The sequence below is a fragment of the Paenibacillus jilunlii genome (assembly GCF_900102965.1).
Taxonomy (GTDB): Bacteria; Bacillota; Bacilli; order Paenibacillales; family Paenibacillaceae; genus Paenibacillus_AQ; species Paenibacillus_AQ jilunlii.
Genome location: NZ_FNGM01000007.1, coordinates 828 through 58,498 on the forward strand (window position 1 = coordinate 828; position 57,671 = coordinate 58,498).

The 57,671-nt window shown below is 53.0% G+C and carries 59 protein-coding genes (1 of these 59 only partly in view); 12 read left to right on the plus strand and 47 right to left on the minus strand.

The window, feature by feature from the left end; genetic code table 11:
• Positions 1-212, plus strand: a 212-nt coding sequence (locus tag BLQ82_RS32380; RefSeq protein ID WP_208861950.1) for a hypothetical protein, incomplete at its 5' end; no start/stop codon positions are given.
• Between the two features lie 13 nt (positions 213-225).
• On the opposite strand, the gene BLQ82_RS13550 is transcribed toward BLQ82_RS32380, so the two are convergent.
• Positions 226-1,419 (minus strand): endonuclease Q family protein, encoded by a 1,194-nt coding sequence (locus BLQ82_RS13550; RefSeq protein ID WP_062527772.1) that lies wholly within the window; start codon positions 1,417-1,419, stop codon positions 226-228.
• Positions 1,410-1,982 carry an NUDIX domain-containing protein gene (locus BLQ82_RS13555; protein ID WP_062527770.1) on the minus strand — a complete coding sequence of 191 codons (573 nt, stop codon included), beginning with the start codon at positions 1,980-1,982 and terminating at the stop codon, positions 1,410-1,412. Before BLQ82_RS13555 ends, BLQ82_RS13550 begins: the two co-directional genes overlap by 10 nt.
• 77 nt (positions 1,983-2,059) lie before the next feature.
• On the opposite strand from BLQ82_RS13555, the gene BLQ82_RS31975 reads away from it, so the two are divergent.
• Positions 2,060-2,233 (plus strand): hypothetical protein, encoded by a 174-nt coding sequence (locus tag BLQ82_RS31975; RefSeq protein ID WP_157243861.1) that lies wholly within the window; start codon positions 2,060-2,062, stop codon positions 2,231-2,233.
• A gap of 124 nt (positions 2,234-2,357) precedes the next feature.
• On the opposite strand, the gene BLQ82_RS13560 is transcribed toward BLQ82_RS31975, so the two are convergent.
• Positions 2,358-3,485: a M20/M25/M40 family metallo-hydrolase gene (locus tag BLQ82_RS13560; RefSeq protein WP_062527768.1), complete on the minus strand. Its 1,128-nt coding sequence runs from the start codon at positions 3,483-3,485 to the stop codon at positions 2,358-2,360.
• Positions 3,486-3,581: 96 nt separating this feature from the next.
• Here BLQ82_RS13560 and prli42 point away from each other — a divergent pair, with 96 nt between their 5' ends.
• A complete protein-coding gene (gene prli42, locus BLQ82_RS31425; RefSeq protein ID WP_020429640.1) occupies positions 3,582-3,683 on the plus strand; it encodes a stressosome-associated protein Prli42 in 102 nt (33 codons plus the stop codon).
• Positions 3,684-3,762: 79 nt separating this feature from the next.
• Here the strand turns inward: prli42 and lipB are convergent, their stop codons facing one another.
• From lipB to lpdA, 5 genes are all read right to left on the minus strand, one after another.
• Positions 3,763-4,485 (minus strand): lipoyl(octanoyl) transferase LipB, encoded by a 723-nt coding sequence (gene lipB / locus BLQ82_RS13565; RefSeq protein ID WP_062527766.1) that lies wholly within the window; start codon positions 4,483-4,485, stop codon positions 3,763-3,765.
• A gap of 54 nt (positions 4,486-4,539) precedes the next feature.
• The gene (locus BLQ82_RS13570) at positions 4,540-6,075 is read right to left on the minus strand and encodes a dihydrolipoamide acetyltransferase family protein (protein WP_062527764.1); all 1,536 of its coding nucleotides are present in this window, start codon (positions 6,073-6,075) and stop codon (positions 4,540-4,542) included.
• Between the two features lie 1,075 nt (positions 6,076-7,150).
• A complete protein-coding gene (locus BLQ82_RS13575) occupies positions 7,151-8,137 on the minus strand; it encodes an alpha-ketoacid dehydrogenase subunit beta (RefSeq protein WP_025706662.1) in 987 nt (328 codons plus the stop codon).
• A 3-nt stretch (positions 8,138-8,140) separates the two neighbouring features.
• The gene (locus BLQ82_RS13580) at positions 8,141-9,172 is read right to left on the minus strand and encodes a thiamine pyrophosphate-dependent dehydrogenase E1 component subunit alpha (RefSeq protein WP_062527762.1); all 1,032 of its coding nucleotides are present in this window, start codon (positions 9,170-9,172) and stop codon (positions 8,141-8,143) included.
• A 316-nt stretch (positions 9,173-9,488) separates the two neighbouring features.
• Complete coding sequence (gene lpdA / locus BLQ82_RS13585; RefSeq protein ID WP_062527759.1) at positions 9,489-10,910, minus strand: dihydrolipoyl dehydrogenase; 1,422 nt, start codon at positions 10,908-10,910, stop codon at positions 9,489-9,491.
• Positions 10,911-11,076: 166 nt separating this feature from the next.
• Here lpdA and BLQ82_RS13590 point away from each other — a divergent pair, with 166 nt between their 5' ends.
• Positions 11,077-11,382, plus strand: a complete 306-nt coding sequence (locus BLQ82_RS13590; protein ID WP_062527757.1) for a DUF2627 domain-containing protein — start codon at positions 11,077-11,079, stop codon at positions 11,380-11,382.
• Positions 11,383-11,827: 445 nt separating this feature from the next.
• Here the strand turns inward: BLQ82_RS13590 and BLQ82_RS13595 are convergent, their stop codons facing one another.
• Genes BLQ82_RS13595 through BLQ82_RS13605 form a run of 3 tightly spaced genes read right to left on the minus strand, consistent with a single transcriptional unit; the run spans position 11,828 to position 15,626 of the window.
• On the minus strand, positions 11,828-13,675 hold the full coding sequence (locus BLQ82_RS13595) for an ABC transporter ATP-binding protein (protein ID WP_062527755.1): 1,848 nt from the start codon (positions 13,673-13,675) through the stop codon (positions 11,828-11,830).
• A complete protein-coding gene (locus BLQ82_RS13600; protein ID WP_062527753.1) occupies positions 13,656-15,401 on the minus strand; it encodes an ABC transporter ATP-binding protein in 1,746 nt (581 codons plus the stop codon). Before BLQ82_RS13600 ends, BLQ82_RS13595 begins: the two co-directional genes overlap by 20 nt.
• A gap of 18 nt (positions 15,402-15,419) precedes the next feature.
• A complete protein-coding gene (locus tag BLQ82_RS13605; protein WP_062527751.1) occupies positions 15,420-15,626 on the minus strand; it encodes a hypothetical protein in 207 nt (68 codons plus the stop codon).
• Positions 15,627-15,811: 185 nt separating this feature from the next.
• Here BLQ82_RS13605 and BLQ82_RS13610 point away from each other — a divergent pair, with 185 nt between their 5' ends.
• Positions 15,812-16,381, plus strand: coding sequence for a thymidine kinase (locus tag BLQ82_RS13610; protein WP_020426438.1), 570 nt, complete (start codon positions 15,812-15,814; stop codon positions 16,379-16,381).
• 145 nt (positions 16,382-16,526) lie between these two features.
• Here BLQ82_RS13610 and BLQ82_RS13615 read toward each other — a convergent pair whose 3' ends face one another.
• Both BLQ82_RS13615 and BLQ82_RS13620 read right to left on the minus strand, forming a co-directional pair.
• Positions 16,527-16,781, minus strand: a complete 255-nt coding sequence (locus BLQ82_RS13615) for a putative signal transducing protein (RefSeq protein WP_062527748.1) — start codon at positions 16,779-16,781, stop codon at positions 16,527-16,529.
• Positions 16,782-16,827: 46 nt separating this feature from the next.
• Positions 16,828-17,346, minus strand: a complete 519-nt coding sequence (locus tag BLQ82_RS13620) for a DinB family protein (RefSeq protein ID WP_062527746.1) — start codon at positions 17,344-17,346, stop codon at positions 16,828-16,830.
• 133 nt (positions 17,347-17,479) lie between these two features.
• On the opposite strand from BLQ82_RS13620, the gene BLQ82_RS13625 reads away from it, so the two are divergent.
• The 4 genes from BLQ82_RS13625 (at position 17,480) to sda (ending at position 19,521) form a co-directional block, all read left to right on the plus strand.
• Entirely contained in the window at positions 17,480-18,145 is a 666-nt protein-coding gene (locus BLQ82_RS13625; protein WP_062527744.1) for a hypothetical protein, read from the plus strand.
• On the plus strand, positions 18,126-18,650 hold the full coding sequence (locus BLQ82_RS13630; protein ID WP_074648233.1) for an accessory gene regulator ArgB-like protein: 525 nt from the start codon (positions 18,126-18,128) through the stop codon (positions 18,648-18,650). The genes BLQ82_RS13625 and BLQ82_RS13630 overlap by 20 nt, the downstream gene beginning before the upstream one ends.
• A 134-nt stretch (positions 18,651-18,784) precedes the next feature.
• A complete protein-coding gene (locus BLQ82_RS13635) occupies positions 18,785-19,120 on the plus strand; it encodes a LytTR family DNA-binding domain-containing protein (protein ID WP_062527741.1) in 336 nt (111 codons plus the stop codon).
• A gap of 221 nt (positions 19,121-19,341) precedes the next feature.
• Positions 19,342-19,521 (plus strand): sporulation histidine kinase inhibitor Sda, encoded by a 180-nt coding sequence (gene sda, locus BLQ82_RS13640; protein WP_062527739.1) that lies wholly within the window; start codon positions 19,342-19,344, stop codon positions 19,519-19,521.
• A gap of 379 nt (positions 19,522-19,900) precedes the next feature.
• Here sda and BLQ82_RS13645 read toward each other — a convergent pair whose 3' ends face one another.
• The 30 genes from BLQ82_RS13645 to BLQ82_RS13785 form a co-directional block, all read right to left on the minus strand.
• Positions 19,901-20,209, minus strand: a complete 309-nt coding sequence (locus BLQ82_RS13645) for a hypothetical protein (RefSeq protein ID WP_062527737.1) — start codon at positions 20,207-20,209, stop codon at positions 19,901-19,903.
• Between the two features lie 560 nt (positions 20,210-20,769).
• Positions 20,770-21,363, minus strand: a complete 594-nt coding sequence (locus BLQ82_RS13650; RefSeq protein WP_062527735.1) for a hypothetical protein — start codon at positions 21,361-21,363, stop codon at positions 20,770-20,772.
• A gap of 182 nt (positions 21,364-21,545) precedes the next feature.
• Positions 21,546-27,977, minus strand: coding sequence for a phosphodiester glycosidase family protein (locus BLQ82_RS13655; RefSeq protein ID WP_074648235.1), 6,432 nt, complete (start codon positions 27,975-27,977; stop codon positions 21,546-21,548).
• A 651-nt stretch (positions 27,978-28,628) separates the two neighbouring features.
• On the minus strand, positions 28,629-28,718 hold the full coding sequence (locus BLQ82_RS33080) for a putative holin-like toxin (RefSeq protein WP_332910058.1): 90 nt from the start codon (positions 28,716-28,718) through the stop codon (positions 28,629-28,631).
• A 388-nt stretch (positions 28,719-29,106) separates the two neighbouring features.
• On the minus strand, positions 29,107-29,922 hold the full coding sequence (spo0A, locus tag BLQ82_RS13660; protein WP_062527731.1) for a sporulation transcription factor Spo0A: 816 nt from the start codon (positions 29,920-29,922) through the stop codon (positions 29,107-29,109).
• Positions 29,923-30,120: 198 nt separating this feature from the next.
• Positions 30,121-31,254 (minus strand): SpoIVB peptidase, encoded by a 1,134-nt coding sequence (gene spoIVB, locus BLQ82_RS13665; protein WP_062527729.1) that lies wholly within the window; start codon positions 31,252-31,254, stop codon positions 30,121-30,123.
• A 114-nt stretch (positions 31,255-31,368) separates the two neighbouring features.
• The gene (gene recN, locus BLQ82_RS13670; RefSeq protein ID WP_062527727.1) at positions 31,369-33,096 is read right to left on the minus strand and encodes a DNA repair protein RecN; all 1,728 of its coding nucleotides are present in this window, start codon (positions 33,094-33,096) and stop codon (positions 31,369-31,371) included.
• A 44-nt stretch (positions 33,097-33,140) separates the two neighbouring features.
• Positions 33,141-33,590, minus strand: coding sequence for a transcriptional regulator AhrC/ArgR (gene ahrC / locus BLQ82_RS13675; protein ID WP_062527725.1), 450 nt, complete (start codon positions 33,588-33,590; stop codon positions 33,141-33,143).
• Between the two features lie 32 nt (positions 33,591-33,622).
• Positions 33,623-34,093, minus strand: coding sequence for a hypothetical protein (locus BLQ82_RS13680; RefSeq protein ID WP_082722818.1), 471 nt, complete (start codon positions 34,091-34,093; stop codon positions 33,623-33,625).
• Between the two features lie 664 nt (positions 34,094-34,757).
• On the minus strand, positions 34,758-35,648 hold the full coding sequence (locus tag BLQ82_RS13685) for a TlyA family RNA methyltransferase (protein ID WP_074648237.1): 891 nt from the start codon (positions 35,646-35,648) through the stop codon (positions 34,758-34,760).
• Between the two features lie 46 nt (positions 35,649-35,694).
• Positions 35,695-37,599, minus strand: coding sequence for a 1-deoxy-D-xylulose-5-phosphate synthase (gene dxs / locus BLQ82_RS13690; protein ID WP_062527721.1), 1,905 nt, complete (start codon positions 37,597-37,599; stop codon positions 35,695-35,697).
• A 98-nt stretch (positions 37,600-37,697) separates the two neighbouring features.
• Positions 37,698-38,645, minus strand: a complete 948-nt coding sequence (locus BLQ82_RS13695; RefSeq protein ID WP_062527719.1) for a polyprenyl synthetase family protein — start codon at positions 38,643-38,645, stop codon at positions 37,698-37,700.
• Positions 38,632-38,895, minus strand: a complete 264-nt coding sequence (gene xseB, locus BLQ82_RS13700) for an exodeoxyribonuclease VII small subunit (protein WP_020428430.1) — start codon at positions 38,893-38,895, stop codon at positions 38,632-38,634. Before xseB ends, BLQ82_RS13695 begins: the two co-directional genes overlap by 14 nt.
• A complete protein-coding gene (gene xseA / locus BLQ82_RS13705; RefSeq protein WP_062527717.1) occupies positions 38,879-40,252 on the minus strand; it encodes an exodeoxyribonuclease VII large subunit in 1,374 nt (457 codons plus the stop codon). Before xseA ends, xseB begins: the two co-directional genes overlap by 17 nt.
• Before the next feature lie 9 nt (positions 40,253-40,261).
• A complete protein-coding gene (gene folD / locus BLQ82_RS13710; RefSeq protein WP_062527715.1) occupies positions 40,262-41,125 on the minus strand; it encodes a bifunctional methylenetetrahydrofolate dehydrogenase/methenyltetrahydrofolate cyclohydrolase FolD in 864 nt (287 codons plus the stop codon).
• Between the two features lie 93 nt (positions 41,126-41,218).
• Complete coding sequence (nusB, locus tag BLQ82_RS13715) at positions 41,219-41,668, minus strand: transcription antitermination factor NusB (RefSeq protein WP_062527713.1); 450 nt, start codon at positions 41,666-41,668, stop codon at positions 41,219-41,221.
• 252 nt (positions 41,669-41,920) lie between these two features.
• Entirely contained in the window at positions 41,921-42,154 is a 234-nt protein-coding gene (locus BLQ82_RS13720) for a DUF2273 domain-containing protein (protein WP_020426560.1), read from the minus strand.
• Between the two features lie 15 nt (positions 42,155-42,169).
• Positions 42,170-42,709: an alkaline shock response membrane anchor protein AmaP gene (gene amaP, locus BLQ82_RS13725; RefSeq protein ID WP_020426559.1), complete on the minus strand. Its 540-nt coding sequence runs from the start codon at positions 42,707-42,709 to the stop codon at positions 42,170-42,172.
• Positions 42,710-42,782: 73 nt separating this feature from the next.
• Positions 42,783-43,199 (minus strand): Asp23/Gls24 family envelope stress response protein, encoded by a 417-nt coding sequence (locus tag BLQ82_RS13730; RefSeq protein ID WP_062527711.1) that lies wholly within the window; start codon positions 43,197-43,199, stop codon positions 42,783-42,785.
• A gap of 117 nt (positions 43,200-43,316) precedes the next feature.
• On the minus strand, positions 43,317-44,660 hold the full coding sequence (accC, locus tag BLQ82_RS13735; protein ID WP_062527709.1) for an acetyl-CoA carboxylase biotin carboxylase subunit: 1,344 nt from the start codon (positions 44,658-44,660) through the stop codon (positions 43,317-43,319).
• 61 nt (positions 44,661-44,721) lie between these two features.
• The gene (gene accB / locus BLQ82_RS13740) at positions 44,722-45,231 is read right to left on the minus strand and encodes an acetyl-CoA carboxylase biotin carboxyl carrier protein (protein WP_062527707.1); all 510 of its coding nucleotides are present in this window, start codon (positions 45,229-45,231) and stop codon (positions 44,722-44,724) included.
• Positions 45,232-45,413: 182 nt separating this feature from the next.
• Entirely contained in the window at positions 45,414-46,298 is an 885-nt protein-coding gene (locus BLQ82_RS13745) for a SpoIIIAH-like family protein (RefSeq protein WP_062527705.1), read from the minus strand.
• Positions 46,299-46,357: 59 nt separating this feature from the next.
• Positions 46,358-47,002, minus strand: coding sequence for a stage III sporulation protein AG (gene spoIIIAG, locus BLQ82_RS13750; RefSeq protein ID WP_062527703.1), 645 nt, complete (start codon positions 47,000-47,002; stop codon positions 46,358-46,360).
• 45 nt (positions 47,003-47,047) lie between these two features.
• Positions 47,048-47,845, minus strand: coding sequence for a stage III sporulation protein AF (spoIIIAF, locus tag BLQ82_RS13755; protein ID WP_062527701.1), 798 nt, complete (start codon positions 47,843-47,845; stop codon positions 47,048-47,050).
• Positions 47,846-47,926: 81 nt separating this feature from the next.
• Positions 47,927-49,183, minus strand: a complete 1,257-nt coding sequence (gene spoIIIAE / locus BLQ82_RS13760; RefSeq protein ID WP_062527699.1) for a stage III sporulation protein AE — start codon at positions 49,181-49,183, stop codon at positions 47,927-47,929.
• Between the two features lie 48 nt (positions 49,184-49,231).
• Positions 49,232-49,621, minus strand: coding sequence for a stage III sporulation protein AD (spoIIIAD, locus tag BLQ82_RS13765; RefSeq protein WP_025703761.1), 390 nt, complete (start codon positions 49,619-49,621; stop codon positions 49,232-49,234).
• A gap of 9 nt (positions 49,622-49,630) precedes the next feature.
• Positions 49,631-49,834, minus strand: coding sequence for a stage III sporulation protein AC (gene spoIIIAC / locus BLQ82_RS13770; protein ID WP_020426549.1), 204 nt, complete (start codon positions 49,832-49,834; stop codon positions 49,631-49,633).
• Between the two features lie 13 nt (positions 49,835-49,847).
• Complete coding sequence (spoIIIAB, locus tag BLQ82_RS13775; RefSeq protein WP_062527697.1) at positions 49,848-50,366, minus strand: stage III sporulation protein SpoIIIAB; 519 nt, start codon at positions 50,364-50,366, stop codon at positions 49,848-49,850.
• Positions 50,359-51,363: a stage III sporulation protein AA gene (gene spoIIIAA, locus BLQ82_RS13780; protein WP_074648239.1), complete on the minus strand. Its 1,005-nt coding sequence runs from the start codon at positions 51,361-51,363 to the stop codon at positions 50,359-50,361. Before spoIIIAA ends, spoIIIAB begins: the two co-directional genes overlap by 8 nt.
• Positions 51,364-51,446: 83 nt before the next feature.
• Complete coding sequence (locus tag BLQ82_RS13785; protein ID WP_025705504.1) at positions 51,447-51,710, minus strand: YqhV family protein; 264 nt, start codon at positions 51,708-51,710, stop codon at positions 51,447-51,449.
• A 314-nt stretch (positions 51,711-52,024) separates the two neighbouring features.
• Here BLQ82_RS13785 and BLQ82_RS13790 point away from each other — a divergent pair, with 314 nt between their 5' ends.
• On the plus strand, positions 52,025-52,891 hold the full coding sequence (locus BLQ82_RS13790; protein ID WP_082722817.1) for a YitT family protein: 867 nt from the start codon (positions 52,025-52,027) through the stop codon (positions 52,889-52,891).
• Between the two features lie 596 nt (positions 52,892-53,487).
• The gene (locus BLQ82_RS13795; RefSeq protein WP_062527692.1) at positions 53,488-53,925 is read left to right on the plus strand and encodes a VOC family protein; all 438 of its coding nucleotides are present in this window, start codon (positions 53,488-53,490) and stop codon (positions 53,923-53,925) included.
• A gap of 394 nt (positions 53,926-54,319) precedes the next feature.
• On the opposite strand, the gene BLQ82_RS13800 is transcribed toward BLQ82_RS13795, so the two are convergent.
• Positions 54,320-55,573 (minus strand): aspartate kinase, encoded by a 1,254-nt coding sequence (locus tag BLQ82_RS13800; RefSeq protein WP_062527689.1) that lies wholly within the window; start codon positions 55,571-55,573, stop codon positions 54,320-54,322.
• A 245-nt stretch (positions 55,574-55,818) separates the two neighbouring features.
• Here BLQ82_RS13800 and BLQ82_RS13805 point away from each other — a divergent pair, with 245 nt between their 5' ends.
• A complete protein-coding gene (locus BLQ82_RS13805) occupies positions 55,819-56,139 on the plus strand; it encodes a hypothetical protein (protein WP_157243860.1) in 321 nt (106 codons plus the stop codon).
• A 196-nt stretch (positions 56,140-56,335) separates the two neighbouring features.
• Here BLQ82_RS13805 and BLQ82_RS13810 read toward each other — a convergent pair whose 3' ends face one another.
• From BLQ82_RS13810 to BLQ82_RS13820, 3 genes are all read right to left on the minus strand, one after another.
• Positions 56,336-56,599: a hypothetical protein gene (locus BLQ82_RS13810; protein ID WP_244280783.1), complete on the minus strand. Its 264-nt coding sequence runs from the start codon at positions 56,597-56,599 to the stop codon at positions 56,336-56,338.
• A 193-nt stretch (positions 56,600-56,792) separates the two neighbouring features.
• Positions 56,793-57,350, minus strand: coding sequence for an elongation factor P (gene efp, locus BLQ82_RS13815; protein WP_020429198.1), 558 nt, complete (start codon positions 57,348-57,350; stop codon positions 56,793-56,795).
• Between the two features lie 48 nt (positions 57,351-57,398).
• Positions 57,399-57,671, minus strand: partial view of a M24 family metallopeptidase gene (locus BLQ82_RS13820; RefSeq protein ID WP_062527683.1) — the 3' portion only. The gene runs 795 nt beyond the window's last position; the window shows 273 of its 1,068 coding nt (coding positions 796-1,068); its start codon lies off the right edge, out of view; its stop codon occupies positions 57,399-57,401.

Sequence of the window (57,671 nt, forward strand, 5' to 3'; positions counted from 1 at the left end):
AAGGTACTTTTACCTCTCATTCCCTCCCAGAACTCCCTTACGGCGGAATCAAAGGTACTTTTACCTCTCATTCCTCGGTCCCCTCCGGCGGTGTTCTAACAACGGAGTTTCCGCCGTTGGTTCGCCTAATTCCCGCCAGCGGCCTCATCAACGGCATTTCTGCTGATGAATCAAAAGGCCGCCTCACCCGCAGCAGATACACCTGCGCATGAGACAGCCTCCGTCCTACCCTTTTACTACCTTGCCATAAGTACCGCCGCCGCCGGAGGACAGCTCCAGGGTGCCGGAACGGGCTTTTACAATATGAGCTGCCAGCTCTGCTCCGGCAACGGCAGCCAGCTCCGCCTCACCGGCAGCGTGCAGGATTCTCATCTCCGTGCCAAAAGCCGCCAGCAGCGCCTCCAGCTTACGCTTGCCAAGTCCCGGAATAAATTCCAGCGGCACCTGGTAGTGATACGGTGGCCGATGTGCCGGGATCAATGGCTGCCCGCGGTCGGCAATGGCCAGAATCCGGTCGAATACACCCTGGACCAGCTTCTGGCTCCCGCAATACGGGCAGCGCTCCGATGTAGCATATGCTTCATCGGCTATGCTGCCGCAGCCCGCACAATAGGTGCGGTGATATTTGCCCAGCCGGGGATTCAGCCCAAAGTTGCCGCTGATCCGGCGCCCTTCCTGCCGTGCCAGTGCCAGCTTCAGCTCATTAAAGCACGGCTTCTCCATTTCAATCAGATTATACTCACGGCCGATCTTGCCAAGTGAATGGGCATCCGAGTTGGTCAGGAAGGTGAAAGGATCAAGCTCTGAGATATACCCGGCCATTTCCGAATCGGAACTCAATCCAAGTTCTACCGCGGCAATCCGCTCCAGGTCAAACAAATCAGCCATCCGCTCGGCTGCACAGCCGTACAGTCCTTTATGCGGCGTGAAAATATGTGCCGGAATAAGAATTCCGCCCCGCCCATAAATCTCATCCTGCAGCTCCCGGGCCGGAACATACAGCCGCTGGGAGCTCAGATTGATATTCCGCATATGCTTGCCCATCCAGCTGCTGAAATCCTCCATGGCCGCAAGGTCCGGCAGGAAGGCCAGGACGTGGCACTCTTTTCGTCCAGGCTCGCGGATTTCAATCTCTGTCCCCAGCACAATAGTCGTTCCCTTGTAAGCAATCCCGCCGCCATCCGCTTCGCTCATCTCGCCGGAGGCGAGCAGCGCGCGGATATCCGCCAGCACTCCCGGCGCATGGCTGTCGATGATGCCGATCAGCTCCATTCCTTTGCGCTGCGCAGCTTCTTTGGCGATTCCGGCGAAGGTAAGGCTGCTGCTGCCGCTGATTTTAACAGCCTGTCCTGCCGATGTCCGTCCGATATGCACATGCAGGTCACAATAAAAGCTCTGAAGCTTAGACCCTAGTGCCATTGGCCTGTAAGCGTATATAAATTCCAGGCGTAGACCGCCATCATAGTTTTGGCGTCGGCAATGCGCCCGTCTGCAATGTATTGATACGCTTCCTCTAGAGTAAGCTCGGAAACCTCCAGGAACTCATCCTCGTCCAGCGCCATATCCCCAGCCTGGGCATTATCCGTTACATATAAGTGAATGATTTCATCCGCAAAGCCGGGAGAGGTATAGAATGACTTCAGCAGCTTCAGCTCCCCGCTGTGAAAACCGGTCTCTTCCTGAAGCTCGCGCCCGGCCGCAGCCAGCGGATCTTCGCCCGGATCAAGCTTGCCTGCGGGAATCTCCACCTCCGTGCGGTGCATCGGCTGGCGGTACTGCTCAACGACCAGCATTTTGCCCTGGTTCAGCGCTAATACGGCCACAGCCCCCGGATGCTTCACAACCTCGCGCGTTGCCGTATTGCCGTCAGGCAGCTTGACCGTATCCACCTGCAGCGAAATAATTTTGCCCTCAAAAATCGGCTGTGTGGACAAGGTTTCTTCATCCAGTGCGGGATTGCGGTTAATTTCATCTTTTTTCATAGGTTTCTGGTCTCCTTTGGCTTCGGTATGCATAGGGTGTATTATAGCAAACTTAAGAGGAAAGAAGGAATGCAGGCATGAATAACATCCTTGTCCATACAAGCTCATCCGCCGTCACAATGGTAGGCAAACCGGAAGAAATAAGGGCCGTCATGGCCGGGTGGATCAAGCAATATGGGCGTGATATGCCTCTGGCCTACATCCTGATGCTGCACTCCGAATCGCGGAACAGCGCCTCCAAAGCCGGATAGTCTTCCGCTTGGCACCCGCCCTGACATTCATCAGGCCGCGTAAACATAAGGAGCTGTTCCCGGAGATCTACCGGAGACAGCTCCTTCATGCTTTTCACAGCAGCAGCTTAGGCCGCCTGCAGGATTAGCCTTTTACACTTTCTTTTATAATCGCTACAACGAGTTCGGCTACCTTGACGATATCCCCGGCTTTGATCCGTTCTTTGGTAGTATGGATATTTTCATAGCCGACCGCCAGATTTACCGTTGGCACCTTCAATCCGTTGAACACGTTGGCATCGCTGCCGCCGCCGGACGGGAACAGCCGCGGGGTCAGCCCCAGAGAAGTAATTGCACGTTCCGCCAGCTGCACCACGGGATCATGTTCGTTAAAACTGAACGCCGGATAGATGATCTCACTGCGGAATTCACTCTCTGCACCGTATTCTCGGGCCGTAGTCTCCAGAGCTTCACGCATGGAAGCGATCTGCAGCTCGACCTTCTCCTGCACAATGCTCCGTGCTTCCGCATCCAGCTGCACATGGTCACAGACCACATTCGTCGGGCCGCCGCCGGCAAATTTGCCGATATTGGCTGTCGTTTCATTGTCGATGCGTCCAAGCTTCATCGCCGAAATCGCCTTGCTGGCGACTTGAATGGCGCTGATTCCATCCTCGGGATTCACACCGGCATGAGCGGATTTGCCAAAAATCTGCATCGTCACCTTCGCCTGGGTCGGCGCTGCTACAGCTATGGCTCCTACCTCGCCGTTGGAATCCAGCGCAAAGCCAAAATCGGCATCCAGATGGGACGGGTCCATGTTCCGGGCACCCAGCAGCCCCGACTCTTCTCCTGCCGTAATAACAAACTGGATTTGTCCATGTGCCAGCTTCTGCTCCTGAATCACACGGATGGCTTCGAACAGAGCGGCGAGTCCGGCCTTGTCATCCGAGCCAAGAATCGTGCTGCCGTCGCTGGTAATCCAGCCGTCTTCACCAAGGGAAGGCTTAATATTTTTGCCTGGAACAACGGTGTCCATATGGCAGGTGAACAGCAGCTTGGGTGCAGCCGTTCCTGCCTCAGCAGGCCAAGTAACGAACAGATTTCCTGCCCCGTGACCTGTGCGTTCTTTGGAATCATCTTCAATGGCGGTAAGGCCAAGGGCGCTGAATTTTTCAATTAGCACATCGGCAATCTGCCGTTCGTTCCCTGTTTCACTATCTACACGGACAAGCTCCATGAATTCCTGAATCAAGCGTTCTTGTGAGATCATCGGACTTCCCTCTCTTTCACGGATACGTTACAATGATAGTATTGTGCCAATCATTCTATATGCTTTTTACTTAAACTAATTCCAAAGGAGTCACTCATGCAACGTCAAAAATGGTTCCGCATCGTTATCTATGTTATGCTGCTCGCCATGATCGCCTCTACTGTACTCTTCGTCCTTGAGCCTTTTCTGGCCGGTTAACTGCCGCCTTGGCACGTTAATAATAGCGTCCGGATGCTCCGGGCGCTATTTGACTTGAGCGTACATGTCTGTCCGCATCTTAGTCGGTCTGCAGCACATCCGTCTGTTCCTCTGCAGCCGCCGCTTCATAAGGAAAATGCTTAAGAAAGTAAGGTACCAGCTCACCGGCTACTTCCCTGAGCTCAAAGGAACGCCCGGTACATTCCTCCAGCGAAATGACGCCATACTCGGCAATCCCGCAAGGAATAATCCCCTGGAATCCCTGTTCTCCGATCCCTGCGCTGACATTGAACGCAAACCCGTGGCTGGTGATAAAACCTCTGCGGGATTTGCTCTTGTTGAATTTGACCCCAATAGCGCAGATTTTCTGATCACCGACCCATACTCCGGTATACTCCGGCTTCCGGCTGCCCTCAATTCCATAACCTGCCAGAAAATCAATTATAACAGCTTCCAGCCGCCGCAGATAGCCATGCAAATCCACCTTGCCGTCCACCCCCAGCTTCAGCAGCGGGTAGCCAACCAATTGACCGGGCCCATGATATGTAATATCTCCTCCCCGGTCAATTTCAAACAGCGCAATGCCTTTTTCCTTAAGCTGCTCAGAGCTGAGGAGAAGATGTTCGGGATGATGCTGCGAGCCGATGGTATAGGTCGGGGGATGCTGCAAAAGAATCAGCCGCTCCGGCCCCGTTCCGGCATCAATCGCCTTAACCGCCGCCTTTTGCAGCTCCCAGGCTGCTCCATATTCAATGAGAGGCAGATATGAAACTTCCAGTAAGCTTAATTCTGTGCTGCTCATGCTTTCAGGTCCCCTTTTGGATTACAGTCTCCTGCTACAGGGTCATACCATACCTTAATACAGCTTCGTGTCCGGCGTATAGCCTTCCACATTATCCTTGATGCGCTGCAAAAAGCGGCCGCAAATCACGCCGTCCAGAATCCGGTGGTCCAGCGACAGGCAGATATTGGCCATGGAACGCACGGCGATCATATCGTTGATGACTACAGGCTTTTTGACGATGGATTCAAAGGTCAGAATGGCTGCCTGCGGATAGTTAATAATCGGGTAGGACAGAATCGAGCCAAAAGAGCCGGTGTTATTGACCGTGAAGGTTCCGCCCTGCATATCCTCCAGGCGCAGCTTGCCTTCGCGGGTCTTCATGGCCAGTTCATCAATTTCGCGGGCAAGCCCGGCGACATTCTTCTGGTCTGCCTTTTTGATGACCGGCGTCATCACAGAATCCTCGGTGCCGACGGCCAGCGAGATGTTAATGTCGCGTTTGACGATGATTTTGTCTACGGCCCAGACCGAGTTCATAATCGGATAATCCTTAATGGCACTGACAACAGCCTTCATCAGAAAAGCCAGATAAGTCAGGTTAATGCCTTCCTTGCGCTTGAACTCATCCTTCAGCTTGTTGCGCAGAATAACCAGATTGGTCACATCGACTTCGATCATCGTCCAGGCATGCGGAATCTCCGAGACACTCTGGCGCATTCTTGTCGCAATGGTGTTGCGGATCGGAGTAACATCAATCAGATATTCTGAGCTGCTGCCCCGTCCGCCCTCTACTTCAATTGTAGGGATACGCGGAGTTTCGCTGAGGTGCAGGCCGGACTGGCGAACCGGCTCCAGCGCTTCCTGCACTTCTTCCTGAATCACCTGAAATGCAGGCTGCTGCAAAGCTTCCGGTGCCTGCTGTCCGGCAGCAGCGCCCGGTGCCGCGGTGGCCCCGGCAGCACGAGCCGGTGTACCGGTGGCCCCGGCAGCATGAGCCGGTGCTGTGGTGGCTCCGGCTGCTGCTGCGCCGCCGTTGTCCAGGTACGTCAGAACGTCCTTGCGTGTGATGCGGCCGCCCAGACCGGTCCCCGGCACAGCCGTGAGATCGATGCCGTGCTCCGCGGCAAGCGTCTGCACCGCCGGGGAATACCGCGAGCGCATCGGTGCCGATGCTTCAAAAGCAGCGGCAGGAGCCGCCGCTCTGCCCGCTGCCGGAGCCGGGCTTGGCGCTGCCGGGCGGGACGCGGCCGGTCGGGACGAGGCCTGTGCCGCAGGCACATTGCCCGCCGCAGGCGCAGTGTCCGCCGCAGGCGCGCCCGGGGCCGCAGCTGCCGGTGCGCTTGGCGCGGCCGGAGCTGCTACCGCAATGCGGGCGATCACTTCGCCCACACTGACGGTCTGGCCTTCTTCGGCCAGCAGCTCTACCAGTGTGCCGTCCACAGTGGCCGGCAGCTCCGCATTCACTTTATCCGTAATCAGATCACAGAGCGGTTCGTACTGCTCGATGGAATCTCCGGGCTGCTTCAGCCATTTGCCGATCGTTGCCGACACCAGCGACTCTGCCAGCTGCGGCATGATCACATCGGTCAGCTTTGTGTTGTCAGACATAATGTCACTCCTTAAAGTTTTGTAAGCAATGCTTACAGATATAACTTCATACAAAACTCGCTTCGGAAGCATACGCTTTAGTTTTGTAAGCGATGTTTTACAGATATAACTTCATACAAAACTCGCTTCGGAAGCATACGTTTTAGTTTTGTAAGCGATGCTTGCTGTCTATATAAGTTGAACTGGAAACTTGCAAGCTTGGGAAACGTAAGTGAAGCTCATCAGGAACCGAAGTTAGGTGGAAAAAGTAAAACTAATTCGCTGAAATCCTGACGGCAGAAAGCTTTAGTTGGATTTTGTACACCTAATTCAGGCATTTTCATCTCATATGGCCTCTTTCAGCCGGATTAGTGATACTTTTTCCCACATAGGCTTCTCCATAAGCCGAACGCGTTCGATTAGTGATACTTTTTCCACTATATAATTTGAACTTAACAAACTTGAACTTAACAAATACGAAGGGGTGCAAGCACGCCCACCCATCCGATGCGGATTTCTTTCCAAAACCTCTTTCCAAGTAGGTCAATCCGCATCCTATCCTGCACATTCAATTTTACATTTTACACCCCTCTAGGGTGCCGCGCAGAGGCATGGAGGTTCTATCCTGCACATACATTTTCACGCTTATATTTGCATCCTCTAAGGTGCCGTGCAGAGGCATGGAGGTTCTATTGCACTTTATGCAGCAGATGACCCTTAAATCGGTCAAAAAGATCAATCTAATGCACTTTGTACACTAGAATTCCCTGAAAAAGCGGTTTTTGACTCCAAATCCAGAAATCTGTTGCACAAAATACAGCAGAATGCGATTTGAAGCAGAACACTCAGCATTCTATTGCACGAAGTACAATCACGCCAAAACTCTACTTGCCACAATAAAGATTACAGAGCTTCAAGTTCAAACTATACAACAATGAGCGACCTTATAACGATGAACCGTCCTTATAACGATGAAACTGTCCTTATAATTATGAACTATCCTTCTAACTGTAAACTATCCTTCTAACTGTAAACTGTCCTTCTAACGATGAACTGTCCTTCGATTTTTCAATTTCAATCTATCCGTAATGAAAGATTAGTACTGCGCCAGGCGCAGCATTTCCGCTTTCACTTTGTCCTTGCTCAGCATAAAAAATTTCTCCATCGGCGGGCTGATCGGCATCGCCGGCACATCGGGTCCACAGAGGCGGAAGATCGGCGCATCCAGCTCGAACAGGCAGTGTTCGGCGATGATCGCCGCCACTTCCCCGCCAATGCCTCCGGTCTTGTTGTCCTCGTGGACAATCAGCACCTTGCCGGTCTGGCGGGCAGCGGCAATGATGGCCTCGCGGTCCAGCGGCTGCAGGGTGCGCAGATCAAGGATATGCGCGGTAATGCCTTCTTCCCGCTCCAGCTCCTCCGCCGCCTGCATCGCAAAATGCAGCGGCAGACTGTACCCGATCACCGTAATATCGCTGCCTTCCCGCAGCAGGTTCGCTTCACCGATCGGAACCGTGTAATCCCCTTCCGGAACATCTTCCTTGATTAGCTTATAGCACTTCTTATTCTCGAAGAAGAGGACCGGATCAGGGTCACGCACAGCTGCCTTCAGCAGCCCTTTGGCGTCGTAGGCCGAATATGGAGCCACAATCTTCAGCCCCGGCGTGCCAAAGAAAATCGATTCCGGGCACTGGGAGTGGTACAGCCCGCCGAAGATCCCCCCGCCGATCGGCGCGCGGATGACTACCGGACAGCTCCAGTCGTTATTGGAGCGGTAACGGATTTTGGCGGCTTCGCTGATAATCTGGTTGGTCGCCGGAAGCATGAAATCGGAATACTGCATTTCAGCAATCGGCTTCATACCGTACATGGCTGCACCGATAGCCACTCCGGCAATCGCGGACTCCGCCAGCGGCGTATCCATTACGCGCTCCTCCCCGAACTGCTCCTGCAGCCCTTTGGTGGTGGTGAAAACACCGCCCTTGACACCAACGTCCTCGCCCAGCACGAACACCGATTCATCGCGCTCCATCTCTTCCTTCATTGCCAGGCGGATGGCATCGATATATTCCATAATGGCCATGGGTTAGGCTCCTCCCTTGAGGTCTGATTCACTGTACACATGCAGCAGCGTATCTTCCGGTTTCGGAAACGGTGCATTTTCAGCGTATTCAATCGCAGCCTTGAGCTCCAGATTGTATTCTGCAGCCAGATCATGCTCCTGCTCATCGCTCCACAGTCCGAGTTCAGTCAGATAGGTGCGGAAGGCGGCAATGCCGTCTTTTGCCCAGTTGGCATCCACTTCTTCCTTCGTCCGGTACGCCAGATCATTGTCCGACGTAGAGTGCGGCGACAGGCGGTACATCATCGCTTCAATCAGGGTCGGTCCTTCCCCGGCAAGCGCACGCTCACGCGCTTCCTTCACCACACGATACACCTCCAGCGGATCATTGCCGTCCACCCGGACCCCCGGGAAGCCATAGCCCAACGCACGGTCACTGACCTTGCCGCCAAGCTGCTTATGGGCTGGTACAGAAATCGCATACTGGTTGTTCTGGCAGAAAATAATGACCGGCAGCTTATTCACACCGGCAAAATTGCACGCTTCATGGAAATCCCCCTGGTTGCTGGAGCCTTCCCCGAACGTGACGAAGGAAACAAATTTCTTCTTCTGCATTTTGGCTGCCAGGGCAAAACCCACGGCATGCGGCACCTGAGTGGTCACCGGACTGGACCCGGTCACAATCCGCAGGCGTTTGCTGCCAAAATGGCCCGGCATCTGCCGCCCGCCGCTGTTAGGGTCCTCCGCCTTGGCGAACACGGAGAGCATCAGCTCACGCGTAGTCATGCCCACGGACAGCACAAACGCATAGTCGCGGTAATATGGCAAAAAATAATCGTTCTCCCGGTCCAGCGCAAAGGCCGCTGCTACCTGGGCTGCCTCCTGCCCGATGCCCGAGACATGGAAGTTGATCTTCCCGGCCCGCTGCAGCAGCAGGCTGCGCTCATCGTATTTCCGCCCGAGCTGCATATATCTGTACATATCGATGACCTGGCCGTCACTAAGTCCAAGCGGCTTGTGTCTGTTAATGGTTTCTACAGTACCTTGCGATTCCATATGAGGTACCTCCTAAAAGTTTTGTCAGCACACGCTTCCCTGATCCACTTCGTACAAAACTCGCTTCGAAGCATATTCTTTGTGTTGGCTTGAACAGCAATGCTTCCTAGATGAACTCCGGCACCTTGCACCGGGAAACATACACTTCAGCTAACCTATGTCCTGATCCTATAACCAGGTACTAAATTTGACTCCAGTCTATTATAATCCCTTTCCCATGAAAAAGAAAAGCCACGAAAATCCGGTATGCAGCTGTTTTGACGCCTGCGGCGCCTTCAGCTCCGTCCGGCATTCCCGTGGAGGCTTTCATCGTGAACTAGAATCCGATTGCTCTTCCATCCACGGCGAGCATCGCTTCGCCGATGATCTCGGAGAGCGTCGGATGGGCATGAACCGCTTCCCCGATCTCCCAAGGGGTGGCATCCAGCAGCTGTGCCAGCGCCGCCTCCCCGATCAGATCCGTAACATGGGGGCCGATCATCTGCACACCGAGAATATCGCCGCTGCTGCGGTCGGCAACGACTTTGACGAACCCGTCCTTCATCCCGTAGACAATCGCTTTGCCGATGGCTGAAAAAGGAAATTTACCCGTGACCACATCCGCACCAAGCGCCTTGGCTTCTTTCTCGGTGTATCCTACACTCGCCACCTCCGGCCGTGTATAGACGCAGCGCGGCACCAGATGCGGGTGGTACGGATGGAGCGTCTCACCCGCCAGATGATTCACCGCGCGGATGCCTTCATGGCTCGCGGCATGAGCCAGCTGCAGCCCGCCGATACAGTCGCCAATCGCATAGATATGCGGCTCGTTCGTCTGCATATTGCCGTTCACCTCTATAACCCCTTTGCCAAAATGAATATCGGTATTCTCTAGCCCGATGTTCTCTATGTTGGCTACTCTGCCTACAGATACCAGCAGCTTCTCGGCTGACAGGCTCTCAGTCTTTTCGCCCTTGCGGGCTTCAATGGTGACTCCTGATTCCGTAATCACACAGGTTTCGGCATCTACGGTGGTCCCTGTCAGAACCTTGACACCGCGTTTCTTCAGCAGCCGCAGCAGTTCGCGGGCAATCTCCTCATCTTCAAGCGGCAGCAGCTGGCTTGCGGCTTCTACCACCGTAACCTGTACACCGAAATCCACCAGCATCGAGGCCCATTCCACACCAATGACTCCGCCGCCCACAATAATAATAGAGGCTGGCAGCTCTTCCAGCGTCAAGGCTTCCTCGCTGCTCAGAATCACCTTGCCATCCGGCTTGAGGCCGGGCAGCACACGCGGACGCGAGCCGGTTGCTACGATGAGATGGCCGGAAACGACAGTCTCCATCTCGCCGTTCTCCAGCTCCACAGCCACCGCGCCGCTGCGCGGAGAGAAAATCGAAGGGCCGATAATGCGTCCTTTTCCCTTCAGCACCTGGATTTTATTCTTGCGCATCAGAAACTGCACGCCCTGATGCAGCTGCTCGACTACAGACTCCTTGCGGGCCTGCACCTTCGGGAATACCAATTGCACTCCTGAAGTTTCTATGCCGTAACTCTCGCTCTCTTGTATTTCAGCGTATACCTCAGCACTGCGCAGCAGCGATTTGCTGGGAATGCAGCCGCGGTGCAGACAGGTTCCGCCCAGTTTGTCCATTTCAATGACAACGACAGACTTCCCGAGCTGGGCAGCGCGGATCGCCGCCACATAACCGCCGGTACCTCCGCCAAGTATGGCCACGTCGCATGAAATCGTCATATATGTATCCTCCAGTCATAACTCTAATTCTGAATTAACCTATTACATTGTACTCTCTTTTATGTGCATTACAAAACTTACAAACGTCATATATCCATGGACTTTTCCCCGTTGAAGCGTTATCATATGGGTGAATTCAAAGGGATGATGGAAAAGGGGGACACTCATGAAACTGTTGACCACACGCTTCATTGCCATCCTGATTCTGGTTGTGCCCGGCCTCCTGGCGATGAAAGGCTTCCTGATGATGAAAGATGATATCTTCAACTATATTTCCATGCATGGAGACGAGACGGCCACCCCCGTTTTTGCCTGGCTGCACTTTGGCGGCGGGCTGCTGCTGTTCCTGGCCGGTATGAGTTTTCTTGGCGGCTGGATTCTGACCCGTGACCGGAAGCGCAATTATGTGGGACCCAGATTCAGGGAGAAGCAAAAGACCCCGCAGCCTCCCTCGCCGGATGCCACCAGCTAACCTGTTAATCTCCGGGGGAGGGTCTTAATCACTCCACCTTTCAAGCAAAAACGGCTGCGCTGTCCTTCACCGGGCATCGTAGCCGTTTTGGATTTCAGTGTCGTGTCACCTCGAGAACTTTTTCCGAATCCTTCGGCCATTTCAAGCGGAAAAAGGGAAACTAAATTGCTTCATACCCCCTATTCTCCGCATGTGAAGTGGAAAAAGGATAACTAATTTGCCGCATTCACCCTATTCACCTATGCGAGGTGGAAAAAGGGAAACTAATTCAGCTCATTTCACTCCTGCCGAGGGAATATGGCCCTATTAAGTTTCCTTTTTTCACTCCAATCTCACAACTTGCTGATTTCGGGAGAAATAAGCTCCCTTATTCCAACTAGCTACCTTCACCTGCTTATGTCTAAAAAGGCAACCTGGAGGACATTCGGGGCTGCCTTTACTAATTCTATCCTGCCGCTGAATCCGATGAACCCCGCACCAGTTCACTGTACAATCCGCCCTCCTGCAAGAGTTCCTCATGTGATCCCTGCTGCACCAGCCGCCCGCCCTGGAGCACCAGAATGCGGTCCGCTGCGCGGATGGTGCCCAGCCGATGGGCGATCACGAAGCTGGTCCGGCCTTTCATCAGCGCCTGCAGCCCCTCCTGGATCTTGATCTCGGTCACCGTATCTATGCTGCTGGTCGCTTCGTCCAGCACCAGCATGGACGGACCCGCAAGGATCGCCCGCGCGATGGCGAGCAGCTGCTTCTGCCCCTGGCTGATGCCGCTGCCGTCAACCGACAGCATCCGCTCGTAACCGCCCTTCATCCGCATAATAAAAGAATGGGCGTTGGCCAGCTTCGCCGCCGCCTCCACTTCCTCGTCGCTGGCATCCAGCCTGCCGTAGCGGATATTGTCGCGGATTGTCCCCTTGAACAGGAACGAATCCTGCAGCACAAACGCCATATGGCTGCGCAGGCTCTCCCGGCGGATCGAAGACAGGTCCCTGCCATCCAGCGTAATGCTGCCCTTGCCGGGATCATAGAAGCGGGACAGCAGCCCGATCAGAGTGGTTTTGCCTGCTCCGGTTGGCCCGACCAGCGCGATCATCTCGCCGGGCTTAGCCTCAAAGCTGATATCCTGCAGCGTGTCAGCCCCGCCGTCATACGAGAAGGACACCCCGGAGAACTTCACCGTGCCTTCCACATGATCCAGCGGTACAGCAGCCCTTTCATCCTTCGCCTCCGCTTCCTCATCTAGCACCTCGAACACCCGCTCCGCACCGGCAATCGCCGACAGCAGCGTGTTCCACTGGTTCGCGAGATCGTTCAGCGGCCGGGTGAACTGGCGCGTATATTCCACGAATGCGATAATTACGCCTACCGTGACCAGCCCCCGGACCGCCAGCAGGCCGCCGACACCGGCAACAATCGCAAAGCTTAGATTGTTCAGGCCGTTCATCAGCTTCGGGATGAAGCCGGAGATCGCCTGGGCCCAGTAGCCTGACAGCATGATCCGCGTATTGCGCTCCCGGAAGCCGCTGATTACCCGTTCCTCCTGTGAAAAAGCCTTGATGATCCGCTGGCCGGACAACGTCTCCTCAATAAATCCGTTCAGTTCGCCCATGTTGCGCTGGCGTTCCTTGAACAGCGGACCCGTCCGCCGCGTAATCCAGCGCATGCCAAGGATCATCAGCGGGACCACGATGAAGGTCAGCAATGTGAGCAGCGGGCTGAGCCACAGCATCACCCCCACGGTGCCCAGCAGGGTCAGCACACTGGAGAATATCTGGATCGCTGAGCTGTTCAGCGTAGAACTGATATTCTCAATATCGTTCGTCAGACGGCTCATAATTTCACCTTGCTGCCTGCGGTTGAAGAACGAAATCGGCAGCCGGTGAAGGTGGGCGAACAGGTCCGTGCGCATCCGGTATATTGTCTCCTGGGCAATTTCGATCATCCAGATGTTCTGCAGCCAGGAAGTCAGGGAATTCAGCAAATAGACAAGGGCAAGGGTAATCAGGAAGATTCCCCAGGTTCTGCCCCCGTCCCCCTCCAGATAATGGTCCACCGCTCTGCTGATCAGATAAGGGCCAAGCAGTGCAAGACCCGAGCTGAGAAGCACCATGACCAGCACAAGAACCAGCTTCGCCTTGCGTTTCGCCAGATAACTCCAGATTCTGCGGAGCGTGGCGGACCAGTCCTTGGCCTTAGCCTTCGGCTTGCGCCCTCCCGGCGAGCCGAAGCTTGCCGCGTCGCCAAGCCCGACATTCAGCTTCGGGTGCCGGAAAGGCTCAAGTAATGCTTGGAACATACTGCACCCCCTCCCTGTACTGAGATTCATTGATTTTGCGGTACAGCTCCGAACGTTCCACAAGCTCTGCATGTGTCCCCTGTGCAATCAGTCTGCCCTCGTCCAGCAGCAGGATAAGGTCGGCGGATACGGTCGAGCTGATTTTTTGCGTGATTAGAAAAGTCGTGCAGGACATCGCTTTCAGCTCCGCCAGCAGCCGGCCTTCGGTAACAGCGTCCAGCGCGCTGGTGCTGTCATCCAGAATCAGAATAGCAGGTTTTCTTACCAGCGCTCTGGCTATCGTCAGCCGCTGCTTCTGTCCACCGGACAGATTGACTCCCCGCTGGCCCAGCATGGTGCCGTAGCCATGCGGCAGCTCTTTTACCGTCTCATGAATTTGTGCGGCCATGGCCGCCTGTTCAATCTCATCCTGAGTCGCCTGCGGATTGCCCCAGGCAATGTTCTCCCGCACAGAGCCGGTAAACAGCAGAACCTCTTGAGGCACATAACCAATAGCTCCGCGCAGCCTGGATATTTCCATTTCCGCACCCGGTATTCCATCGACCAGGATATCACCGCTGCTCTGCTCATATAGACGGGGGATCAGTCCCACCAGCGAGGATTTGCCTGAACCGGTTGCCCCCATAATCGCTACCCGTTCTCCGGGTTGTACCTTAAAAGTAATGTCCTCCAGCACGGCAATATCACTCTGCGGATAACGGAAGCTGACCTGCCGAAATTCAACTTTACCCCGGATCGGAGCAATCTCCCTTGCAGTAACCGCTGCCTTTTCCTTGGCTTCCCGTTCATCTGCCGACATCACTTCCTGAATTCGCTGTGAAGAAGCCCGGGCCCGGGAAAAGGTCGCCATAATCCAGGACAGCGCCGACAACGCTCCAATCGTACGCAGGGAATAATTAATAACTGCGACTGTCTGCCCCAGTGTGGCATTTCCGGTTGATATTTCGATACGCCCGAACCACAGCACCAGCAGAATTCCGGCATTTACAATCAGCGTAATGAGCGGGGCCGAGGTTTCTGTGAGCCGCAAGGCAGCGACCGTAGACTTCATCAGCTCCCCGCTGAAAGCGGCGAACCGGGCAATCTCATGATTCATGCGGACAAACACCCGAATCAGCCGGATGCCGGTGAGATTCTCCTGAATCACACTGTTGACTCCGTCCAGCCGGATCTGCACACTGCGGAATAACACCGATGCCTTTTTCATCACCCAGAGGAGAAACACAATCAGTACCGGAAGGGTCACCGCCAGCAGCAGCCCCAGCTTCACATGTACAACCAGCGCCATAATCACACTGCCCGCTACAACGAGCGGCACCCGGGTCATAAAGCGAAGGCCCATGAAGATCGTATCCTGCAGCTGCGACACATCCGCAGTAAGGCGGGTGATTAAGGAAGAGGTCGGAAAGCGGCTGAACACGGCATAGGCGAAGGATTGGACCTTCCCATACAACTGATCCCGCAGATCAAAAGCAAACCCCTGGCTCGCATGGGACGCAAAAAAAGAGCTTAGCACGCCCGCAATAAACGCTACAGCCGCGCTTACCACCAGCACACCGCCCCACAGCCAGATGATCCGGTTATCCTGTTCCCTGATTCCATCATCAATAATTTTCGAAATCAGCAGAGGCTGGGACAGCTCCACCGCCAGCTCAATCACCATCATCAGAAGCGCGGCGGACGCAGCTGCCCTGTATTTCTTGAGATAGGAAAAAATGATGTTCATCAGCGTTACCCCATTTGTCTATTCGTAGAGCGCATCCCGCAAGCGTGTGGACATGGAAGAGGATTGTCCCTTCAAAATCACCCTGCGCAGCGCCTTGTTGCTGCGGTTCATTTCCGCCATTTCGTCCAGCATTTCCATCAGCAGACTGTGTATTTCCGCAGTCAGCTGCCCCTTTTCCTGCAGTGCCGCTATTTTTTCTTGGTAACCTTCCATCTTGTCCGTCAACTGTAAGCCTTCTTTCTGTAAACGTTCTCCTGTATAAATACACATAACCGCGTTAATTATAACATTCTTTATCCCTTACCCGAAATGTTTTCACTGGCTACTTTTAGTGAGATTATGCTACTCTAATAAAGTCGCATTTTCCGGATAAGAACTCATCAGGCTGACTAACGAAAGGATAGATGGACGTGGCACAGTTGTTTTTCAAGTACGGGGCAATGAACAGCGGCAAATCCATTGAGATACTCAAGGTTGCGCATAATTACGAGGAGCAGGGCAAGTCCGTGCTCATTTTCACCCCATCCATTGATAACCGGGACGAAGTGGGATACATCTCCTCCCGTATCGGGCTGCGGAAGCAGGCCATCCCTATTGACGAGAATACGGATATATACAGCATTGTCAGCAGCAACCTGCCGAAGCCCCACTGTGTGCTGATTGATGAATGCCAATTTTTAAGCAAAGACTGCATCCTCCAGCTGGTGCGGATCGTCGACGAGCTGAACATTCCGGTTATGGCCTTCGGGCTCAAAAATGATTTCCAGAACAACCTGTTCGAAGGCAGCAAATATATGCTGATCTACGCAGATAAAATTGAAGAAATGAAGACAATCTGCTGGTTCTGCGAACGGAAAGCCACCATGGCGCTCCGCGTCGAGAACGGCAAGCCCGTCTACAGCGGCAAGCAAATCCAGATTGGCGGCAATGAAGCCTACTACCCGGTATGCCGCAAATGCCACAAAAATCCGCCGCTTTAAAAGAGAAGAACCGCATTACCCGGCTGAAGCAATCCCACTGCTCCTGTACGGTAACAACGAATTCGGTCACAAAAAAAGCACACATTGCGGAATCGTAGATTGCGCGTTAATGTGTGCTTCTTTCTGTAAAAAGAAACGTGTTCCTCTAATGAATCACCTGCGCTGCACGGTGCTCATCTTCCTTGCGCACGTAGAGATCATGCTGAACAGAAGCTTTTCCGCCATATTGGGCACGCTGGCCCAGGGCTTTCATACCCCCGTTGATTCTGGAACGATGGGGAATCCCTGCGGCGCTCAGGCGGCCTTTTATTCGAAAATACTGGGTCTGATCAAATGTCGTGTACACCAGTGTGCGTTCTCTAGGAATGAAGAAATGCAGTATGCCCTTTAATAAGCCCACCAGCAGTCCCCCCTCTATCTAAAGTTACAATAATTATGGCAATAAGCTACTTCAAATACCGCTCCTTCAAGACACCCAGATGATGCAGCTCATGCCCAATAATTACACAGGCTATGGCTCTGACGGAAATCGGATTATCGCTGGCTGTGCCCATCCGGGTCCAAGCCTCTTCGGGCAGACTCTCCAGCAGTGCAATTGTAGATTGTCGTACCAGCTTATAATGCTGCACCATTTCACTGAGCGAGAACCGCTCGAACTTTCCTGCCTCCGCATAGTCATTCTCCTCATATCCGGGCAGCGGAGCTTTCTCCCCTCTGGCAATAGCAAGCAATCGGTAGGACATAATACGGTCATTATCGGTCAGGTGTCCAAGCAACTGCTTGATGCTCCATTTGCCTTCTGCATAGCGGTAATTGCCCTGCTCCTCGCTCAGCCCGTCCAACAGATCATACATCAGACTGGATTGCTCCTTAAGCACTGCCGCAAGCTCCCCTTCAGGGGGGACCAAAGAAATGTAACGGGCCGGAAATTCACTGTACTCTCCTGGTTGTGGACGCTGGTTCATAAGACTGCCCCTCTCAAGTATTTTTTCAAAAAAATGCCGAATAGTGTAAAATGCTGTTGTTGTATTTTAGTACATTATGTATAATATTTGCAAGAATACAAGTTTGGTGATCCTGAGCATCGGGAGTGTAAGCATGCTGGAATTTGTGCTGTTTATGGTGTTTTCGGTACTGGAGACCTATGCCATGTTTTATTTGGCTTTTAAGGTGTTCAAGATTGATTTTTACCACAAAGAGATGATGTTTGCAGGTTGTATTATGGGCTTTTTCTCATATGTCATACGTGTGGAATATCATCTGGTGGATATAGACATTATCGTTCAGTATCTCTTAATTTTCTGTTTCTTTTGGATGCTTTTCCGAATTCACTTTTTCTACGCAGCTATTCTTACAGGAATGACTTACCAAGCTTACACATTCATTCAATTAATGTACGTAGTTATTCTTCATAGGACTGGGTTGTTCTCTATTTATAGTCCCTACGGAATAGACATTGATGCAAAATTGTTACAAATCTTATCGTTTGTCTCAGCCATGGGAATCGGTTACTATATTGGACACAAGCGTAAAGGCTTCGATTTTGTTCCAGACAAACCCAGCGGGTTTATAAAGACAACAAAACGTGAGAAAATCCTCTTTATTCTTAATCTGCCTACTGCTGGTATAGTAATCTCCATTATGCATTTCTTTAATTCCAAATACTATTTTGCTTTACCTCTCATATACGCCCTGCTGTTGTTATGTTACATATATTTAGCCTATACAAAGGACAGAAGCGGACATGAATATATTAAGCTATAAGCTCGCATCTAGGATTAAGCAATCCAACCCTCAAGAGACAAGCTCAATTGAGATTATGCAATATGCACTGAACATTATACTTAACAGTCTGTTGATTATCTCAACTTCATTTTTAATTGGCTGGTTGACCGGGAGTTTGGCAGATACTGCTGTCTCATTATTCAGCTTCGCAATTCTAAGATTTTTCTCTGGTGGCAAACACCTAAAAACTGCTACAGCCTGCAATATCTTTTCCATTCTGTTATGCTCATCCATTCCGCATCTATCCTTTTTGATTAAAGATCATCTTCTGATCATTAATGGATTATGCATAGTTATAATGTTGTTGTTCGCACCTAATCCAGATGTCAATGCACAAATCTCCATACGCTGGTATCCTTGGATGAAAGCCATTTCTGTAACCTTAGTAGCTCTTAATTTTTTTATTCACTCGCCTGTCCTTGGATTAGCTTTTTCAGCCCAATCCTTAACAGTAATTTCCAAGCAAGGGAGGAACTTCTTATGAAAAAGAACATTGCCCGTATCACCTCAAAGACTTTGACTTCATCCGCTCGTCTGTTTGCAACAATGCTGAAACCCTGGCTTCACAGCCCAGAAGCACCAAAAGAATTACGTAAGTAATTAAAGGATGGGGAGAACATGCGAGTCTTACTAAACGACGGTTCCTCCCGGGATATTGGGGAAGAAGATATATTGTATTTCTCCAGTTATAAGAATACAATATTCGTCCATACCAAAGATGGCGAGTTTGTTCTCCCTACCACGCTCTCCGATCTCTTTGCTGCTTATAAGTGCAAAAACTTCGAACGCCTGGACCGCAGCAATGTAGTCAGCCTCAACCAAGTTGAAAGTTATGATTCCGAACGTAAAATTGTTACGTTCCATGAGGGAGAACAATTCGCTACAGTATCAGAACCTAATGAAACCAGGCTCAGAAGATATTTAGCTTCAAGAAAAGGCACTTCCGAATCCTAACTTTTAATCAAAAAAACAACCATCCCCATGCCTTACGGCTAACGGGTGGTTGTTTTTATTTAATCCATTATATATTAAACAAAGATTATCCCATATCTTGCCTTTCTTGTAAAGAATATTTCACCCGGCGAATGACAGGAGACGGGTTACCTTCCAAATGGTACCATTTGGGTAGACTTGTAGTATAATACTACCTACTAAATAACCGATGGAGGAATCTAATGGATTATTACTTTCATCCTTCTCCGCGCCCCTCATCCTTAGAACTATTGTCTGACGAACAATTGTTGAACATCTACGATTTGGCGGTGGAGGCTAAAGCTTCAGCCGATTTCATTGAGATTATTCAAACCGTTCTGACCGAGAGAAACATAAGCAGTCCTAACCATTCTGAGGATTGATCTCGTTATTATTTCAGCCATTCAACATATACCATAATAAAGAGGCCACCTCCACCTATGTGAGGCCGGCTTCTTTATTATGGTTCATTTAGAGTGTTGCCCGCTGCTTATTTCACTGGAAGAGTGATTACGGAAATTTGGTTGCTGGAGGACAAGATTACAAACGCTGCCTCCCGCGTGACCGTATCGAACCCGATGAAATGCGCCTCATGCCCGGAAGCTGGTGGTGCCGGCTGGTTAGTCAGAATGCTTTTCCCAGTCAAATCGTAGAGCGACCAGGATTAGCGGACACATCGGAAACGGGTCTTGATACAGCCAGTTAGTCGTTGAATGTACGCATCCTTTTCTCCCTCTTCACCGGAAACAAGACAATGAAGGACTACTCAATGAACTCCGTCTTGAAGACATTCTCCAGCTTGCCGCCCAGTCTTTTTTTGAGGGGAACCTTGATATCCCGGCCCAGCTCCTTAAAAAAAGTATCCGCATCACATTTCACGTTCTGCGCCATCGCCACAACCATTCCGTCATTCACGATATTCTGGTTCACTTCAAGAGGAACATCCACTTCAATGTCGTATTTCTTGGTCAATGTTTTGATGTATCTGGCGAAGATCTCCAGCAGTTCTTCGTTGTTGAAATTCTCAATTGCGGCTTTGCCTTTGGCAGTAAATTTAATGTTAACTCTCATTGTAGTTTTCCCCTTTTCTGTCATACCATTTTTGTAGGTGGTTTATGGTTCAAGATGAATAGATGGCTGCAAGAAAGGGCAACATTATTCATTGATGAAAACGGATAAAGCTGGTGTTATTTAAATGCTCCCTTAACCTGTAACACTTTTGCGGAGGGAATCCGGACTGCCTTCAAATTTATCGTTCAGTACATCGCTAAGGTTATATTTCTCAATTTTTTCTATTACCATTCCTGCCCCATAATCCATTTCATAAACGATTACCTCGTTCGAATCAAGGGAACCTGGGAGGTTTCTTTACCTTCCATTGCCCGGAACATCTTCAGCTTGTTGAACGCCGTCCCGTAAATACAGTCCTGTTATATCATAACACAACATAACAAGTTGTGTTTCAATATAACAATTAATACCGGAAATAGTTTGGTGTACGCAACAAAAACGATGCCTTTGGAAGGTGAGGTGAAGCTGAAGGAACTTCGTTTAGCAGGATTGGCGATGTAGTGTAGGAACTGAAGGATACCTGCGCCCGTCCTCAAGGGTTGGATGTATTTGCGGTGACCTCAAAAAACAATTTCATCACCTGTCTCCATCTTCTCAAATGGGTGGCTATATCGTCTAAACCTAAATTGAATTCCTGAGATATCATCCGGTAATGGTGGGGAGACTACATATTTATAAGATGCATGATCAGACCTGCTTCCACCACTAATCAGTCGGCAGTCATATTGTTCGTCAATATATAGCTCGAAATGAATATGTTCATGAGCATTGGACCGAATCTCCGGCTCGATGTCCCAATCTATATTAAGTATTAGTACACTTGCATTGGTGTATTGCCGCATTGAAGTCAACGTATAGAAACGCTCACCTTTTTCAACTGACTTTAGGACGGCAACATGTTTTCTGAATCCATAGGGTTCAACCATAGGTCTAAAATATTCTTCGTTGAACATAGTTCCAAATAACGCTTTTAACAAATCCTCATAGAGACCGAAGGCTGCCGACCATTGGGAAATATACTCAAAAGGCGGGAACCCCGGATTATGATCCGAAATTTCCTTCCTCTGCTTGATCAATGAACAAATTTCTTCATCAATATCGATAATTCTTTCATCGTAGTGCCCGGTTGGGCGTTCAAATGGCATCCGCTTCATAATTAACCTCCTCATACAATCAATTATTAATATCCCTTTTTGATATTAACATATAATGGATGTTGGTTGATATTGGGGTAGCTCCAAGTTCCCCACACTTCTGCTATCACAAAAAGCAGACCGCCGGACTATGAAACCGGCGGTCTGCTTGCGTTACAAGCTTATACGGTAGAGCAGGAGATTCATTTCTGCAATTTGTCCATAAGGTTCAGCAGCATCTGCGCGCTTTCGGCGCGGGTGCCCTGCTCTTGTCCGCGACCTTGCATAAGTCCTAGCGCGCTCGCTTCGCCAATGGCTTGGCGGGCCCACTGCGGCGCTTGACTGATGTCGGTGAAGGCGGCAGACTGAACACCTGCCACAGCCCCGCTGCGCGCCGCGTAGCCATAGGCGCGCACCAGCATCGCCGCCATCTCCTGACGCGAGATGGCTTCATCCGGCGCGAACTTCGCCGCCGACTGGCCGGTAACAATCCCTGCCTGGACAGCCAGGCCGACCGGGCCGGCATACCACTTGCCGGTGCGGACATCCGCGAATGCGGAGGAAGCCTGGCCGCTCAGTCCCAGCGCCCGGACCAGCATCGTGGTGAACTCGGCGCGGGTAATGGCCCGGCTGGGCTCGTACCGCCCGGCCGAAGTTCCCTGCACCAGTTGTTTCGCGGCCAACTGCTTCACGGCGCTTACTGCCCAATGGCCTGCCGGAAGGTCGGCAAAGGTCTTGTCATATTGCAATACGGCATATTTGCTGAAATGGCTGACGGCGGCAGCCCATTTGCCGTCCATCCATTGCCCGCCGGCATATTCCAGCCTGCCTTCATCGCTGAGATAATACAGACCCAGCAGGCTTCTGTCGACATTAGCATTCACTTCGTAAGCAATCGTGACCGGCTGTGAGAATTGCCCCAGTCCGAACGTCCGGCCTTGTTCTGTTACGATGCTGAGCGACCATTCCCGCACAACGCCAACAGCTTGAAGCTCGGCACCGGCCAGGCTCCCGGCACGGGCCAGCAGGCCGCTGGCGGCAGCTGCTGAGACTGCTGTCGCTTTTAGTGAAATCTTGCTGCCCGCAAGAACCTCGGCACCGGCTTTGCCGCGTAGTTCCGCCAATACCGCAGACGGAATGGTGATGCTCACATTAGCGGCGTTTACGGTCAACGATGCCTGCCCCAGCAGCTCCGCCGCATTCCCTGGAAGCTGGAGCTCGGCCAGCTCCCTATCAACGGTAATGGCAATCCCGCTACCTGCATTCAGGGCCCCGGTTAACTGGGCCGCCGTCAGGCTTACGACTCCCGGCGCCGCCGATGCCGCAGGCGTTGCCGCTGGCGTAGCTTGCGCCGTCGGAGCTGCCGTCCCTACAGGCTGACCTCCCGATGGCGGGGAGGTTGGCTCCGGTGTCGGAACTGGACTCGGTGTCGGCTGTGGCGTCGGCTCCGTAGTAGGCCCCGGCTCGCCTGCTGCTACCGTCAGCACATACTCCGCGCCCATAGCGCCGTACTCTGCGCGAATCGTTGCCGTTCCTTCGCTCATAGCGTGAATTTCACCGCTCTCGTCAATTGCGGCCACCGACTCATCTGAAGTGCTATAAACAACGCCTTCAGTCAATTCCGTCGTGCTGCCGTCACTGTAGACGGCATGGACAACAGCCGTTCCGCTGCTTCCCGGCCGAAGTGTATCCGGCCCCTTGATAGCAATGCCTGTCATGACGGCTTCGCCGCCCTGCGTTACTGTCAGGTCATAATGCGCGGTCAATTCGCGGTAGGTTACCGATATAACCGTTGAGCCTTTGCTTAACGCCTGCACCGTCCCTTGATCGTCGATGGACGCAACGGCCGGATTCAGACTGGAATATCGCAGACCTTCCGTAATGAATGACCGTTTACCCGAAGCATACACCGCTTCTGTCACAGTGAAGTCGCTTTGGCCCGCCTGAAGCACGCCCTTGCCCTGCAAAGCGAGGGACTGCAATTGATCTACCGTGATTGTACTTTCCGCATAAATCGCCGGATATCCGTCCACCGTTGCTCTTACTTTGGCTGTTCCCGCCTGCACCGCAGTGACCAGCCCATACGTGTCAACCGTTACGGAATTTTGCGGAGCTGCTGAAACAACGGTCCAGTTCACCTTCTTGGAACTGGCGTTATCGGGGTGCACCGTGGCCTGAAGCTGTACACTTTGCCCAGGCTCCATATCCACCGCCGTGCGATCCAGTGTCACGGATTCCGGAGGCGCTTTGGCAATGACCAGACGGTCGACTTCGAATCCGGCCACTGTTCTGGCGACAACAGTCAGCTCACTGTCCTTAATCTCAACTGCGGTAAAAATCTGCTCGTCTTCATCATAGATTTTTTCCTGCCAGAAACGTTCTGTCAATGCATAGAACTTCGGCCCGGAAGAGCCGCCGATGACGTAACGGGTTCCCTGGCCTTCGGACACTTGCTTCCCGCCTTTCATCGGGAATGTCCGCAAATAAATATGGTCATGCCCGTTCATCACAAGGTCGACCTTATGCTTGTCTAGCACAGGCACCCAGGTTGCCTGCACGCGTTCATTGGAATAGATGCTGCCATACGGCCCCTGGTGGAAAAAGACCACGGTCCACTTCTTGCCGCTGGCCGTCAAATCGCGGTCCAGCCACTCCGCCTGCTCGGCCATTTCGGCTGTTCCGTGCTCGGTATTCATCACGACAAAATGCGTATCTTTGAGATCAAAGGAATAATTGCTTCCCTTGACACTGTCCGCCCCATTCTGCGGATTGTTGAACTGGGCCAGGTAGTCGCCGTCGCCGTTCGTGCCCATCACTTCATGGTTCCCGATAATGGGCACCAGCGTCGTGTTCAGCAGTTGCGGCTGCACGGCTTCAAACCACCAGTTCCACTGCTCCTGCTCGAAGCCTTTGTCCACCATATCACCGGCATGGACGAGCATCTCGGCATCCGGCATATATTCGAACGCTTTCTGGAGGGTGGTGCCCCACAGCCCAAAGCCAGCTTTGGAATCCGCCTGGGAGTCGCCGATGAACAGGAACTTGGTGGACTCACGCCCGCCGCCGTCCGTTGTAAAGGTGCCTTGGCTGCTTACATTGCCTTTTCCGTCCCCAACACGGTATACATACTCCGTTCCTGGCGTAAGGCCAGTGGCCTCTGCCTTATGGACGCGCATAGTCCCGTCATTGTTGGTGTTGTAAATGTAGCTGGTGCCCTCAATCCGCAGTCCCTTACCCTCTTCAAAACCTGTGAACTCCGCCTGCTTGATCAGTTCAACCACGCTGTCCGTGGTATTCGGCTCGGTCTGCCAGGTGAATTGGCGGGAAGTCGCAGTGTCCGCGCCCATCGTAACATTCACGTTGCGCGGTGCAGCAGTTCCGTCATATGGAGCTACCTTAAAGGTCATTACAGGACTGTAAAGATCCCCTTTTACCGCCTGCACCCTAAAGGTTCCTTCCGTCCCGGTTGCCGCTCCTGTAATCAGCTTGCCGCTGCCATCCGAAACAGCCTCTGCGGCGGTTCCGTTAATCAGCAGACCGGCTCCCTGGACGGTAGCGCCGGACGCTGCTTCGGTTACAGCAAAAGCCGCTTCATATCCCTTTGCGATATTATAATGGTTCCAGTTCAGCTTCAAATTGGTTTTGACAGATGCGGCAACAGGTGCCCCGATAAAGCTGATCGGCTGGCCGCTGCCTTCCGTCGAGATGACGGAGCCGGACGTATTTTCAATAACCAGCGGCTTTGAAACATCATTCGCCGTCTGCTCCAGCGTGTATGGGCCGGCATAGTCACCCCTTACCGTATACCTGATCTGTCCGATCAGGTCGGAAGCGTCCAGCCTGGCCTCGTTCATGCGGCTCAGGTTCAGGCGCACCGTGCCCCGCTCCGCATCAATGACCGGCTCAATCTGCTCCTCTGACAGCTTGCCGCCCCGGATGACCTGCAAATTCGTTACAGCCGCAGGGTTAAAAGCAAACTCAATATGCCCCTCCTTCAGCTTATCCGCATTCTCGGCCTTTATGTCCAGTGTATAGGTTCCGCCTGCATACAAAACGTCCGGGGCCTTGTACACATAATACGGCGAACCCAGGTTCACCATGAAATACCATTCCTTAATCGTCTGGTTGCCGCTCATATCGCGGATAGCCAGCTTTACCTTGTGCCGTCCTTCCGCAAGAGCCGTCTTCGGCTTGTACGTAATTTGCCCTTTGGGCGGGTAGAATCCATGCTCGACTAGCTGATCGTCCACGTACAGCCGGGTTTTACCCGGATCAATCAGCGTGGTGCCGGGATGAACAACCGGATCATAGCCTTCATCCTCACCGTTCATGGACAGGGTCGGCGCTGCTGTTTTCACGATCTCCCCTGCCGCAGGGTACTCATTTTTAATTACAGGAGGAGCCATATCTTCATTTAAAGGGCCATATACCGCACGGATGTCATCCACATAAATGGCGCCGGCGGTTTTATTCAGGTTGCTTGTCTCCATATAGCGGACAGGCAGGTCCATGGTCAGCGGTGTCATTTTTCCTTTCGGAACAGAGGCTTCAACGTATTTCCAACCCTTCCAGTCCACCCCTTGCACCTGATCGGTAAAATCGACTGCGAATGCTTTGTTGTCAGCATCACGCAGCTGTCCGCGGAGCCAGTGCTTTTGCCCGTCCCCGTAAATCCACATGCCGATTTTCTCCGGATAGCCGGGAACTTGAATGCGGTCCGCAACCGAGCTTGCCCCGGCGTATGCTCCCGAAGTACCTGTAGTGTTGATAAAATCATATTCCAGCTTCAGCGCTTTATCGCCGCTCCGGATATAATCCTGATCCGTTACTTCCGAGATAGCCACGCTGTTGGCTTTTGCGCTGGAGGCAGCATATTTGCTGATTCCCGCTTCAAAATCCTCCAGCACAACCGGAGGCAGGCCGACATTTACTTCGAAGGAAGCCGTAATGGTTCCGTATTGGACGATAATTTTGCCGTTTTGTCCATTCTCACTGGTTGCCTTGAATACTCCGTTCTCATCCACCGTTCCGATATTGCCTTCCACACTCCATTGAAAGCTGCGGTTATCCGCCTGGATGACCTTCCCGTTCCGCAGTGCCTTCACCGTCAGCTTCGCTGTCGCGCCGGAGGTGTAGGTTTTGATGAGGTCAGGGAATTTGAGCTCGGTCAGCTCGCCTACCACTTCAATATCTCCGCTGCCTTGGACAGCCCCGGCTGCTGCGCTGATCTTGCCGGAGGCTGCAGCTGAAGCGGCAGTAAAGACCCCTTTTTCGTCAATGCTCCCGAGGCTCGGATCAACCTGCCAATTCAGCGTTCCCGGAATCGGAGCCGGGTGCCCATTAGCATCCATTCCCGCCGCCGTAAAGGTGAAGCTTGAGCCCTGCAAAATCCGCTCTGCATTCGGCTGAACAGCCAGTTTGGACGCCGTGTTCAGCTCAGGCGCCGCATTGACCAGCAGCAGGCCGTTGCCGGTCTTGCGCTCATATCCGTCGGAGCCTTGGTTCAGCATTTTCACACCGTTCGTTCCAGGCATTCTGGCCACGAAAGTAGAGGAACCGCCGCCATCCAGGTTCATAGCGTTGACTACGCCCAGATCTTTGAGGATTGCGGCCAATTCTTCCGTCTCGACACCTTCACTGAAGCCCGGCGCTCTGCCGTCGATTTCGAATAGCACGATGCTCCCGTCCGCCTTCGTTCCGATGGCTGTGCGGGGATGAACCCCCTCCGGCCCGACGCCAGTCTGCACCACACCGTCCTTCACCAGCGGCCCCATGCCGCCGATAACGAGGGAAGCCTCGCTCCATTCACCGTCCAGTGCAAAAGACGCCGTAACCTCATCTCCGGGCGCAAGCCCTGCCAGAAGCGGCCGCGATGCACCGTTTGCAGACAGCACCACCTTGCCGGGAGCCAGCGGCGTGTCGCCCTGGCTGCTGCGAATTTCTGACACCTTGAGCTTCAGCGTCTGCCCGCTCTTCACTTCACCGGAAATGACATCCAATACTATCTCGTCGCCATCGTTGGCCGATTTCGTGCTGGTATTGTAGTCCTCCGTGTACAGCACAAGCTGATCCGTATTCCGGTAGCGGTTGATGCTGGTCAAATTGCTGGTTTTACCGCCGATCGTCACGGTTTTGGTCAGCTTCGGCGTGCCGTAGATGGTGCTGCCGTCCGCCTTTACACCAAATGAATAGGTCGAGCCGCTGTTCAAAATAACGCCGTTGTCCATAAACAACCCGTTCGGCACACCGGTGGCGAAGCCGGAGATTTCATAGAAATCGCCGTTGATGCCGGCAATAACGCGGTTTCCGGGCGCATCGGCATCAGCCGCCATCTCGGTCACGGCTTTCATACCGTACACCTTGCCGCCCTTCGTTCCAGCCCGCAGCTTCAAATTGGCATTCGCCGGATTAAATTCCACGGTATGTATCTTTTGCGGCCCCCGTTCATTCTGTAAATCCATCCATGTGTACACGGCCCCCGGCGCAAGCTCTGTCTTGCGCGCATCAATGACCTTGCCGTATTCCGGCACCGTCTGACCGGCAAACGCCGCTCCTGCCGGAAGCACAGGCTGAAATAATGAAAGAAATAACAGAACAATGATTGCCGCAGAAATCTGTCGAAAATAGCCTTTCACTTTGCAGAATCCTCCCTAAGATTGTCGTTTTTTGTATGAATATAGACAATGCAATAGGGTACATCATATCTGCCGAGCGTAATGGGATGATAAATTCTTATAAGGTTTATTGTTAAACAATGGTTTTGCAGCAGATTTACAACAGTATCCAGCCGGATACGTATCTTCAGGGTTCTGGCGGATACTGTCCATGTTGCCCGTAATAACACAAAAAAATAGACCACCCTCGGCAAAGGTAAATGGTCTACTTATTCTGTCGCACCTTACCGCCCAAAAAGCGGCTATTGCTGGAGTCGTCTCGTATGTACGACTCCTTTGATATCTACACTATAATGCTAAGTGGAAAAAGTAAACCTAATTAGCCAAATTCCTGGCTGCAGGAGGTTTTAGGGGGATTTTGTACACCTAATTCAGGGATATTCAACCCATATGGCCGCTTTCAGCCGAATTAGTGGTACTTTTTCCCACATAGGATAATCCATAAGCCGACTGAGTTAAATTAGTGATACTTTTTCCACTAACGTTGACTGCACTTGGATTTTTCAAATCAATCTCTATAAAAATAATTAGAATAACATACCATTCGCCCACAAAGGCATGATTTATGACAGTTAGTTAGTTAGTTAAGAGCAGTAAAAGGGAGAGGGCGGTCTATTTCTTTTTGAGGTAGTTCAGCAGAGCAATAATGAACATGCCAAACATGAACATCAGTGACAATGCTTGATAAACCTCCATGAGCATCACCTCCCTTCCGGGAGACTAGCCGACCGCCCTTGCAAGCCTTCTATTGCTTCAGTCATTATATCACGATGGCAAGTATCATGGATATATTATCCATATAGTTCAATTTTTAGCACTCTTCTCTCCAGCATGTGTTTGAGGCGAAATTGATGTGAATCCGATGTGAAAACGATGCGGGATTAACAATTTGAAATTCTAAATCCGTCAATAAAAAAACCGCCCTTCATTGGATTCTGAGAACCCAATAAATAAGCGGAGTGGTTGGTATAACTAACAGAGGTTTATCGGTATAAAATCGTCAGTTTCCGATATTTGTACGCTTAATCGTTCTGACTGTAAACTATATCCAATCGTTGAAATCCCTTCACGTATCCTGATCCTTACCCCTTCAAGACACCTTATGCTCAATCCGCAGCTTGTCGGCTACCATGGCAATAAATTCCGAGTTAGTCGGCTTAGATTTGGAGATATTAATGGTATAGCCGAACAGGTGGGAGATGCTGTCGATATTGCCACGGGTCCAGGCGACTTCGATCGCGTGGCGGATAGCCCGCTCTACACGTGATGGTGTTGTCTTGAATTTCTCGGCGATGGCCGGGTACAGGGTTTTGGTGATGGCGCCCAGGATCTCGATATTGTTGTACACCATGGTAATGGCTTCACGCAGATACTGATAACCCTTGATATGTGCAGGTACGCCGATTTCATGAATGATCGAGGTGATGTTGGCATCGAGGTTCTTGCCCTTGGACAGCGGCACCACATTGTTTGATCTGGAACCCGAGTAATTGGACATGCTCGATGAAGTGCTCATGCTGCCCTGTGTTCCGACAAGCTGACGCACGCGGTTGGCAAGAACCTCCATATCGAATGGCTTTAAAATATAATAAGAGGCGCCAAGCTGCACAGCACGCTGAGTGATGTTCTCCTGACCAAACGCGGTCAGCATGATGATCTTGGGTTCAGGCTTCAGATCCATATCGCGGAGGCGCTCCAGGACACCCAAACCGTCCAGGTGCGGCATAATGATATCAAGAATAAGGACATCGGGAATTTTGCGGGCTTCGCTCAGCATTTGAAGCACTTCTTCCCCATTGTAGGCGATGCCCGTTACTGTCATATCTTCTTGTTCCGTAATGTACTCGGCAAGCAAATTCGTAAACTCCCTGTTGTCATCGGCCAACAACACTTCAATATTCTGCACTGGCTGCTTCCTCCTTATTTATATCTGCTTTTCGAAAATAATCATTTATCTTCGCTCCTTTACAGTTTCGACATGACGGTTCAATATCCTTCTGTCGAAAATTATTTTTCTTTATTTTTTTTCGGTGTTGGATTATAATTAAATATTTTATTTCAAGGTTCGATGTTTCTCGTTACGCTTCGACAAAAAATCTTAAGGCTAAACCGCCTTAAGATTATAGGGAAGGGTATTCTCTAGCTGTACCACACCGGAATCCTTAAGCATCCATTCGATAAAACAGCCATACCCGGACTTCGGATCATTGACGAATACATGGGTTACCGCACCGATCAAACGGCCATTCTGCACAATCGGACTGCCGCTCATGCCTTGGACAATGCCGCCGGTCTTATCGATCAGACGGGGGTCCGTAATTCGCAGCACCATCCCTTTGGTTGCCGGAGTATCCTGATGCGCTACATGAATAATGTCTACATTGAAACGTTCTACCCGCTGCCCATCCACAACCGTCAGTATTTGCGCCGGCCCTTCCTTCACTTCATCGCTCATGGCAACCGGAATCGGCTCCTGGTACAGGCTGTGCTCCGGGTTGCGGGTCATTTTGCCGAAGATCCCGAAATCCGTGTTGCTTTCCACATTCCCCAGAACCTGGCTCTCTTTATAAAAGGTTGCCCGCTTCTCGCCGGGATCGCCATCCTGGCTTTTGGATATGGAGGTTACGCTGGATTGCACGATGTGTCCACTGCCGACAACGATGGGTGTGCCGGTATTCATGTCTGTAATCACATGACCAAGCGCGCCATATACTCCCTGCTCCGGTGCATAAAAGGTTAAGGTGCCTACACCTGCCGCAGAATCGCGGATATACAGCCCCAGCCGCCATACTTTGTCCTTGCGGTCGTAGGCCGGAGTCAGCTTGGCTGTGCGCTCTTTGCCGCCGCGTTTGAACACAATGGTCAGCGGTTCGCGGGCTCTGCCTGCACGCTCCACCAGCTTCGCCACCTTGGATACCTCGTCCAGCTTCACTCCATCGATGGAGATCATCAAATCCCCGGGCAGGAGACCGCTGTTCTCTCCGGGTGAAAGCTTGGACTGCTGCGATACTTCAATCAGATGATGGCCAACAACAAGCACGCCTGCGGACTTCACTTTCACACCAATCGTCTGGCCCCCCGGTATTACCTTGAGATCCCGGTTTTCTCCCTGAACGGCCTGGTCAGGCGGGTTGTCTTGAGGCGAGGCATAGCTCTGAGAAGGTCCCGTTATGCCTGATAAGCTGAGAAAAAAGGCGAATAAAAGGCCGGGCATTAACTTCCTGAGGTTCGGCTTCAATGGCTGTCACGCTCCCTTTTGCTTCTTTCGCTTGACGAAAAAGGTGGTCGCCAATTGCGTACCTATAAGATAACCTTGCCCCCAGGCTTTTATTACTGTTAATCATTGTTCCGCTTACCCTGCAGCCGCCTTGCTGGCCTCGGCCAGACCGAGCATTTCCTGTGCGTGGTGCAGGGTTTTTTCGGTGATTTCCACACCGCCCAGCATCCGGGCCAGCTCCATAACCCGGCCTTCGGCTGTCAGTGACTCCACTTCGGTCATCGTTCGCCCGTCTTCAACTTTTTTGCGGATAAGGTACTGGTGGTCGGCCATGCAGGCCACCTGCGGCAGATGGGTAATGGAGAACACCTGACAGGTGGACGAGAGCTTGTACAGCTTGTCTGCAATGGACTGGGCGGCCCGTCCGCTGACGCCGGTATCCACCTCATCGAAGATCAGAACAGGAATCGCGTCATGGCGGGCAAAAATGCTCTTCATCGCCAGCATAATCCGTGACAGCTCGCCGCCGGAGGCGATTTTGCCGAGCGGACGCAGCGGCTCACCGGGATTGGGGGAGATCATGAACTCCGCACTGTCGATGCCCTGCCGGGTCAGCCTGTAACGGCGGTCCTGGTATTCAACGCCGCGCGGGTCCTCCAGAAGGTCCATTTTGACCTGAAGCGAGGTCCGTTCCATCTGCAGGTCCTTCAGCTCACCCTCTACCTGAGTGGCCAGATCAGCCGCACACTGCCGACGGGCCTGGCTCAGCGCTTCTGCCGCTTCCATAAGAATGCTCAGCAGACCATCACGTTTCACCGTCAGCTTCTCGATGTATTCATCCTTATTCTCCAGCAGGTCCGTCTCATGGCTGATTTGTTCATAATAAGCAAGAATCTGCTCTACACTGTCGCCATATTTGCGCCGAAGCCCGGAGATCAGGTCCAGACGGTTCTCAATATCCTCCAGCCTGGCCGGGTTGAATTCAATCTCCTCGCGGTAATCGCGAAGCTGGAATGCGGCATCCTCCAGCTGGTAATACGAGGACTGAAGCTGGTCGAGCACGCCTTTCAGACCTTTTTCGTCATATCGCACCGCATCCTCCAGCCGGGAAATCACATTGCCGATGGATTCCAGCCCCTGTCTGTCATACAGCAGCTCATATGCGCCGGATACGGAATCCATCATTTTCTCGCTGTGGGATAGTTTGACCCTTTCTTCGGTAAGTAATTCATCTTCGCCCGGTTGTAGTCCTGCGGAAGAAATTTCCTCCAGCTGAAAGCGGTATAAATCCAGCATTTGATAAGCCTTCTGGCTGGTTTCCTGCAGTTCGCGGAGTTCTTTTTCCACCTTGGCAAAGGCGGTATATTTCTCTTGATAATCGGCCTTGAGCGGTCCAATCACCGCTTCGCCGTAGGTATCCAGCAAGCCCAGATGGCGCTCAGCCTTCAGCAGATTCTGATGCTCATGCTGGCCATGAATATTGACCAGCTGCTCACCGATTTCCCGCAGCATGCTGAGATTGACCATTTGCCCGTTAACGCGCGACGTGCTTTTGCCCTGGGAGGTGATCTCACGTCGGATAATCAGATGCTCCTCCGGCTGCGCCGTAATACCCAGACGCTCCAGCGTCTCCCATACGGGATGCGCAACCGGCAGGCTGAACAGCGCTTCCATCTCGGCTTTGTCCGTACCGTAACGGATGGAATCTGCTGAACCCCGGCCTCCGACAACCAGCCCAAGAGCATCTATAATAATCGATTTGCCTGCACCGGTTTCCCCTGTCAGCACATGAAAACCTGGATAAAAATGCACATCCACCGCTTCAACCACGGCAAGATTGCGGATCGATAACGTTTCTAACACGGATACAGCACCCCCGAAAAGATGATTGCTTAGGAATCTATGCTCTAGGATATATATCCCATTATTTGCGAAATAACGTCATGGCTGTCTTCCGGCTGCCGGCAGATAATCAGGATTGTATCATCACCGGAAAGGGTGCCCATAATCTGCGGCCAATCAATATTGTCGATCAGAGCAGCTACAGAGTTAGCTGTCCCCGGCAGACACTTCATTACGACAAGGTTGGCGGAGGAATCAATATGCACAAAATTGTCCACCAGCACACGCTTCAGCTTCTGGGTCGGATTGTAACGCTGATCTGTCGGAAGGGAATATTTATATCTGCCGTCGTCCATAGGGACCTTAATTAGTAAAAGTTCCTTAATATCCCGTGACACGGTGGCCTGGGTGACCTGAAAACCAGCCTCGCGCAGCGCCTCGACCAGATCATCCTGTGTCTCAATTTCCTGCTGTGTAATGATTTCACGTATCTTAATGTGCCTGTGACCTTTCATTGTTGCCTCCCAAATTTATATAAGTATACTTCTTAAGTAGATTCCCCGTCGTCCTTGCCCAGCCGGATCTCATGAATGGCAGACGTGACGGTGTTGACATACAGCACTCCGCTGCATTCCGGATAGATCAGCAAATAGGGCAGAAGTGAATCCCGGAGGCTGCTTCCGGTGAATTCCAGCGTTCGGCGCGGGCGGGAGAGTATCACCAAATAGAACGAATCCTCTTCCTTGCTCGCCACATAATCGATGAAGAGCCTGCTGTACATGGAAGCCCCATCGACTGTAAAAGACAACGGGATCTTCAGCTTGCCGCCGATCACCTCATAGCCTGCGTCTTCCAGCACATCGATGGCAGGGTGAGGCACAATGACTGTATTGAGCGGCAGCTTGTCCTTGATGAACGAACGCGGGGAGCTTTGCAGCCATATGTAAATCCGGTAAATGACAAATATTGCGACTGCCAGTCCAATCAACGCCATAACGGCCTTATCAGAGTCCGCCAATTTCATCACCTCGGTGAATAATTCGCGCGCGGCCCCGTGAAATCCTGCTTTTGCTGCTGAAATCCGGACGAACCTGACAGTTACAGATGACTTCTGGGGGAAGTTAAGGATAGACTAACTTATTCCTTGTGAATTTGCAAAAAAGCACGCAAGCCATACATGATAACCGAAACAAACCGCCGCGCCGTTCTTCGCTGGACAGTGCAGCCGTCTTAAGAATCAAACTTGATGTTATGTTGAAAGCCTTGGCTCACAAGGATTCCCGGTCATCCTGCACAATTCTTAAGTTCAGCTTATCCTAGCAATGACTCCCCATATCCTACGGCAACTCCAAGTGGAAAAAGGGTAACTCAGTTGCTTGAATCCACTGTTCTCCGCAGACGAAGTGGAAAAAAGAACACTAATTTCAGCTCTTTTCGCCAATGAAAGAGGAAAATAGCCCAATGAAGTTTCCTTTTTCCAGTTAAATCCCATTATTGTTGAATTTCCGGAAAAATAAGCTCCCTTTTTCCAACTAACGCTTACAAAGGAGCCTGGTAAGCAGGCGCTCGTTAAAATAAGGATCTCCAGACCGGCTGATCCCTCAACTGTATAGTTTCGAGATACGGGCCAAACAAACAGTATTTTTTGTATTGTATAAGTTCCGATACAGTCAAAAAGAAACTCATCGCTTCGATGAGTTTCCAGGGGTACTGACTTTAAAGGTTGCTGCCGCTTCCTTGATCACGGTATCGGCGAGCGCCGCAAAATATTCGGAACCAGGCTCTCCTAAAGGTGGCTCTGGCTGGGAAGCACCGGTCTCCGCAGCTTCAGGAAGCAGCTTCCAGTGCGCCAAAAACTCGATGTTGCCTTCACCCCCGGTAATCGGGGAAAAGGTTAAGCCTTCCAGCCGGTAGCCCAGCCCGGAAGCCATGCCAAGCACACCCACCAGCACCTCTTTGTGGACAGCAGGCTCACGGACTACACCGGACTTTCCTACTTTTTCCCGTCCGGCTTCGAACTGCGGCTTGATCAGTGCAGCGATATCGGCGGGGCGTTCAAGCAGTGCGATGAGCGGCGGCAAAATAATTTTTAATGAAATAAAGGATACATCAATGCTGGCAAAATCGGGAACCGGCCCTTGCAAATCCGGCGGGGTCATGTAACGGAAATTCGTCTGCTCCATCACGCTTACCCGTTCATCATTGCGCAGTCTCCAATCCAGCTGGTTATAGCCGACATCAATCGCATAGACATGGCTTGCTCCGTTCTGGAGGGCGCAATCGGTGAAGCCTCCTGTAGAAGAGCCGATATCCAGCATCACGCGCCCGTTCAGGTCAATGCCGAACTGCCGCAGCGCCTTCTCCAGCTTCAGGCCGCCCCGGCTGACGTAAGGATGCACAGCTCCTTTTACCCTCAGGATGGCGCTGCGAGGCACCTTCATGCCTGCCTTCTCAATCCGTTCCTCATCCGCAAGCACCAGCCCGGCCATAATGGCGGCCTTGGCCTTCTCGCGGCTCGCAAAAAAACCTTGTTCCACTAACAGCACATCGATCCGTTCCTTTGGGTGTTCCATGGTCATCTCCCGATTGTTCTTAGGGTTACCGCTTCGACTATCCTGTTCAGGAGGTTGAAGTCGTCTTGTAGGCAAAAGCGCTCGATGCCTTCATCGCTTTGACACGGCTGATTACCGCTTCAACGGTCAGCCCGGTTTGCTGGCGCTGCTCTTTGATCGAGCCATGCTCCACAAAAATATCCGGCACGCCCATCAAATGGACGCGGGCGTCATAAATTTCATGCTCCGCATAATATTCAAGCACTGCGCTGCCCAAACTACCGGCCTCACAGGCTTCCTCCAGCACAATCATCCCTGTGCCCGCATGGGCCAGGTCCAGCAGCATGGAGCCGTCCAGCGGCTTCAGGAACCGGGCATTGACAACCCCCACCTGAATGCCTTCACGCTTCAGCAGCTCCGCTGCTTCTTCAGCCACCTGGACCATCGGCCCGCAGGCCAGCACAGCGTAGTCGTCGCCTGGACGCAGCCGTTCCCAGGAGCCGATAGGCAGCGGCTTCAGCTCGGCGTCCAGTGCCACGCCAGTACCATCAATGCGCGGATACCGGTACGCAATCGGCCCGTCATTATATTCAAGCGCCGTCTTCATCATGTGGCGCAGCTCATTCTCATCCTTGGGCATCATCATCACCATGTTCGGGATGTGGCGCATAAAGGCGATATCGTATACCCCTTGATGCGTTTCACCGTCGGCACCCACAAAGCCTGCGCGGTCGATGGCGAACATAACATTGGCATTATGGCGGCAAATGTCATGCACAATCTGATCGTATGCCCGCTGCATAAAGGTGGAATAGACGGCATAAACCGGCTTCATTCCCTCCATTGCCAGCGCAGCGCAGAGCGTTGCCGCATGCTGCTCGGCAATGCCGACATCAATCATGCGGTCGGGAAACTCCTTGGCGAACGGGAACAAGCCTGATCCCCCGGGCATTGCCGGTGTAACGGCGATCAGCCGTTTGTCCTCCCGGCCCAGCTCGATCAGCGTCTCCCCGAACACTTCGGTGTACATCGGATTGCCGACAGCCTTCAGAGACTGGCCGGACTCAATTTTGTAAGGGGAGATGGCATGTGACTTATAGAAATCGGTTTCAGCCGGTTTATACCCTTTGCCTTTGGTAGTGAGAACATGCACAAATACAGGTCCGGATACGTTGTCCGCCTGATGGAAGGTATCGATCAGCTTCTCTACGTCATGGCCGTCAACCGGACCCAGGTAAGTAAAGCCAAGCTCTTCGAACAGCACGCCGGGCACCATCATGTATTTGAGGCTGTCCTTGACATTCTGGGCTGTCTTGGCGAGTCTTCCGCCGATGGCCGGAATCTTCTTGAGGAGCCCTTCGACTTCATCCTTGGCACGCAGATAATGGCGGTCCGAGCGGATTTTGCTCAGATAATTATGCATGGCTCCTACGTTCGGAGCGATGGACATTTCGTTGTCATTCAGGATAACCATCAGCTTGCGGCGTTCATGGCCGATATGGTTAAGCGCTTCAAACGCCATCCCGCCGGTCAACGCTCCGTCCCCGATTACAGCGATAACCTTGTTGTCTTCGCCTTTGAGATCACGGGCCATCGCCATTCCCATGGCCGCAGACAGGGAGGTGCTGCTGTGTCCGGCTTCCCAGACATCATGCTCACTCTCCGCACGCTTCACAAAGCCGCACAACCCGTCCTTCTTGCGCAGCGTGTCAAAACGGTCCTGGCGTCCGGTAAGGATCTTGTGGACATATGCCTGATGCCCTACGTCGTATATCATTTTGTCCCGGGGACTGTCATAACAGTAGTGCAAGGCAATCGTGAGCTCCACTACCCCCAGGTTGGAGCCGAGGTGTCCGCCGGTCGCCGTAAGCTTCTCGATCAGAAACCGGCGGATTTCCTCCGCAAGGGTAGCCAGCTCCTCCACTGACAAAGCTTTAAGTTGCTGAGGATCATTTATTTGTGGAAGCAGCACGAGTATTCCCCGCTTTCCTAGATGTTGTAAAATATATATAAACCCCATTATAACACAAACGAAACGGCTGTCGAAACACAGCCGCTCCGGAATAAATTCTAATGATCGCGCTTCATAAGATAGTCCGCAATGTCCAAGAGGCGCGTGTTGTCCCGAAAACCGCCTTCAAGGACAGCCTTGCGGGCAGCTTCCGTCAGCCGCTCCACCTCAGCGCGGGAAGCATCCAGTCCGATAAAATACGGATAGGTAACCTTCTGCTGCTTGAGATCGCTGCCTGTTTTTTTGCCGAGCTTACCTTCGTCGCCGACCAGATCCAGGATATCATCCTGAATCTGAAAGGCCAGGCCGATATGCGTGCCGAAATCGCGCAGCGCCTCCAGCCTTCTGCTGTCCGCCCCGGCAATGCGTCCCCCGGCCACCAGGGAAAAAACAATCAGATCCCCCGTCTTATGGCGGTGGATGTATTGAAGCTGCTCCAGATCGGTAAGCCCCTGCTCGCCTTCCATATCGGCGATCTGCCCGCCGACCATCCCTCTCGGGCCTGCCATTTCCGCCAGGTCCTCCACCACGGAGAGCGCGTGTTCTGCGGGCACGCCATGCTTCCGCGAAGCCTGCACAACACTGTAGAACGCATGGGTGAGCAGCGCATCTCCGGCCAGTATGGCCGTAGCCTCGCCGTATACCTTGTGATTGGTGAGTTTGCCGCGCCGGTAATCATCATTATCCATAGCGGGCAGATCATCGTGGATCAGCGAGTAGGTATGTACCATCTCAATGGCAGCGGCTACCGGCAGCGCTGCCTGGCGGCTGCCGCCCAGCGCCTCGCAGGCGGCGATGACCAGCAGCGGGCGCAGACGTTTGCCGCCCGCCTGCAGCGAGTAGTTCATCGCGTCCTTAAGGTTGCCGGGTACGTTCCATTCTCCAGGCAAGGCCGCCTCCAGCTCACTCATGACAAGGCTGCTGATCTCGGCTATATATTCCTTCAGCGGCTGCCGCAAGGATGTCCCGGCAGGCTCCGCTTCCGGCTTCGGCTCAAACGGGCTCATCGCTGTCACCTTCCAGCCGGGCACCGAACGGTTTCTTGCGCAGCTCGCCGTCCATCTCAGTGATCATTTCGATTTTGCGTTCTACCTGCTCCAGCTTGTTCCCGCACAGCTGGGAGAGCTTCATCCCCTGCTGAAACAAATCGATTGCCTTCTCCAGGGGGACGTCACCATGCTCCAGCTCCCGCACGATTTCTTCCAGCCGCTCCATAGCTCCTTCAAAATCCAATTCCAGTTCAGCTTCCTTCGCCATTCGTTATGCCATCCTCCTTCATTCCCCACACCTGGCAGCTTAATTGTCCGTCATTCAGCTTGATATTGACCACATCGCCGAGCTCTACTTCCTTCAGCGATTTGATTAAATGCTCTTCCTTCTCATCGTAGACGAGGCTGTAGCCCCGCGACATCACCTTCAGCGGGCTTAGCGCATCGAGATGGCGCAGCTCGGCGGCGAAGCGCGAGCGCTTCTCCTGCAGGCGCACCTGCATGGCACCCGCAAGCTCGCGGGTGAGGCTCTCGGTGCGCCGCCGCGCAGCGCTGACACTCGCCTGCGGGTGGAAGCGCTGCAGGCTGTGGTGCAGCACGGCGCGCTGTTCCCGCGCGCGGCCGTGCCTGTCCCTCGCTGCGCGGAGCAGCCCGGCGCGCAGCATGTCCAGCCGCTGCGCGTGCTGGGCCAGCTGGCGGCGCGGGCCGACCAGCGCCAGCGAGCGCTGCAGCGAAGCGAGGCGCTCGCCGCCGCGCTGCGAGCGGCGCAGCAGCCCTTGGCGCAGGCGCTGCTGCGCCGTGCGGAGCTGCGCTGCCAGCTCGGCGGCGTGCGGCACCGCCAGCTCGGCCGCCGCCGTCGGGGTTGCTGCCCGAAGATCGGCGGCGAAGTCGGCGATCGTGAAGTCGGTCTCGTGGCCCACGGCCGAGATGACCGGGATTCCGGAGGCCGCGATCGCCCGGGCGACGGCCTCTTCGTTGAAGGCCCACAGCTCCTCCAGGGAGCCGCCTCCGCGGCCGACGATAAGCACATCGGCTTCGCCCATCGCGTTCAGATTCTCAATGGCCTTCACTATGGACGGCCCGGCGCCTTTGCCCTGCACCAGGACAGGATAGAGCACCACCGCCACCTGCGGGAACCGCCGCTGCAGCGTGATGATGATATCCCGCACAGCCGCGCCGGTCGGGGAGGTTACGACCCCGATGCAGCGCGGGAAGCGGGGAAGCGGCCGCTTGCGTGCCGCCGCGAACAGCCCCTCCAGCTCCAGCTTGTTCTTCAGCTGTTCATACGCCAGGTATAGGCTGCCTATTCCGTCAGGCTGCATATGCGTAGCGTAGAACTGATACTGCCCGTCCCGCTCGTAGACAGTCACGTTCCCTCTGGCGATGACCTTCGTGCCTTCCTTCGGAACAAAAGGCAGCCGCTGGTTATGGGATGCGAACATGATCGACTTGATCCGGCTGCTCTCATCCTTCAGCGTGAAATACATATGACCGCTGCCATGGTGGGTGAAATTCGAGATTTCCCCGCGGACCCATACATCGGAGAGCACCACATCCGAATCCAGCTTCATGCGGATATAACGGTTAAGCTCCTTTATCGAGTAGACCTGCCGTTCTGCCGCCATAAATGCGACCTATTCCTTATCCAGGCCGTGGCGGCGTTTGGCCGCAATCAGCGTGTTGGCCATCAGCATGGTAATGGTCATCGGTCCAACGCCGCCCGGTACAGGAGTGATATATCCGGCAACTTCCTTCGCACTTTCATAATCCACGTCCCCCGCCAGCTTGCCGTTATCCAGCCGGTTCATTCCGACGTCGATCACTACCGCCCCCGGTTTCACAAATGAACCGTCAATAAAGTTGGCCCGGCCGATAGCTACAACCAAAATATCCGCCTGGCGGCTAAGCTCAGCGATATTCGCGGTGCGTGAGTGGCACATGGTGACTGTGGCATTCTCGCGCTGGAGCAGCAGGGATACCGGTTTGCCGACAATGTTGCTGCGTCCGATAACGACCGCATGTTTGCCGGAAATTCCGGTGCCTGTGCGTTTAATCAGCTCGATCACACCTGCAGGCGTACAGGGCAGAAGACTGTCATCCCCGATCACCAGGTTGCCAACATTGATCGGATGGAAGCCGTCCACATCTTTTTCTACAGCAATGGCATTAATTACAGCCTTCTCGTCAATGTGCTTTGGAAGCGGAAGCTGAACCAGTATTCCATCAATCTCATCCCGGCGGTTCAGTTCGGCCACGAGCGCCAGCAAATCCTCCTGGCTAGTTGCAGCATCCAGTCTGTGCACTTCCGAATGGAACCCGAGCTCAGTACTGGATTTCTCTTTGTTGCGCACATAGACCTGAGAAGCCGGATCTTCACCGACCAGCACAACAGCAAGCCCAGGTTTTACACCCCGTTCGGCCAGTTGGGCAACTTCCCGGGCAATGCCGATACGAATTTCGTCAGATACTTGTTTACCGCTGATGATTGCTGCTGTCATGTAATTCTCTCCCCTTTGATCTGTTTTGAAAGTTGGACTGAAGATGGTACATCATGTCTTAGTTATGCAAAAAAACAAACCTCAACAGCTCTGCTACAGTTCTGTCTTCAGCGTATCGATCTCCTGAATCATCTTGCCGAGTACACCATTGACGAACTTGCCGGAATCTTCGGTTCCGAAATGTTTGGCCAGATCGATGGCTTCATTGACGGCAACCTTGGCAGGCACATCATTCGCAAAGACCATTTCGAAGGTGGCCAGACGGAGAATCTGGCGGTCCACCCGTGATAGACGGCTCATTTGCCAGCCCTTCAGGTAATGCTCCAGCATATCGTCAATCGCCATCTTATGCTCCCATACGCCGTTGACATGTTCGACTACATAAGCTTTCAGCTCGGCTTCGTCAGTAATCACATGTTCAGATTCATTCTCTTCTGCCGCTTCGGCAATGAGCATCTCCACCGCATCCGCACTCTCCACATCATTCATTTCCATCTGGTACAGGCTTTGGACAATAATTTCTCTTGCTAAACGTCTTTTCATATATTTCCTCCTACAATCTTATCTCGCATACTTTATTAGATGTTTCATTGTTTCTTATGATCAGGCAGAAGCGGCTAATTGTATTTCATGCAATTATTTTCAGCTTAAAGGAGCAAGTTCTATCCCTAATTGTATTCCGTGCATTTAAAAATCAGAAAAAAGTTTAGCAGCAAAAAACCGCGCAGCCCTTCCTCCGGCATCAGGAAACTCATACGTATGGATTCCAGGCTCCGGGAGAAAAGCTATCGCGGTTCATTTGAAGGGACGCCAGCGCCCGGACAGCCGCTGAACCAGCTCCTGCCACTGAAACAGCGGCGGCTGGGCGGTATCCTTTCTGTGGCCAAGCGTATATCCTATGAACACAACCAGTGCAAAGAACAGCATATCCCAAAAACCGCTAATCAGATAAATCAACCCGAGAACGACACCGAAGGTGACTCCGGCAATCCTACCTCCGTGACTTTCCCATACTGCTTTCCAGAACATAAGGGAAACTCACCTCTATTCCACTCGACTTTTGAAGCTTGGAGACTGTGTGAGGTTAGCAATGTATACAGACACGTCCGCTACAGGAATTCCGGTCGTTTCCTGCACAAATTCATGCACCTGGCGCTGAACCTCGGTCGTCAGCAGCGGCAGGGAGTGCTCCCCGTCGACAACGGCGCGGATCATAATCTCAAGACCCGCCTGGGAGACGCGGATGCGCGACTTCAGATCACGAATGCCCTTGACTTTGCCGGCAGCCTTCAGGCTCAGATTCTCAATCGTTTCCATGGAGATTTGAATGTCTCCATATTCTGTGCGCTGATCGACCGAAGGCAAGGAAGCGCGGTCACGGCGCAGCGAAATGTAGAAGAAACGGATGCTGAGCAGGAACAGAATAACAGCCACAGCAATCGCAGCTATATATGCCTCTGGTCTGTCCAGCGCTTCATAGGAGTCCGGAATGGCACCGCTTAACAGGAGGATGGCAATTACAGATAATATTCCGATGCATAAGCTGTAGAGGAACAGCAAAAGCCTGTCCAAAATTTTGGCCACGAGTCTCATAACCTCCTTAAATTAGAGTAAACCCTCGACGGTGCTGTCGGGGGTTTATGGATGAACTGCTTCCTTATTTCACGCGGAGGACCGCATCCGTCTCTTCGGCCTTCTCTACAGTATTGTTGCTGCGGAACTGCACATCATGGATATGCACGTTCACTTCAACAACGGTCAGACCCGTCATCGTTTCGATGGAACGCTTCACGTTGCGCTGAATTTCAGCCGCCACTTCCGGGAGACGGTTGCCGTATTCGATGATCACAGACACATCCACTGCAGCCTCGCGTTGTCCAACCTCTACCTTAACGCCTTTGGACAGGTTCTTGCGGCCAAGAAGCTCAACGATGCCTCCGGCGAAACCGCCGCTCATGCCTGCCACGCCCTTAACTTCCACAGTTGCCAAACCTGCGATAACCTCAATCACTTCAGGAGCGATCTGGATTTCACCGATTTCCGTACGTTCATATTCTGTCGGCAATGTACTCATTGTGGTCCTCACACCTTTCAAAGAAAAAGTTGTTCAATAACTTAAGCGCAAAGCACGTCTCTTATTAAACATACTATATCATTTGGCGAACTTTATGACAAACAAAGCAAAGTCGTCCTAAATTTCATAATCCTCCAGAAATTTAATGTCAAAATTGCCATTTAAAAACACAGGATGCTCCAGCAATTTCTGGTGGAATGAAATCGTGGTATGTATGCCTTCCACAGCAAATTCGGAGAGCGCCCGTTTCATCTTGGCGATGGCTTCCTGGCGGGTTGGAGCCCATACAATGAGCTTGGCAATCATCGAGTCATAAAAAGGAGAGATTGTGTACCCCGGATAAGCAGCGCTGTCCACCCGCACTCCGAGTCCTCCCGGCGGCAGATAAAAGCCGATTTTGCCCGGTGAAGGCATGAAATTGCGCTCCGGATCTTCCGCATTGATGCGGCATTCCATGGACCAGCCATTGATCACGATGTCTTCCTGGGCAATCGACAACGGATTGCCTTCCGCCACGGAAATCATTTCTTTGATCAGGTCAACGCCGGTGACCATCTCCGTTACCGGATGCTCGACCTGAATCCTGGTATTCATTTCCATGAAATAAAATTGACCGTCCGGTCCCAGCAAAAATTCAAGCGTCCCCGCGCCCGAGTAATTCACAGCTTGGGCGGCACGTACGGCAGCTTGGCCCATGGCTTCGCGGATCTCAGGGGTCAGCACGGAGCAGGGCGCTTCCTCAATAAGCTTCTGGCGGCGGCGCTGCACGGAGCAGTCCCGTTCTCCCAGATGAACCACATTGCCGTGATTGTCGGCAATAATCTGAATCTCTACATGCTTCATGCCGGTGAGGAATTTCTCCAGGTAGACCCCGGCATTGCCGAAGGCCTTTTGCGCCTCCTGCTGGGCAGCGGTAATCTGCTTCACCAGGGACTCCTCATCCTCGGCGATACGGATTCCCTTGCCTCCGCCGCCTGCGGTAGCCTTGACGATAATCGGGTAGCCGATATCGCGGCCCAGCATGACAGCCTCCTCCACATCGCCCACAAGCCCGTCAGAGCCCGGGATGACCGGGACACCGGCCAGCTTCATCGTTTCCTTAGCGACAGCCTTGTCGCCCATCCGGGTGATGGCGTCCGGCGATGGTCCGATAAAGGTGATGTTGCAGGATTCACAGATCTCCGCGAAATCTGCATTCTCAGCCAAAAATCCGTAGCCGGGATGCACGGCATCGCATTCGGTCAGAGTAGCCACGCTCATAATATTGGTAAAGTTCAGATAGCTGTCCTTGGACGGCATCGGGCCGATGCAATACGCTTCATCAGCCAGCCGGACATGCAATGAATCCCGGTCAGGCTCTGAGTACACCGCAACGGTGGATATGCCCAGTTCACGGCAGGCTCTGATAATGCGGACTGCAATTTCGCCGCGGTTGGCAATCAACACTTTTTGAATGTTCATGCGTTTCCTCCCAAAGTTTTACGAAGCTTGCTAGCTCCACATCTCATGATTCTCGCGGCTGTTATTCCGGTTTCACCAGAAACAGCGGCTGGCCGTACTCCACCAGCTGGCCATTCTCTGCAAGTACGGAGACGATTTCGCCTCTCACTTCCGCTTCCAGCTCATTCATCAGCTTCATCGCTTCAATGATGCAGACCGTTGACTTTTCGCTGACCCGGTCCCCTACATTGACAAAGGAAGGGGTTTCCGGAGAAGCGGCACTATAGAAGGTCCCGACCATGGGTGAGACAATTTTATGCAAAGTACCTTCGTTGGACGCCGGCTGCTGCGGGGCTGCCGGAATTTCGGTAACAACGACCGGTGCAGCATGCTGCTGCGGGGTTTGCGGCTGCGGGGCTGGCGTAAAGGGATAGGCATAAGGAGTCGCCTGAATTGCCATACCGTCAGCCTCGGAGCGATCGGGTTTGCGGATCGCCAGCTTCATTCCTTCGCTTTCAATCTCCAGTTCATGTACGGAGGAGGTCTGGTCCAGCAATTTAATCAATTCCTTAATTTCGCTTAACTTGAACATTTAATAGTTCACTCCTTCAGCTTTCTCTCGAAGCCACATACAAAAAAGGCTTCTCCGTTCTTCTCAGGAAGCGTATTCCACGATAACTTTATGTATTATATCATAAACGCTAGAAATGGAAAGAGCCCGGGACAACCCGAGCTCTTTCGGCATTTTCTGCTATTTTTTTCTTAACACGGATATTATTGCTCGGAAACATATTGAACTCTGATCTTATTCTGAGTGACGCTGAGTTCCTTCATGACGAGGTCTACAATGCCAACCGCCTGTTTCACATCCAGCTTGTCGCTGAGGACAACAACGGTATAGGTGTCGCCGGCATCCTCTTTCACAATCGCTTCACCGTACTTTTGCTGCAGCTGCTCTTCGATGCCTGTGATTTTGGATTCCTTTTCCTCCAGCTTGCTCAGCTGCTCTTTGGCTGCCGCATTCTCCGCAGGAGTCTTATCCATATCATTGATTAATGCGAGCAGATCGTTCTGGTCTTTCAGGTTCTTCTGCTCACGTTCATAGAGATAGTTGGTGAACAGGCTGCTGGCCGATACACTCTGTGATGCGACTTCATCCAGAATGGCAGCATCGTCTTTGGCCGGCGTTTTCTCTGTGTTGGCTGCTGCGGTGGTTTTGTCTGCCTTCGTATCGTCTTTGGCTGTTTTGGATGAATCTGCAGTCTGGCCTGCATCGCCGGTACCGGCGGCGGAGCTGTCACCGCTTGTACCTGCAGCGGCGGTCTTGTCTTCTGTTGCCGCTTTTTTATCATCCGTTCCTGTCTTGCCATTGTCACTGTCTGCTGTAACGGCTGCTGTGCTGCTGTCCTCATTCACTGCGGCTTTGCCGGCGTCCTTGGCAATCTCTTGTGTAGATACTTCGTTAATGACAAGTCCGCTGTCCAGAGCAGGGGATTGCGCCCCGTCGGCGCCGCTTTTGATATTGTCCACCTGAATGCTGCCCGCTGTTTCCTTAGGAATGGACGCTCCCGAGTCTTCAGTGAACAAATAGTAAGCGGAAAGGACCACCATCAAGCTGAGCATGGAAACCAACCAAATCGTTTGTCTTTTGCCCTTCATTTTGAATTCCTCCTAAAGTTTTATTACATACCCCTCGTTAAAAAATGAATCTTAAACTCCTATTCCTGCTTGCGCGGAACGACGGAAATGCGGTATTCCGGCACGTTCAAGCCTTTTTGGACCGCTTCTTCAATCAGCCCCCGGACGATTTTGTTCTCCGCCCCTTTGGCGACAACCAGCACGCCGCGCACCTGCGGCTTGATCCGCTTGGTGATAATTGGGGTTTCATCGCCCGACTGGCTGTAGGTGACGATTTCGCCATCCCTTGTGTACTGTGTGGTATGACGCTTGCCGCCGCTGGCATCGGTTTCTTCACTCTGCTGCTGGGAGTCGTTCATATTGCGCTGCACAACGATTTCTTCTGTAGAATCCACTGTGACCATGATATCCACCGTGCCTACGCCGACGATTTTCTCCAGAATCTCTTTGGTCCGGTCTTCCAGCGCCTGCTCAATGCTGTCAAACGAATTGGGGGCTGTTTCATTTCCCTGCTGTAGGGTCGCCTGCGAGCTTTCCGCCTGCGGCGGCTCACGCCCCGTATTCTCGCTGTCCAGCTTCTTCACATTCACAAAGGAGTTGAACAGCATGATCGCAGCGCCGAGCAGCCCGAGTATGATCAGCCAGCGGAAGGTATGACTCCGCTTCGGACTGCCCGAACCTCCGCCCCCCGCCCATTGCTCCAGCTTTTTCAGCCAGTTGCCCATCTCTTATCCCTCCTGCTGTTTTGAATTAACTTCTTTCGTGTATTTCTATAATTTTTCTGCTCCGGCACCGCTGCGCTGTACCTGAATGACTTCCCGGCTCAGATTCCAGTTCTGCTCCAGCAGCCTGATGACTGACTCCACATCCTCTTGGTCTGCTCCTTTTCCCGCAGCGGGCCTGCTGCTATCGGGTGTTTCCGATGAAGACGCCGCGGTTGCGGCTGCGGCATCCTCTTCTTGATCAGCGCCCAGGCTGACCTGCACCGGTTCTACAGGTGTAATTACAATCGGCTCCGAAGCCGGGCCGGCTGCTGTCCCCGCCGCCGGGCTGCTCCCGCTGCCAGCTCCTGCAGCCGGGGAGGCAGCCGGAAGGGCAACCGTCACCGAGGAAATTACAGGCACTGCCCCGTCCCCAGGGCTGCCGGAGGCACTGGCCATGCCCAGCTTCACTGTAACCTTGGCTCCCTGCAGGCCGGTGCTGCCGGCGATCTGGTCACGCATCTGTCCGGCCACCTCTTCGGCAGCGAACTTCAGGCTCTGCTCCTGCACCCCTGCGGCCAGCATCCGGCCGTCTGCCAGAATCTTCTCCAGAGAGCCGGCCCCTTTTCCTGCTCCTGTCAGCACACCGCCATCCTGCTCCTGCTGATCCATAGCCAGGCTAAGCGCCCCCGTCGCGTCGCCCTTCAGCATAGACACGATCGGACTCAGCAGGGTCAGCAGGACCAGCAGGCTGAGCACCAGCCTGGCATACCGCTCCATGGATTTGCTCGGCAGCAGCATCTCCACAAAAGCGGCAAGCAGCACCACCAGAATGAGCTCCCGCAGCCAATCCCCCAACCAGTTCATCGCTTGCCTCCTAAAAGTTTTGTGAGCACATGCTGCTCTGAGTTCACTTCAAGCAAAACCCGCCTCGGAAGCCTAGGCGCCTTACCTCATCATGACGGTGAGGTTTCCGGCGGTCAGCATAATCGTGACAGCCAGGAAGAACATCAGCGATACGGCGGCCAAGGCCGCGAACACGTAGATCATGCTTTTGCCGATTGTCTGCAGACAGACTACAATCGGTGTCTCGCCCAGAGGCTGCATTACGGCGGCAGCCACGTTGTAGATCAGGGCAAGCACGAGTATTTTTATCGCCGGAAATGCGCAGAGGAACAATATGATAATGACACCCGAAAGCCCGATGGCGTTCTTCACCAGGAGCGATGCAGAAATCACAGTATCCGTGGCATCCGCGAACATTTTCCCGATCACCGGCACGAAATTCCCTGTAATGTATTTCGCGGCGCGGAGGGTCACTCCGTCCGTTACTGAGCTGGTCATTCCCCTGACAGAGATCACGCCAAGGAACACAGTCAGCAGCACGCCCAGCAGTCCGGCACCCACATTCCGCAGCAGATTGGCCAGTTGGGTCAGCTTGTATTTATCCGACATGGCGCTCACCAGATGCAGCACCGCCGAGAAGAAAAACAGCGGGAAAATCACCGTATGAATGAGCGTGCTCACCGTATGGATCATGAACACAATCAGCGGATGGGTGACGGAGACCGTCACAATATTCCCCATGGATGCCAGCAAAGCGAACAGCAGCGGAATCATCGCCATCATGAAGTCGGTCATGCGGTCGATGGCATCCTTGGCATAGCCGATGGCTACATTGAAACTGTTAACGGCAATGACCAGTACGACCATGTAACAGAGCATATAAGCGATTTTACTGACAGATTTCCGTTCAAAAGCGGTCTGCAGCGTCTCCAGAATCATGCTGAGCACACTGATCATCACAATCGTAACCAGCAGCTTGCCGTTGAACATCACCTCATGCCACATAAAAGAAGTGAGTCCGGACAACACACTTTTGAAGCTTAGCCCATCCTCACCCGGCAGCAGCATATCCATCAGCGAGGGGGTCTTGCCTTCGGGAAAAAATCCGCCGTAGTCCTTCATCAGCTTGTTCCAGTACGATTCGACTTCGCCTGTAGGCAGGTTCTGCACCTGCCCCTTCACCCAATGGTCTACTGCGGAAGATGAACCTCCCTGGGGAGCAGACTGCGGCGGCGGAGACGGTGAGGGGACTGCACCGGCTGCGAAGGCGGTTCCTGAACACCACAGCAGCAGCAGGCAGGGCAGGAGCAGCAGAATGATATTTAATTTTGGTGGCCGAAAAACACTGCGCGCCCGCATACCCTTCCCCCCGCCCCGCTTCTTACTTGCCTCATGCCCCTATGCTTGTCAGGTTGGCAGCAGCTTCATCACCGTCTCGATAATAATGCTGATAATCGGCACGGCCAGCACCATAATCAGCACCTTGCCGGCCAGTTCAATCTTCGAAGCAATCGATTCCTGTCCGGCATCGCGCACGATCTGCGCCCCGAACTCTGCGATATAGGAAATTCCGATAATTTTGAACACCGTTTTGATATAGATCATTTCCATGCCCGAGGACTCGGCCACCCGCTCCAGCGTCCCCAGAATCGTTCCGATCTTGCCGATCAGGAACAGGAAGATCAGAATGCCTGCGGCCGTGGTCAGCAGGAAGGCGAACATCGGCTTTTGTTCCTTCAGTACGAGTATCAGGACCGTCGACAAGAGCCCAATTCCCACCACTTGAATGATTTCCATAGCCTTGGCCTATTGAAAAAGAAAAATCGTTTTGATTTCCTGGAGCAGGCCGTCCAGCATGCGGATGACCATAAACAGCACGATGATAAAGCCGACAATCGTTACCCAGTGGGCGATGTCTTCCTTGCCCATCTGCTTCAGCACCGTGTGGATCATGGCGATAATAATGCCGATGCCGGCAATCTGGAAGATCGCGTTGACTTCAATATTCATTCCTGGCACCTCGCTAAAAGATCAATATGACGATCAATGCTCCAAGCAGCAGACCCAGGCTTTTGCTCATTTTTTCATATTTGCCCTGATCTTCTCTGGCCGCTGTCTCCTCCTGCTTCAACTGCTGCAAAGCCAGCGCGATGTGCGTGCTCTGATTCGAACGGTCGCTGGTACCCAGCGTACAGCTGAGCTGCCGGAGTATTTCCTTCTCCGGCCCTTTCAGCGAAGCCGCCTTCCAGTGCTCCTCCATGGCCTTCGAAATGGCATCTTCGGCGCTGCGGTCCAGCGGCGGGCTCATCTCCTCGGCCGCTGTGGTGAAAAATGCCTTCAGCGGCTCCTTCGTCTGCATCCCGATCCGGCGCAGCGCTTCCGGCAGCGGGGTGTAGCCGTACTGGATCTCCGTCTCCAGCCGCTGCAGGGCGGCGATCAGGCCTCTGATGTGCCTGGGCCTGTCAGCATACTGGGCGGCCCGCTTGAACCCGGCCAGCGTGCCTGCCAGGACGATCAGCACCGCTCCGAAGAGCTTAAGCATGGCGTTCACCGCCCCGCCGTTCTTCGGGAGCGACCAGCAGCAGGCTGCGCCTCTGCCCGTCCAATATGCGGAAGGAGAGCCCCGCATCTGTCCGGTGGAGGATCACATAGCGCTCAAACATCCGGTGCTCCAGCAGTCCGCCGAGCCCGGGCCGCCGGGCCAGCTCGGACACTTCCTTGCCGTGCGCTGAAGCAACAACCGTGATGCCGGCGTGCAGCGCTTCGGTCACGGCTTCGGCATCCTCCAGCCGGCCGATCTCGTCGGCGATCAGCACATCGGGCGAGAGCGAGCGGATCATCATCATCATGCCTTCGGCTTTGGGACATCCGTCGAGGATGTCGGTCCGGGGACCGACATCAAAAGCGGGAATCCCGCGGCGGCTGCCGGCGATTTCAGAGCGCTCATCGACGATGCCGACCTTCAGGCCCGGACGGCTCCCTTCGCGCCCGCTCCTTGCACCCGCCGAGATCTGCCGGGCAAGGTCACGCAGCAGGGTGGTTTTGCCGTGCTGCGGAGGCGAGAGAATCAGCGTATGCATAATCCGCTGCCGCCCCTTGTCGAGCAGGTACGGCAGCACGCCGTCGGCGAGGCCCGGCAGCTCACGGGCGATCCGCACATTGAAGCCGGTAATGTCGCGCAGATGCTCCACTCCCCCGCCGCTCAGCACGGTCCGGCCTGCAAGTCCAATCCTGTGCCCGCCGGGGATCGTAATGAACCCCTTGCGCAGCTCCTCTTCCATCGTATAGAGCGAATGATTGCTGATCAGGTCCAGCAGCCGGTGCGTATCCTCCCGTTCAGGCTTGTACGCTTCTTCGGGGCTCAGCGTCAGGCTGCCGCCTGCACCGACAAAATGGTATTTGCCTCCGGAATAATTGATCTCCAGCGGACGGCCTTCGCGGATACGGATTTCTTCCAACTTGTCGAGCAGGGGAGCGGGCAAGCCTCTCAGCAGTGCTCTTATTCGTTCAGGAAACAACAGCAGCCAGTCATTAGCCATACAGAGTACCCCCAAGCTGTCCTCTACTTAAATAGCTTTAATCCATACTTATGCTTGTACGCGTGCTTTATGACTATCATCTATCATTTTTTTAGAATCCCGATTAAGAGAAAGGCCACTCCGCATCCAATCCATCCCAGCTTGCCCCACGAGAGATCCTGTGCCATCCCCGTCAGCCCCACCGCTGTAGTCAGAATCAGAATCGTCGGCCCGACAAGAGCCAATCCGGAATTGACTGCCAGCGCCTTATCCACCTGGTTCAGCTTCAGCATAATCAGCGCCGCCGCGATTTCCACACTCCCCGACAGCAGCCGCAGCGCCGCCATCCAGCTCACATACTTGTCCAACCCGCCCCACTCCTTTTACAAATCTATTTCCGGGAATCCCGTATTTTTATTGCTGTTATCCATGGATATGCGGGACGGGCCCACTTTAGACAAGAAGAAATCAGCGAATATACCAATAGGAGTGTGAAAGAAATCATAGTGAACCCCTCTATAAAAAAATATCATCGGTATGATAAAATATATTTTGCGCGTTTTGAACAAGTTGGTCTGGAAAATATAAGTGCAGGCTCTTGGATAAACTATGGGCTCCTTATCTTTTCAGGCAGCATCCTAAAATGCAGGTACAGACATCGGAAGAAGAGGGGATTTATGTCATGCAAGTTCGTAATGTTGTAATGCCGCTCGTTTCAGGGCCGGTTGCCAAACAAGTCAAAGAAGTCGCCATCATTATTTTTTCGGCCTTTCTGGTCGCGAGCGGGCTGCGCCTGTTCCTCATTCCGCACCAGCTGCTCAGCGGCGGGGTTGCGGGAACGGCATCCGTCATCGGCTACCTAACCCATCCTAAGTACATTTCGCTGTATTATTTTGCTATTAATCTGCCTATCCTGATTTGGGGTTTTGTGGCCGTGGGCAAAAAGTACATCTGCTATAGCCTGCTGTCGGTCGTAGCCACCACCTGGTTCCTGACCGTTATTCCGCTGATCAAGCTGACCAAGGACCCGATTCTGGCCAGTATTTTCGGGGGAGTCATCATCGCCGGCGGCGTGGGCTTCTCTCTTCGTGCCGGAGGCTCCTCCGGGGGATTCGATATTCTGGGCTCCATCATTACGCGCAAGCGCGACATTCCGATGGGCACCGTTCTGTTTGTGCTGGATGGGCTGGTCATACTGAGCCTGGGCTTCTTCAAAAGCTGGGACTCCGCCCTCTACGCCATGCTCTGTATCTTCGTCAAAAGCCGTGTGGTCGATATGATCCATATCCGCCACATCAAGCTGACCTGCTTCATTGTCACCAAGGAGCGTGAAAAGATGCTGAGCCGCCTCACCTGCCTGCCCCACGGCGTCACCGTGGTCAATGCGGAAGGCGGGTACAGCCACGAAGGGAACACCATGCTCATGACCGTAACCACCCGTTACGAGCTGGCCGAGCTGCGCAAAACGATCCTCGAAACCGACCCCAAGTCGTTCGTCAACGTGCTGGAGACGGTGGAGATCGTCGGCCGGTTCAGACGGCTGGGGTAGTATTAGCGTAAAGCACCCAAAGCTACACTCATACCTAACAGTCCCGTCCCCTGCGGCAAGCGGAGGATGGGACTGTTTTGTTTATATTCATGATATTGTTACGTTCATACGATACCGCGCTCTATAGATTGAACTAAAAATTTTATGAACAGAACTAATGCCCCATCCGAGATCATAGTTGGGAAAAAGGTTCACTAATCGAGTTCGTTCGGCTTATGGAGTTGCCTATGTTGGAAAAAGTATCACTAATTCGGCTTAAAGCGGCCGTATGGGATGAATAGGCATAAATTAGGTGTACAAAATCCCACTAAATCCTTCTGTAGCGAGAATTACAGCGAATTAGTTATACTTTTTCCACTTAGCTAGGGTTCCTTATGAGCCTCACTCACGTTCCCCAAGCATTCAAGTTCACCAGTCCATCTAGAAATAGAGCAAACGAAAAGAAACTATCCCCTCTCTAATGGATATAATTAGGACAGAGTTCACGAATCCCTGAGCGGCCGCTAATGATGTTCTAGGCAGCTCTGACCTTGTCGATGTCGTAACGGGATCTGTGGCCCCCTGATCAAAAAGCAGGAGCATAGGAGGTAAGAGATTTGAAAATCCATAGAATAGATCATGTGGGTGTAGTCGTAAATGATCTCTCTAAGGCTAAAGCGTTTTTTCTCGATTTTGGCTTCGAGGTGCAAGGGGAATGGGAAGCGGAAGGAGACTCGTTGGATCGGATCGTTGGGCTTAGTGGCGTTAAAACAGCCTGCGTAGGATTGGGAACGCCAGACGGTCAGACATGGATAGAGCTAATCCAATATATTTCGCCGTCAGATGAGCGGGAAATTCAGTTACCTTGTGCAAATACCCCGGGTATCCGGCATCTGGCATTTGTTGTGGAAGATATAGAAGCCATCGTCGCCAAATTGAAAAATAAAGGGATGGATGTCTTCAGTGAGATTCAGCACTATGAAGGAAGTTATAAATTATGCTACTGCCGCGGACCAGAGGGAATAATTTTGGAGTTGGGGGAACGAATCAGATAAATCGCGCCTTGGCTCAACCACCTAAAAGTTGATCCTTACCGATGACTCTTGGCGGTGTTGCAACGCAGCGAGTGAAGCTGCACAGGGGGCGATATGGGGCGGCGATGTGGCGGCGATGTGGCGGCGATGTGCGGCGATGTGGCGGCGATGTGGCGGCGATGTGGCGGCGATGTGGCGGCGATGTGGCGGCGATGTGGCGGTGATGTGGGGGCGATGTGGCGGCGATGTGGCGGTGATGTGGGGGCGATGTGGCGGCGATGTGGATGTGGGGGCGTTTGACGATTATGCTGCATGCCTTCATTCCATAATTCCCGCAAAAAAATGCCCCGCCGCCCTATAGGCAGCGGGACATTTCATCTAAGCCGAATATGGTGAGGCCGAAGCCCTCCAGCTTCTAGCGGCGGTCCTTCGGTCCTCCGACAAACGCCTGCTCTTCTGTATCCAGATTGTAGGCCGTGTGAAGCGCCTGGATAATCTTTTGCAGATTGCCGGACTCAATTACACATGACACTTTGATCTCGGAAGTGCTGACCATCTTGACGCTCACGCCTTCCTTGGAGATCACATCGAACATTTGCGCCGCTACACCGGGATGGCTGACCATACCCGCGCCGACAATCGATACCTTGACGAGATTATCCTCGGAAGTTACCTCGCGGTAAGGAAGCTCGCTGTGAAGCCCCTCGATAACCTTTTTGGCATGCGCCAGCTCGCTCAGTGCAACGGTGAAGGAGAAATCGGCCTTCTCGTTCTGTACACCGCTCTGCACGATGATATCGACGTCCACACCCTCCTCAGCCAGCTTGCCGAATACCTGGGCGAGGACGCCCGGCACATCCGGCACTCCCAGAATACTGATCCGCGCCACGTTTTTGTCATATGCAATTCCGCTAACTACCACACCCTGCTCCATGCTTGCTTCCTCCTTCACAACAGTACCTTCATTATGATTAAAGCTTGATCTGACGACCAGCTTCACTTGATATCGTTTGGCGTATTCCACAGCCCGCGGATGCAGCACAGCTGCCCCCAGGTTAGCCAGCTCCAGCATTTCATCATAGGAGATTTCATTCAGCTTGCGCGCAGTCTTCACGATACGCGGGTCCGTGGAATATATACCGTCCACATCTGTATAGATTTCGCAGACATCCGCTTGGATGGCTGCAGCCAATGCTACGGCTGTAGTGTCCGAGCCGCCACGGCCCAGTGTGGTAATCTCGCCGTCCACGGTCATTCCCTGAAAACCGGCTACGATCACTATCTGCTCTCGCTTCAGCGACTCCAGAACCCGGCGGGGATCGATTTCATTGATTCGCGCCCGGCCATGCGTCTCATCGGTCCGGAATCCGGCCTGCCAGCCGGTATAAGATACTGCGCTTCGGCCAATCCCATTCAGGGCGATGGACAAAAGCGCAACAGAGATCTGCTCCCCGGTTGTCATAAGCATATCCATTTCGCGTGCAGGCGGCTGCCCGTTCAACTGCTTGGCCTGATCGATCAATTCATCCGTGGTATCTCCCATGGCGGATACAACCACAACACAGCGGTGACCCTCATCCTGCTTATCTGCGATGCGCCCCGCAACACGTTTCATTCGTTCAATGTCGCCGACGGAGCTGCCTCCGAATTTCATGACATAAAGTGACAAAGTCCATTTCACTCCCTATTTCGGTCTATGTAACAGCTTATAATTTGGTTTCGTGCTTTAAACCAGTATAATACGAAAAACACCTCATGCGTTAATAGTTTCACAAAAAAATCCGCTTATTTCCCGAACACCAAATTTTACCTGTCCAGAATAAACAGCTCTGCCGGTATTGGTGGAACTGGCCGCTGCAGTGTTAAACGAGAGTGCCAGCGGCAATGCGTGTGGCAGTGCCGGGTGGCAGTGCGGTGGCAGTGCCGGGTGGCAGTGTGGTGGCAGCCCCCCGCCTCAGCACCCACGGCTGCAGCACCCGCCTCAGCGGCCTACCAGCAGCGCCTACCCGCTGCCAGCAGAAGCTTCGCGAATTTGCCTCTCCGGGTCTGACAGGCACACAATTGGGAAGCTCGACTGCTTACACGGCTCCGATAGGCATATTTCGGGCCAGCAAATTCACGTGGTCCGCACCTTTGCGGTCCAGCCGCATTGTCGAGGAACCCACCATGAATCTTGGGCCATTCCAAGTGGAAAAAGGCCATCTAATTCAGCTTGTTTCGCCTCTGATAGAGTAATTTTGCCCAATTAAGTTTCCTTTTTCCACTTAGGTCATGCGATTACTACCTTTTAACGAAAATTAGGTTCCCTTTTTCCAACTAGCACTTGCTCATTAGTCTCTTCGCACCTTTTTCCCCTGAAACTCGCCACGCATGGTCCGCCTCCTATATTGATCCCAAGTCTCTCCAAGCAGAGCCCACAGGTTCACAGAACTCACAAGAATAGGAAATCATCATTCTCTTTTTGTCCGAACAAACCAGCCTGCGGCCCTTCAACAAAGGCATTTCTGCCGTTGTTTCCGGGCAAATCAGCCTGCGGCCCTTCAACAAAGGCATTTCTGCCGTTGTTTCCGGGCAAACCAGCCTGCGGCCCTTCAACAAAGGCATTTCTGCCGTTGTTTCTGGGCAAACCAGCCTGCGGCCCTTCAACAAAGGCATTTCTGCCGTTGTTTCCGGTCCACATTCGTCCTTTAGCCAAATCAGCTAAAAGCCCCTCCTCCCCTTACATACCTTTATCCACAACAGAAAAAACATATAATTCCCCAAACAGTGCTCGAAAGTATTCAGTCTGTGCTTAAAGGGGATGTTGCTCTTCCCGTTTAATTTTTTTCCTAACTAAAAAACCCCCGCCGCAAACGCGGGGAGGCTAAAAACATCAATTCTTTGACAATCTACGCGCGGGAGATATATTTGCCTTCGCGGGTATCGATCAGCAGAACGTCGTTCTCATTGATGAAGAGTGGAACTTGTACCGTGAGGCCTGTTTCCAGAGTGGCCGCTTTGGTTGCGCCCTGAGCGGTGTTGCCTTTAACGCCCGGCTCGGTTTCTGTAACCTTCAGCTCCACGCTGGTTGGCAGGTTGATCCCGAGGATTTCGCCCTGGTAGCTGACGATATTCACGGTCATGTTTTCTTTCAGGAAGTTAAGCTCCCATTCCAATTGCTTGGCGGACAGCTCGAACTGGTCGTAGGTTTCGTTGTCCATGAATACGTGGTCCGATCCGCTTGCATACAAATATTGCACACCGCGGTTTTCGATGATGGCGCGGCCGATAGTTTCACCGGCACGGAACGTGCGTTCAACGGTGTTGCCGTTGCGCAGGTTCTTCAGCTTGGAGCGCACGAATGCGGCACCTTTACCCGGCTTAACATGCTGGAAATCGAGGACGGTAAAAATATCCCCATCCACCTCTACGGTCAAGCCTGTTTTAAAATCGTTAACTGAAATCACTAAAAATCCCTCCTGGAATCAATTTACCTGTTTACCTGATACTAATACTTACAAGACTAAATAATCCTTTGAAGAATGGGTCAGCAGCTTCATGCCGCTTTCGGTGATTATGATATCATCTTCGATCCGCACACCGCCCAGACCCGGCAAATAAATGCCCGGCTCTACAGTTACAACCATACCCGGTTCCATAATTTCATCCGCCAGCTTGGACAACCGCGGGTTCTCATGAACCTCCATACCCAAACCGTGTCCTGTGCTGTGTCCGAAATATTCGCCATAGCCGTAACGGGTGATAATGTCACGCGCCAGAGCGTCGCA

Coding starts and splice junctions, on each gene's coding strand:
- prli42 (WP_020429640.1), top strand. CDS start 3,582: ATGCAACGTCAAAAATGGTTCCGCATCGTTATCTATGTTATGCTGCTC.
- spoIIIAF (WP_062527701.1), bottom strand. CDS start 47,845: ATGAACTGGTTGGGGGATTGGCTGCGGGAGCTCATTCTGGTGGTGCTG.
- BLQ82_RS13720 (WP_020426560.1), bottom strand. CDS start 42,154: ATGTTCTGGAAAGCAGTATGGGAAAGTCACGGAGGTAGGATTGCCGGA.
- BLQ82_RS13730 (WP_062527711.1), bottom strand. CDS start 43,199: ATGAGTACATTGCCGACAGAATATGAACGTACGGAAATCGGTGAAATC.
- BLQ82_RS13595 (WP_062527755.1), bottom strand. CDS start 13,675: ATGTTCCAAGCATTACTTGAGCCTTTCCGGCACCCGAAGCTGAATGTC.
- folD (WP_062527715.1), bottom strand. CDS start 41,125: ATGACAGCAGCAATCATCAGCGGTAAACAAGTATCTGACGAAATTCGT.
- BLQ82_RS13745 (WP_062527705.1), bottom strand. CDS start 46,298: ATGAAGGGCAAAAGACAAACGATTTGGTTGGTTTCCATGCTCAGCTTG.
- spoIIIAD (WP_025703761.1), bottom strand. CDS start 49,621: ATGGAAATCATTCAAGTGGTGGGAATTGGGCTCTTGTCGACGGTCCTG.
- BLQ82_RS13580 (WP_062527762.1), bottom strand. CDS start 9,172: ATGGAATCGCAAGGTACTGTAGAAACCATTAACAGACACAAGCCGCTT.
- nusB (WP_062527713.1), bottom strand. CDS start 41,668: ATGAAAAGACGTTTAGCAAGAGAAATTATTGTCCAAAGCCTGTACCAG.
- BLQ82_RS13790 (WP_082722817.1), top strand. CDS start 52,025: ATGCAAGTTCGTAATGTTGTAATGCCGCTCGTTTCAGGGCCGGTTGCC.
- spoIIIAG (WP_062527703.1), bottom strand. CDS start 47,002: ATGGGCAACTGGCTGAAAAAGCTGGAGCAATGGGCGGGGGGCGGAGGT.
- BLQ82_RS13625 (WP_062527744.1), top strand. CDS start 17,480: ATGCTGGAATTTGTGCTGTTTATGGTGTTTTCGGTACTGGAGACCTAT.
- accC (WP_062527709.1), bottom strand. CDS start 44,660: ATGAACATTCAAAAAGTGTTGATTGCCAACCGCGGCGAAATTGCAGTC.
- BLQ82_RS13560 (WP_062527768.1), bottom strand. CDS start 3,485: ATGATCTCACAAGAACGCTTGATTCAGGAATTCATGGAGCTTGTCCGT.
- accB (WP_062527707.1), bottom strand. CDS start 45,231: ATGTTCAAGTTAAGCGAAATTAAGGAATTGATTAAATTGCTGGACCAG.
- BLQ82_RS13650 (WP_062527735.1), bottom strand. CDS start 21,363: ATGAAGCGGATGCCATTTGAACGCCCAACCGGGCACTACGATGAAAGA.
- ahrC (WP_062527725.1), bottom strand. CDS start 33,590: ATGAAAGGTCACAGGCACATTAAGATACGTGAAATCATTACACAGCAG.
- sda (WP_062527739.1), top strand. CDS start 19,342: ATGGATTATTACTTTCATCCTTCTCCGCGCCCCTCATCCTTAGAACTA.
- spoIIIAB (WP_062527697.1), bottom strand. CDS start 50,366: ATGCTTAAGCTCTTCGGAGCGGTGCTGATCGTCCTGGCAGGCACGCTG.
- BLQ82_RS13590 (WP_062527757.1), top strand. CDS start 11,077: ATGAAACTGTTGACCACACGCTTCATTGCCATCCTGATTCTGGTTGTG.
- BLQ82_RS13685 (WP_074648237.1), bottom strand. CDS start 35,648: ATGGAACACCCAAAGGAACGGATCGATGTGCTGTTAGTGGAACAAGGT.
- lipB (WP_062527766.1), bottom strand. CDS start 4,485: ATGAGCAGCACAGAATTAAGCTTACTGGAAGTTTCATATCTGCCTCTC.
- xseB (WP_020428430.1), bottom strand. CDS start 38,895: ATGGCGAAGGAAGCTGAACTGGAATTGGATTTTGAAGGAGCTATGGAG.
- lpdA (WP_062527759.1), bottom strand. CDS start 10,910: ATGACGATTTCATGCGACGTGGCCATACTTGGCGGAGGTACCGGCGGT.
- spoIIIAE (WP_062527699.1), bottom strand. CDS start 49,183: ATGCGGGCGCGCAGTGTTTTTCGGCCACCAAAATTAAATATCATTCTG.
- BLQ82_RS13575 (WP_025706662.1), bottom strand. CDS start 8,137: ATGGCCATTATGGAATATATCGATGCCATCCGCCTGGCAATGAAGGAA.
- spoIIIAA (WP_074648239.1), bottom strand. CDS start 51,363: ATGGCTAATGACTGGCTGCTGTTGTTTCCTGAACGAATAAGAGCACTG.
- BLQ82_RS13645 (WP_062527737.1), bottom strand. CDS start 20,209: ATGAGAGTTAACATTAAATTTACTGCCAAAGGCAAAGCCGCAATTGAG.
- BLQ82_RS13635 (WP_062527741.1), top strand. CDS start 18,785: ATGCGAGTCTTACTAAACGACGGTTCCTCCCGGGATATTGGGGAAGAA.
- BLQ82_RS13555 (WP_062527770.1), bottom strand. CDS start 1,982: ATGAAAAAAGATGAAATTAACCGCAATCCCGCACTGGATGAAGAAACC.
- BLQ82_RS33080 (WP_332910058.1), bottom strand. CDS start 28,718: ATGCTCATGGAGGTTTATCAAGCATTGTCACTGATGTTCATGTTTGGC.
- BLQ82_RS13570 (WP_062527764.1), bottom strand. CDS start 6,075: ATGTCTGACAACACAAAGCTGACCGATGTGATCATGCCGCAGCTGGCA.
- xseA (WP_062527717.1), bottom strand. CDS start 40,252: ATGGCGGCAGAACGGCAGGTCTACTCGATAAAGGAGCTTAACCGTTAT.
- BLQ82_RS13630 (WP_074648233.1), top strand. CDS start 18,126: ATGAATATATTAAGCTATAAGCTCGCATCTAGGATTAAGCAATCCAAC.
- BLQ82_RS13620 (WP_062527746.1), bottom strand. CDS start 17,346: ATGAACCAGCGTCCACAACCAGGAGAGTACAGTGAATTTCCGGCCCGT.
- BLQ82_RS13695 (WP_062527719.1), bottom strand. CDS start 38,645: ATGAGCCCGTTTGAGCCGAAGCCGGAAGCGGAGCCTGCCGGGACATCC.
- BLQ82_RS13550 (WP_062527772.1), bottom strand. CDS start 1,419: ATGGCACTAGGGTCTAAGCTTCAGAGCTTTTATTGTGACCTGCATGTG.
- BLQ82_RS31975 (WP_157243861.1), top strand. CDS start 2,060: ATGAATAACATCCTTGTCCATACAAGCTCATCCGCCGTCACAATGGTA.
- BLQ82_RS13600 (WP_062527753.1), bottom strand. CDS start 15,401: ATGAACATCATTTTTTCCTATCTCAAGAAATACAGGGCAGCTGCGTCC.
- spoIIIAC (WP_020426549.1), bottom strand. CDS start 49,834: ATGAATATTGAAGTCAACGCGATCTTCCAGATTGCCGGCATCGGCATT.